This is a genomic window from Flavobacterium lotistagni (genome assembly GCF_011392125.1).
In the GTDB taxonomy this organism is placed as follows: domain Bacteria; phylum Bacteroidota; class Bacteroidia; order Flavobacteriales; family Flavobacteriaceae; genus Flavobacterium; species Flavobacterium lotistagni.
Genome location: NZ_JAAJBU010000002.1, coordinates 115,343 through 173,013, shown reverse-complemented (window position 1 = coordinate 173,013; position 57,671 = coordinate 115,343). Strand labels below are relative to the sequence as shown.

The 57,671-nt window shown below is 42.3% G+C and carries 40 protein-coding genes and 1 tRNA gene (2 of these 41 running past the window's edge); 22 read left to right on the top strand and 19 right to left on the bottom strand.

Translation table 11 applies throughout. The features are described 5' to 3' along the window. From G4D82_RS03495 to ftsY, 5 genes are all read left to right on the top strand, one after another. Positions 1-542 carry the 3' end of a CinA family nicotinamide mononucleotide deamidase-related protein gene (locus G4D82_RS03495; protein WP_166334556.1) on the top strand. The gene continues 715 nt to the left of window position 1, outside the view, so 542 of the gene's 1,257 nt are visible here — the last part of the coding sequence; its start codon lies off the left edge, out of view; its stop codon occupies positions 540-542. 156 nt (positions 543-698) lie between these two features. Continuing rightward, complete coding sequence (gene rpmB, locus G4D82_RS03490) at positions 699-935, top strand: 50S ribosomal protein L28 (protein WP_166334554.1); 237 nt, start codon at positions 699-701, stop codon at positions 933-935. 12 nt (positions 936-947) lie between these two features. After that, positions 948-1,130: a 50S ribosomal protein L33 gene (gene rpmG, locus G4D82_RS03485; RefSeq protein WP_166334552.1), complete on the top strand. Its 183-nt coding sequence runs from the start codon at positions 948-950 to the stop codon at positions 1,128-1,130. A gap of 25 nt (positions 1,131-1,155) precedes the next feature. Then, positions 1,156-1,308: a DUF4295 domain-containing protein gene (locus G4D82_RS03480; RefSeq protein ID WP_022828526.1), complete on the top strand. Its 153-nt coding sequence runs from the start codon at positions 1,156-1,158 to the stop codon at positions 1,306-1,308. A 328-nt stretch (positions 1,309-1,636) separates the two neighbouring features. After that, a complete protein-coding gene (gene ftsY, locus G4D82_RS03475) occupies positions 1,637-2,608 on the top strand; it encodes a signal recognition particle-docking protein FtsY (protein ID WP_166334550.1) in 972 nt (323 codons plus the stop codon). A gap of 321 nt (positions 2,609-2,929) precedes the next feature. Here the strand turns inward: ftsY and G4D82_RS03470 are convergent, their stop codons facing one another. Beyond that, the gene (locus G4D82_RS03470; protein WP_166334548.1) at positions 2,930-4,000 is read right to left on the bottom strand and encodes a serine hydrolase domain-containing protein; all 1,071 of its coding nucleotides are present in this window, start codon (positions 3,998-4,000) and stop codon (positions 2,930-2,932) included. 100 nt (positions 4,001-4,100) lie between these two features. Here G4D82_RS03470 and G4D82_RS03465 point away from each other — a divergent pair, with 100 nt between their 5' ends. Continuing rightward, complete coding sequence (locus tag G4D82_RS03465) at positions 4,101-4,541, top strand: lipocalin-like domain-containing protein (protein ID WP_166334546.1); 441 nt, start codon at positions 4,101-4,103, stop codon at positions 4,539-4,541. Then, on the top strand, positions 4,522-4,818 hold the full coding sequence (locus G4D82_RS03460; protein WP_166334544.1) for a DUF721 domain-containing protein: 297 nt from the start codon (positions 4,522-4,524) through the stop codon (positions 4,816-4,818). Before G4D82_RS03465 ends, G4D82_RS03460 begins: the two co-directional genes overlap by 20 nt. Before the next feature lie 72 nt (positions 4,819-4,890). Here G4D82_RS03460 and G4D82_RS03455 read toward each other — a convergent pair whose 3' ends face one another. From G4D82_RS03455 to bshC, 3 genes are all read right to left on the bottom strand, one after another. Further along, a complete protein-coding gene (locus tag G4D82_RS03455; protein ID WP_166334542.1) occupies positions 4,891-5,310 on the bottom strand; it encodes a nucleoside-diphosphate kinase in 420 nt (139 codons plus the stop codon). A gap of 161 nt (positions 5,311-5,471) precedes the next feature. Beyond that, complete coding sequence (locus tag G4D82_RS03450) at positions 5,472-6,983, bottom strand: T9SS type A sorting domain-containing protein (protein WP_166334540.1); 1,512 nt, start codon at positions 6,981-6,983, stop codon at positions 5,472-5,474. Between the two features lie 151 nt (positions 6,984-7,134). Further along, the gene (gene bshC, locus G4D82_RS03445) at positions 7,135-8,724 is read right to left on the bottom strand and encodes a bacillithiol biosynthesis cysteine-adding enzyme BshC (protein WP_166334538.1); all 1,590 of its coding nucleotides are present in this window, start codon (positions 8,722-8,724) and stop codon (positions 7,135-7,137) included. A 488-nt stretch (positions 8,725-9,212) separates the two neighbouring features. Between bshC and G4D82_RS03440 the strand changes: the two genes are divergently transcribed. From G4D82_RS03440 to G4D82_RS03425, 4 genes are all read left to right on the top strand, one after another. Beyond that, positions 9,213-11,387, top strand: coding sequence for a B12-binding domain-containing radical SAM protein (locus G4D82_RS03440; protein ID WP_166334536.1), 2,175 nt, complete (start codon positions 9,213-9,215; stop codon positions 11,385-11,387). 95 nt (positions 11,388-11,482) lie between these two features. Then, the gene (locus G4D82_RS03435) at positions 11,483-11,965 is read left to right on the top strand and encodes an acetyl-CoA carboxylase biotin carboxyl carrier protein subunit (protein ID WP_166334534.1); all 483 of its coding nucleotides are present in this window, start codon (positions 11,483-11,485) and stop codon (positions 11,963-11,965) included. Between the two features lie 27 nt (positions 11,966-11,992). After that, on the top strand, positions 11,993-13,435 hold the full coding sequence (gene accC / locus G4D82_RS03430) for an acetyl-CoA carboxylase biotin carboxylase subunit (RefSeq protein ID WP_166334531.1): 1,443 nt from the start codon (positions 11,993-11,995) through the stop codon (positions 13,433-13,435). 2 nt (positions 13,436-13,437) lie between these two features. Further along, complete coding sequence (locus G4D82_RS03425; RefSeq protein ID WP_166334529.1) at positions 13,438-14,979, top strand: acyl-CoA carboxylase subunit beta; 1,542 nt, start codon at positions 13,438-13,440, stop codon at positions 14,977-14,979. A gap of 88 nt (positions 14,980-15,067) precedes the next feature. On the opposite strand, the gene G4D82_RS03420 is transcribed toward G4D82_RS03425, so the two are convergent. The 6 genes from G4D82_RS03420 to G4D82_RS03395 form a co-directional block, all read right to left on the bottom strand. Then, positions 15,068-17,731, bottom strand: a complete 2,664-nt coding sequence (locus tag G4D82_RS03420) for a DUF7619 domain-containing protein (RefSeq protein ID WP_166334527.1) — start codon at positions 17,729-17,731, stop codon at positions 15,068-15,070. A 24-nt stretch (positions 17,732-17,755) separates the two neighbouring features. Next, positions 17,756-19,861 (bottom strand): DUF7619 domain-containing protein, encoded by a 2,106-nt coding sequence (locus G4D82_RS03415; protein ID WP_166334525.1) that lies wholly within the window; start codon positions 19,859-19,861, stop codon positions 17,756-17,758. Between the two features lie 39 nt (positions 19,862-19,900). Next, positions 19,901-20,662: a LytR/AlgR family response regulator transcription factor gene (locus G4D82_RS03410; protein WP_166334523.1), complete on the bottom strand. Its 762-nt coding sequence runs from the start codon at positions 20,660-20,662 to the stop codon at positions 19,901-19,903. Then, a complete protein-coding gene (locus G4D82_RS03405) occupies positions 20,659-22,623 on the bottom strand; it encodes a tetratricopeptide repeat-containing sensor histidine kinase (RefSeq protein ID WP_166334521.1) in 1,965 nt (654 codons plus the stop codon). Before G4D82_RS03405 ends, G4D82_RS03410 begins: the two co-directional genes overlap by 4 nt. Positions 22,624-22,719: 96 nt before the next feature. After that, entirely contained in the window at positions 22,720-23,406 is a 687-nt protein-coding gene (locus G4D82_RS03400; protein ID WP_166334519.1) for a response regulator transcription factor, read from the bottom strand. Next, positions 23,396-24,658, bottom strand: a complete 1,263-nt coding sequence (locus G4D82_RS03395; RefSeq protein ID WP_166334517.1) for a sensor histidine kinase — start codon at positions 24,656-24,658, stop codon at positions 23,396-23,398. The genes G4D82_RS03400 and G4D82_RS03395 overlap by 11 nt, the downstream gene beginning before the upstream one ends. A 331-nt stretch (positions 24,659-24,989) precedes the next feature. Here G4D82_RS03395 and G4D82_RS03390 point away from each other — a divergent pair, with 331 nt between their 5' ends. From G4D82_RS03390 to G4D82_RS03380, 3 genes are all read left to right on the top strand, one after another. Continuing rightward, the gene (locus G4D82_RS03390; protein WP_166334515.1) at positions 24,990-25,391 is read left to right on the top strand and encodes a DUF1573 domain-containing protein; all 402 of its coding nucleotides are present in this window, start codon (positions 24,990-24,992) and stop codon (positions 25,389-25,391) included. Between the two features lie 183 nt (positions 25,392-25,574). Next, a complete protein-coding gene (locus G4D82_RS03385; protein ID WP_166334513.1) occupies positions 25,575-27,677 on the top strand; it encodes an ATP-binding protein in 2,103 nt (700 codons plus the stop codon). Positions 27,678-27,680: 3 nt separating this feature from the next. Next, the gene (locus G4D82_RS03380) at positions 27,681-28,532 is read left to right on the top strand and encodes a hypothetical protein (protein ID WP_166334511.1); all 852 of its coding nucleotides are present in this window, start codon (positions 27,681-27,683) and stop codon (positions 28,530-28,532) included. Here the strand turns inward: G4D82_RS03380 and rimO are convergent, their stop codons facing one another. From rimO to G4D82_RS03365, 3 genes are all read right to left on the bottom strand, one after another. After that, positions 28,533-29,846, bottom strand: coding sequence for a 30S ribosomal protein S12 methylthiotransferase RimO (rimO, locus tag G4D82_RS03375; protein WP_166334508.1), 1,314 nt, complete (start codon positions 29,844-29,846; stop codon positions 28,533-28,535). 284 nt (positions 29,847-30,130) lie between these two features. Then, positions 30,131-31,642 carry an OmpP1/FadL family transporter gene (locus G4D82_RS03370; protein ID WP_166334506.1) on the bottom strand — a complete coding sequence of 504 codons (1,512 nt, stop codon included), beginning with the start codon at positions 31,640-31,642 and terminating at the stop codon, positions 30,131-30,133. Positions 31,643-31,703: 61 nt separating this feature from the next. After that, positions 31,704-32,675, bottom strand: coding sequence for a hypothetical protein (locus G4D82_RS03365; protein ID WP_166334504.1), 972 nt, complete (start codon positions 32,673-32,675; stop codon positions 31,704-31,706). 100 nt (positions 32,676-32,775) lie between these two features. Here G4D82_RS03365 and proS point away from each other — a divergent pair, with 100 nt between their 5' ends. The 3 genes from proS to rpsT all read left to right on the top strand — a co-directional run bounded on the left by proS (position 32,776) and on the right by rpsT (position 34,684). Next, complete coding sequence (gene proS, locus G4D82_RS03360) at positions 32,776-34,254, top strand: proline--tRNA ligase (RefSeq protein ID WP_166334502.1); 1,479 nt, start codon at positions 32,776-32,778, stop codon at positions 34,252-34,254. Between the two features lie 78 nt (positions 34,255-34,332). Then, positions 34,333-34,404 (top strand) — tRNA-Glu (locus tag G4D82_RS03355). A gap of 28 nt (positions 34,405-34,432) precedes the next feature. Next, entirely contained in the window at positions 34,433-34,684 is a 252-nt protein-coding gene (gene rpsT / locus G4D82_RS03350; RefSeq protein ID WP_166334500.1) for a 30S ribosomal protein S20, read from the top strand. 52 nt (positions 34,685-34,736) lie between these two features. On the opposite strand, the gene G4D82_RS03345 is transcribed toward rpsT, so the two are convergent. Together G4D82_RS03345 and G4D82_RS03340 are read right to left on the bottom strand one after the other, a co-directional pair. Further along, positions 34,737-35,147 carry a response regulator gene (locus G4D82_RS03345; RefSeq protein WP_166334498.1) on the bottom strand — a complete coding sequence of 137 codons (411 nt, stop codon included), beginning with the start codon at positions 35,145-35,147 and terminating at the stop codon, positions 34,737-34,739. 5 nt (positions 35,148-35,152) lie between these two features. Further along, positions 35,153-36,868 carry a PAS domain-containing sensor histidine kinase gene (locus G4D82_RS03340; protein WP_166334496.1) on the bottom strand — a complete coding sequence of 572 codons (1,716 nt, stop codon included), beginning with the start codon at positions 36,866-36,868 and terminating at the stop codon, positions 35,153-35,155. A gap of 165 nt (positions 36,869-37,033) precedes the next feature. Between G4D82_RS03340 and typA the strand changes: the two genes are divergently transcribed. From typA to G4D82_RS03315, 5 genes are all read left to right on the top strand, one after another. Next, on the top strand, positions 37,034-38,830 hold the full coding sequence (gene typA / locus G4D82_RS03335) for a translational GTPase TypA (protein ID WP_166334494.1): 1,797 nt from the start codon (positions 37,034-37,036) through the stop codon (positions 38,828-38,830). Between the two features lie 128 nt (positions 38,831-38,958). Beyond that, positions 38,959-40,911 (top strand): tetratricopeptide repeat-containing sensor histidine kinase, encoded by a 1,953-nt coding sequence (locus G4D82_RS03330; RefSeq protein WP_166334492.1) that lies wholly within the window; start codon positions 38,959-38,961, stop codon positions 40,909-40,911. A 5-nt stretch (positions 40,912-40,916) separates the two neighbouring features. Continuing rightward, positions 40,917-41,666: a LytR/AlgR family response regulator transcription factor gene (locus tag G4D82_RS03325; protein ID WP_166334490.1), complete on the top strand. Its 750-nt coding sequence runs from the start codon at positions 40,917-40,919 to the stop codon at positions 41,664-41,666. Between the two features lie 180 nt (positions 41,667-41,846). Continuing rightward, on the top strand, positions 41,847-44,741 hold the full coding sequence (locus tag G4D82_RS03320; protein ID WP_166334488.1) for a fibronectin type III domain-containing protein: 2,895 nt from the start codon (positions 41,847-41,849) through the stop codon (positions 44,739-44,741). Positions 44,742-45,046: 305 nt separating this feature from the next. Continuing rightward, positions 45,047-48,850, top strand: coding sequence for a fibronectin type III domain-containing protein (locus G4D82_RS03315; RefSeq protein WP_166334485.1), 3,804 nt, complete (start codon positions 45,047-45,049; stop codon positions 48,848-48,850). A 131-nt stretch (positions 48,851-48,981) separates the two neighbouring features. Here the strand turns inward: G4D82_RS03315 and G4D82_RS03310 are convergent, their stop codons facing one another. The 4 genes from G4D82_RS03310 to G4D82_RS03295 form a co-directional block, all read right to left on the bottom strand. Further along, positions 48,982-49,902, bottom strand: coding sequence for an alpha/beta hydrolase (locus G4D82_RS03310; RefSeq protein WP_166334483.1), 921 nt, complete (start codon positions 49,900-49,902; stop codon positions 48,982-48,984). A gap of 10 nt (positions 49,903-49,912) precedes the next feature. Then, complete coding sequence (locus G4D82_RS03305; protein WP_166334481.1) at positions 49,913-55,057, bottom strand: T9SS type B sorting domain-containing protein; 5,145 nt, start codon at positions 55,055-55,057, stop codon at positions 49,913-49,915. Positions 55,058-55,088: 31 nt separating this feature from the next. Beyond that, the gene (locus G4D82_RS03300) at positions 55,089-57,320 is read right to left on the bottom strand and encodes a choice-of-anchor L domain-containing protein (protein WP_166334479.1); all 2,232 of its coding nucleotides are present in this window, start codon (positions 57,318-57,320) and stop codon (positions 55,089-55,091) included. Between the two features lie 76 nt (positions 57,321-57,396). After that, positions 57,397-57,671, bottom strand: partial view of an ABC transporter permease gene (locus G4D82_RS03295; protein WP_166334477.1) — the 3' end only. 562 nt of this gene lie beyond the right edge of the window; only the last 275 of its 837 coding nucleotides appear in the window; its start codon lies beyond the right edge, outside the window; it ends in the stop codon at positions 57,397-57,399.

Genomic DNA, 57,671 nt, shown 5'->3' with positions numbered 1-57,671 from the left:
ATCAAGTCACTTCCTTAACTAAAATTATCGGAGACATTATTGTTGGCTTTGACGAAGGCGAAACTTTAGAAGTCGTTTTAGGCAAACTGCTCACGCAATACGGTAAAACAGTTTCCACAGCCGAAAGCTGCACCGGCGGAAAAATTGCGCAAATTCTAACTTCCATTCCGGGTTCGTCGCAATATTTCAAAGGCAGCGTGGTGAGTTATGCCAAAGAAGTGAAAGTAGATGTGCTCGGCGTTTCTGAGCAAACCATCGAAAAATATACAGTTGTCAGCGCAGAAGTAGCCGAAGAAATGGCTACGCAAGTTCGAAAAATCCTCAAAACTGATTATTCGATAGCTGTCACCGGAAACGCTGGCCCAACTACAGATGAAACCAATGAGGAAGTAGGCGTGGTGTTTATTGCCATAGCATCGCCGAGCGAAGTGGTTTCGCACAAGTTCAATTTCGGTCAACCGCGCGAGAAAGTCATCGACCGCACCGTCAACAAAAGCATGGAACTCTTACAGAAAGAAATCCTTGAAGACTTTGCAAACTGATTTCAAGCCATATTTTCCTTAAATAATTCGGCTGTTTTCACGGTAGTTAAACCAAATAAAAAAAATGAAAAAAATCTGTAATAATTATTTTGCAGTAAGGTTTATTTTTGTTTTCTTTGCACCCTGATTTTGAATAACGATAAAAGATAAAGCATCATGTCAAGAGTTTGTGACCTTACAGGTAAAAGAGCGATGGTTGGAAACAACGTTTCCCACGCGATGAACAAAACGAAAAGAAAGTTCTCCGTGAACCTCATCAAAAAGCGTTTTTATCTTCCTGAAGAAGACAGATGGATCACGCTAAGAGTAGCGGCTTCTACTATAAAAACAATCAATAAAAATGGAATTTCTGCTGTGCTTAAACAAGCGCAAGCCGATGGTTTCATCAAATAATAATACAGCAAGATGGCAAAGAAAGGCAACAGAATCCAAGTGATTTTAGAGTGTACCGAGCACAAAGCTTCAGGTGTTCCTGGAACATCTCGTTACATTACGACTAAAAACAAAAAGAACACTCCGGATCGTATGGAGATCAAAAAATTCAACCCGATCCTAAAAAGAGTAACCGTTCATAAAGAAATTAAATAACAAGAGGTTTTAATTATATTGAATCATGGCAAAGAAAACCGTAGCAACCCTGCAAACCGCTTCTAAGAGATTATCCAAAGCCATCAAAATGGTAAAATCTCCTAAGACTGGCGCTTACACTTTCGTAGAGTCAATCATGGCTCCAGAATTGGTAGACGAATTCTTGAAAAAGAAATAATCGCAAACTCAGCATATAGAACAGCTACTTTCATTCGGAAGTAGCTTTTTTATTTTATACATTTACGCAGTTTTTTTAGAAGCTGATCCGGCTGTCCACTGTATCTTTTGCTCTGCTGCGCGCCGCAAAAGGATGCCGTTCCCATCCGGGCTAGGGGTTCTGATTACATTTGAGGTTTCACTTTTAATCAGAACTATTGCGCCAAAATCAATTAAAGTAAAGCTGGATGTTCAACCAAACATTCTGCTCTTATATCAAATGAGCTAGGAAATCGGTATCACTTTGCGCCTTGGCGTCTTTGCGAGCCATCACCATCAAACAACAAACCATGAGTTTTTTCAAAAGAATATTCTCTTCCGAAAAGAAAATCACCGAAGAGCAAAAAGAAACCCTCGACAAAGGACTCGAAAAATCCAAAACCAGTTTTTTCTCGAAGCTCACCAAAGCCATCGCCGGAAAATCTAAGGTTGATGATGAAGTCTTAGACAACCTCGAAGAAATTTTGGTTTCCTCAGATGTCGGGGTCAATACAACACTCAAAATTATCGAGCGCATCGAGAAGCGTGTCGCCGAAGACAAATACCTCGGCACCGACGAGCTCAATCAAATCCTGCGCGATGAAATTTCCGGTTTGCTTTCCGAAACCAATTCCGGAGAAGCTACAGAATTTGTCATTCCGGTCAACGTGAAGCCTTACGTGCTGATGATTGTCGGCGTGAACGGTGTTGGAAAAACCACCACAATCGGGAAACTCGCGCACCAGTTCAAAAAGCAAGGTTACAAAGTAGTACTCGGAGCCGCAGATACGTTCCGAGCCGCCGCCATTGACCAGTTGCAAGTTTGGGCCGATAGAGTAGGAGTGCCGCTGGTCAAACAACAAATGGGCAGTGATCCGGCTTCAGTTGCTTTCGATACTTTGCAAAGTGCCGTAGCCCAAAACGCCGATGTGGTTATCATTGATACCGCAGGCCGCTTGCACAACAAAACCAACCTCATGAACGAACTCACCAAAGTCAAGCGCGTCATGCAAAAAGTGGTGGAGAATACACCAAACGATGTACTTTTAGTACTCGACGGTTCGACCGGTCAAAACGCTTTTGAGCAAGCCAAACAATTTACAGCTGCTACAGAGGTTACGTCACTAGCAGTTACCAAACTCGATGGTACGGCCAAAGGTGGCGTTGTGATTGGCATTTCAGACCAATTCCAGATTCCGGTGAAATACATCGGTGTTGGCGAAGGCATTGAAGATTTGCAAGTATTCAACAAATACGAATTTGTCGATTCGTTTTTCAAGTAAAGTGAACGCGCAGTTATTTGAAATCGTTCGCAAAGGCACTGCAATAATCGTTGTGCTTTTTTGCGGGTTTCAGGTTTCGAGAATGTGGAAAGCCTTTCTGGAACGTGTGCCAGTAGAGAATCCTCTATTTCCGCAGAATTTAGAAACTGGAATTCGCAATTACATTATATTCTTTACCGTGATTTATCTATCGGTAGCCGCTGCCAATATTTGGAGTTTCTATACTAAAAAAAAGCTATACGCTATAATATTAATCTCTGTATTAGTTTTGGTTGGTGTACAGGTTTTTTACCCAACAATCATCAATTTTTTCCTCAACCATCAATTGTAAAGCGCATTGATTTTCTGCCATAGCACGTCGTCGAAATCAGACAGTGCTGCAGTTTTTGCATCAGCTGCTTCGCCCATTCTTATGACAACCATTTTCTTCGAGGGAACAATGTAGATTTTTTGGTCATTCTTTCCTAACGCCATATACATATCAGTCGGCCCATTTGGGATTATGCTTCCGGGAAATTCAAATTGGGTTTGTGGCAAATGGTAGCTCGTTTTTCCGTTAAGCCACCACAAATAGCCATAGGCCAAATTGATGTTTTGCGAAGTCGTTGTCGCCTGGTTGAAGAAATCTTCATTCAGGATTTGTGTCGAATTCCATTTTCCTTTATTATACATCAAAAGCCCGAAACGCGCCATGCTGCGGGTAGTGCTCCAGTAAACAATGTTGTCTCCAGAGGCAAACCAACCACCGGTCATTCCGATTCTATCTCGAAGTTTTGTATTGAAATAATTTGTCCAAGTTTGCCCGCTTGCTGCAGCCACAACATCTTGCAGTTTTACATAAACGTTGTGGTAAGCCCATCGCGTTCCGGCATCGGCTTTATATTGCAAATTGGCCGGCGCTACATTATCTCCTAAAGCATCGTCCAAACCAGAACTCATGGTAAGTAAATGTTTGCACGTAATCAGGTTTTCTTTTTCAAGCGGTGCGCTAGTCCAACCAGTTCCTATGTATTGCGAAACCTTATTGTTGATATTCAGAAGGTTTTCTTGCTGGGCAATTCCGGTCAATGTTGAAGTTAAGGTTTTTCCAGCACTGGCCCAATACCAAGGCGAGGAAGCACTATGGCCATTGAAATAATTTTCCATCACGATTCGGCCATTTACCAAAATCATGAAGCTTTTGCTGTGTTTGAGTTCTAAGTAATCTAGCAAAGGTTGAACGGCTGCCGTATTCCAATTTAAGTCGGTTATACTTTTGGTTTCCCAAGTATCACTGGCAGTAGGCGGAAAATAAAGCGATTCGGTAGGTATGGGGTTTTCAGTTCTAGCTGCGTCGTCTGAGCTGCACGCCAGTAGCGGAACCAAAAATACAGCAAGCCATAGTTTTTTCATAGTTTCTTTTTTTTTTTCGTCAGACCACATCAAACAGAAATAGTTTATTTTGGCATTTCTTCGATGGAAATTTATCGCTACATTTATTTTTTTTAAAACTATGAAAAAAGTGCTTTCATTCCTACTGGTGTTACTTGTATTTTCAAGTTGTCAGAAGCAAATTTCCGCTTCAGATCTTTCAAAAATAAATGGTTATTGGGAAATCGAAAAAGTGGTTTTCGATGACGGGAATGAAAAACAGTATACTATCAATGAAGTGTACGATTTCTTCGAGGTGAAAGACAACAAAGGCTTCCGCAAGAAAGTAATGCCGCAATTAGACGGTACTTTTCTGGTCAACGATACCTATGAAACCATTGTCATTGAAAATCGCAACGGAAGCTATTTCATTAATTGCAGTACTGATTTCGCAAAATGGAAGGAAGAGATAATCAAGTTAAATGACAAAGAGTTGGTGTTGCGCAATCCGTCGAAAAAAGAATACCATTACAAACGCGCGGCGGCGATTAATCTTTTATCTCATGGCAAAAAGGCTCAGTAACGACAGTGCCATAGGCGATATCCTTAAAGAAATTATCCAGGTCAATAAACTGCAACCAGGTATGAACCAAGTGGCGGTGGCCGATGCATGGAAAAACCTCATGGGCAATGGCGTTAATAATTACACGCGTAAAATTACCTTGAAGGGAACAACTTTGTACGTTGAGCTTACTTCTGCGGTTTTGCGTCAGGAACTCAGTTACGGCAAGGAAAAGATTATTAAAATGCTCAACGAGGAATTGCAAAGTGAGGTCGTGAAAGACGTCATTTTGAGATAAAATAAAGCACAAGGAATAAAAAAATCCCACTCGTTTTGAAGTGGGATTTTTGTTTTATTTCAATTTTGAAAATTAGAACTGCTCTCTTCCCGCAAAGTGGAAAGCGCTTTCAATAGCCGCATTCTCATCGCTGTCTGAACCGTGAACGGCATTTTCACCGATTGACTTAGCGTATTTTTTACGGATAGTTCCTTCAGCAGCATCAGCAGGGTTGGTAGCACCGATTAAAGTACGGAAAGCTTCTACAGCGTTGTCTTTCTCAAGTATAGCTGCTACGATTGGGCCGCGAGTCATGAATTCAACCAATTCGCCGAAGAACGGTCTTTCAGAGTGAACAGAGTAAAATTTTTGAGCGTCAGCCACCGTAAGTTGTGTCAGTTTCAAAGACACGATTTTGAAGCCTGCTTCAGTAATCATATTCAAAATGCCTCCGATGTGTCCGTTCTCGACAGCATCCGGTTTAATCATGGTAAAAGTTCTATTGGTTGCCATTTGTTTTGTTTTAAAATTAATTTTCATTCAATTCGCCATCCTGGCTCGGGCGGCGTGCAAAAATAAGCCTTAATAATCGATAATTACAAACTATTTTGACGATTATCAAAAAAAAATCCCCTGCTTTGGGCAAGGGACTTTTAAATATTAGAAAACTAAAATTAGTTCTTAATCAACTTCGCTGTTTCAGTAGCATTAGCCGTTGAAATTTTTGCGAAATACATTCCAGCGTTTAAGCTTGTAGCATCTACAGTAACGTTCATATCTTTCGGATTGATAGTCATTACTGTTTTTCCTAACATATCCACGATTTGGATAGACTCGATAGCTTGTTTAGCCGATACGAAGTTCCAAACGTTATTGGTTGGGTTAGGAGATACTCTAAAGTTATTGGAGTTGAAAGTAGTGGTAGCCAAAGAAGGAGTGAAGTTGTATTCACCAGTTACTCTGTTTAAAGTTACATCATAAGTACCAGCAGTAGTTACTGAAATATCAGCACCGTTTTGAGTAGCTGTGCCTGATGGGAAATCTACGCTACCCCAGTTGATATCCCAAGCATTTCCTTGACGGAATTTTGCAGGTCCGACAACTACGTTCAAATTGCTGATAGTGTAAGTAAGACCATCAGTTGTAGCCATTTGGTGTACATCTTCTGGACCCGGGTTTCCAGTGCTTCCTGGCCATCCGCCTACTGCATCACCTACAATAGCGATAGTTGGGATTAAGAAATTGTATGCACCAGTTGATCTAACAAAAGTAATATCATAAGTACCAGCAGCAGCTACTGGAATATCTGGACCACCTTGAGTACCTGTTCCAGTTGGGAAAGCTGTATCACCCCAGTTGATTGTCCATGCATTATCTTGACGGAATTTAGCAGGTCCTACGACACAAGCCAATTTTTCAATTTTGTAATTTTCACCATCGGTCGAGGTTAATTGATTAGTGTCTTCTGGACCAGGATTTCCAGTGCTTCCAGGCCATCCGCCCACAGCATCACCTACAATACTTACAGGTGGAATTAGTGGAGCCAATTCAAATGAATAGTCACCTGTTGAAATGTTCAAAGTAACAGTTGAATATACGCCAGCTACCACTGGAATGTTGTCAGCATTTCCTTGCAAAGTACCCGTTGGAAAAGAAGTTTCTCCAAACACAGAACCATCAATATCAAATTGACCAGTACCATCAACCAAAGTAACGTTGGTAGCACGGAAAGTATCTGTAGCAAAAGGAGCTAAAACAATTCCACCAGCCTCTGTTACAGATGAACCAATTAATTTTACAACCGGAAGTGGCGATCCTGATTCGAAGTTGTATACACCTGTTGTAGCATTCAAAGTAACAGTGTAAACACCAGCAATAGGAACGATAATGTCGCCAGAGCTAGTACCTGTTGCAGTTGGGAAAGCCCCAGCCCACTCGAATCCTGCACCACACCAGCAGTTGTTGGCTCTCAATTTACAAGGACCAGCAGCGATAGTAATGTTTTCGATAATCCAGTTATCGGCATCCACTTGGGTCAATTGGTTAATGTCAGTCGGGCCAGGGTTTCCAGGCTCTCCAGGCCAACCACCAACGGCTGTTCCTACCAAAGCTACAGAATTTACCTGTGCATTCACACCGAACGCCATCATGCAAACCGTAACTAATAAAAGTAATTTTGTTTTCATAATATTTTAGTTAAATAATTTATACTTCGCTAATTTAAGGTAAAAATGTTTCTTACCGATTATACAACTCTTAAAAAACAAAACGAAAACGTTTTCGTGTTGATAAGATTATCTGACATCTGTTGTCGTAGAAAAGTTGATATCGCTAAAATCACAACACCAACACCTTAAACTCATTTCCCAAAGGGTCAAACTCGTCGATCATCTTTGAAATCATTTCCTGTCCAAACTCCACATAAAACTCAGAGAAATTGGCTTTTCTCTCCTGCAAGCCGCCGCTCGGGAACAACGCATTTTGCAATTCGGTCATTCGCGAAAGTTCTTGCTCGTATTTTCTTTTCTGGGCTTTGAGCAATCTTTTTTCGAGATACTCCAAACCTTTGATTTGCTTAGCCTCTTGCGCTTTCACTGCGCCGGAGAATGAAGGATCGGTTTTGTGAGCTAAGGCGTGTAAGTAATGAAATTGCGTTTTCAAATGGTCTTTCTGAATCGATAAATCTATCGGGAAATCTGAAAGTTCTTTAGTTTTTTGGTTGACCAAATCGATAGTTTTTGAGAACAAATTTTTCCAACTCAAACCCAATTTGTCTGCTTTGTCTGCTTGTTTTTGAGTTGCAATCAAAGCAGAATTCCGCAAGAGCAAGATGGGAAACGGCACTTTCACTGCTTCAAAATAGGATTTCAGTTCGAGCCAATAAGCCAATTCGCCGCCGCCGCCAATATAGCACAAGTTTGGCAAAATCACTTCTTGGTACAACGGACGCAACATCACATTTGGGCTGAATTTTTCCGGATGTTTTTCTACCAAATTCAAGATTTCATCTTTGGTGAATGCTATTTTGGTGTCGTTCACCTTGTACTTTCCATTTTCAAGAACAATCCTTTCGCGCAATTCATCTTCAATATAAAATAAATTAATCTCGCGCGGATTCACCTGAATGGCATAATCCTTCAGTTGCTCAATCGTGGCCAACACTTCCCGATGAGCGGTTTGCTGCAACAATTCTTCCTTTATATAAGGTGTGAATTCTTTCTTTAGCGAAACATCATCAGCATCAATAATTACCAAGCCGTGTTTTCCAAAAAGCTCGTTAGCAATAAATCGCGTGGCTTCGGTCAAGGTTTTGTGCTGCAGATACGCTTTTTTGAACAAGTCTTTTAGGAATTGCGCGTTGGTGCTTTGCCCGATTTCTTTCTCGAAAACACTGTAAACTTCCGCCAAACCTTCAGTGGAATGTCGTCCGACTGGTCCTGAACTCTCAGTGTTCCAACGGATTTTTTTTCCACGCAAATAAAAGTGGTTGATTTCCTCAAAATCGTGGTCTTCGGTAGCCATCCAATACACCGGAACAAAATCTTGCGCCGGATATTTTGCCTTAAGCGTTTTTGCCAAATTGATTGCCGTGATAATTTTATACAAAAAGTACATCGGCCCGGTAAACAAATTCAGTTGATGGCCGGTAGTTACGGTAAATGTACTGTTCTCGGCTAGCGCTTTGATGTTCATTTTCGTCGCCTCACTAACCATTTGGTTGGCATATTGTTTTTGGAGTACGGACACCAAAACTTCGCGATGCGCAGCAGGAAAATCCGCTTGTTTTTCACGCAGTTGTTCGCCAAAATTCTCTAGGTTAGGAAATCGGTGGTAAAGCCCTGAAAGCTGCGGTTGCTGGTTCAAATAATCATTCATCAAAGGAATAAAATAACCAGAATCCTGGTAGCTAATACAGTCGCTGGGCATAGTCAGAAATTTTTGTAAAAGTAAAGAAAACGAACGTTAAAGGAATGACAAATTTTTCTCAGTCACTGCAGTAGTTTTGTTTTCAGGAGCCGGGAACCTGCTGTACGTTTCAATCTTTTGTTCTGAACCCCAGAACAAAAGGATTTTCACTTCCATCAGGGCTAGGGCTGTGGATTTATGATTGTCGATTGTCGATTTTTGAATTGGTTTACGGAAAGTTGATTTTTTAGAGGCACTGCGTGTAGACCGCTTCGCTGCAAGATATTTAAGGAAGCTTGAATTGTAGTTTTATCAAAGTGGTTTTTAAAATACAGTACCTGTTGACCGTTAATTCCACGATTCAAGCTAAAAGCTAATCGCTGATAGCTGACAGCTAATCATACCGCTAATTCCACAAATCCAACAACTCACAACCGAATCCCGACGACCGACGACTGACGACCGAAGCCCGACCAACAACTTTCAACCAAAAATCCTACATTTGCCCCATGACCCAAGCTTTGCTCATCACGCCGCCGTTCACGCAACTCAACACGCCATATCCGGCTACGGCTTACCTCAAAGGTTTCCTGAACACCAAACAAATTAGTTCAGCACAAGCCGATTTGGGCATTGAGGTCATTCTGAAACTGTTTTCCAAATCGGGGTTGCAATCGCTTTTTGAATACGCTTCACAGAACCAGCAACCGACATCTGACAATTGCTCACGTATTCTTGCGCTCAAAGACCATTACATCCAAACCATTGATTCGGTTATCGCTTTTCTGCAAGGCAAAAATCCAACGCTGGCCTTGCAGATTACCCAAGGCGATTTTCTGCCCGAAGCTTCCCGTTTTGCGCAACTCGACGAACTGGATTGGGCCTTTGGCAGCATGGGCACGCAAGACAAAGCCAAGCATTTAGCCACTTTATACCTCGAAGATTTATCGGATTTTATTGTCGAATGCGTTGATGCGCATTTTGGTTTTAGCCGTTATGCCGAACGTTTGGGTCGCAGCGCGAATTCGTTTGACAAACTTTACGAAGTTTTACAGGCCGAGCCAACTTATATCGACGAAGTATTGTTTTCCATTTTGAAAGAAAGAATAGCCGAAGTGCAACCCGAATTTTTACTTATTTCGGTGCCATTTCCGGGGAATTTATATTCGGCTTTCCGCTGTGCCCAATGGATCAAAAAGCACCATCCCAATATTAAAACCGCAATGGGTGGCGGATTTCCCAATACCGAATTGCGCTCACTCACCGAGTCACGTGTTTTTGAGTTTTTTGACTTTATCACTTTAGATGACGGTGAACTTCCGGTAGAATTGCTACTGACTTCCGTTTCAGAATACAAAAGAACTTTTTTACTCGAAGACGGCGAAGTCGTTTATAAGAACAATTCCCTCCAGCCCGATTACAAACAAAGTGAAGTCGGCACACCCGATTATTCCGGTTTGCTTCTTGACCGATATATTTCGGTCATTGAAATCGTCAACCCGATGCACAAAATGTGGAGCGACGGCCGTTGGAACAAGCTCACGATGGCGCACGGTTGCTATTGGGGCAAATGCACTTTCTGCGATATTTCGCTCGATTATATCAAGATTTACGAACCGATTGCCGCCAAATTAATCGTTGACCGCATCGAACAGCTTATCTCACAAACCGGCGAAACCGGATTTCATTTCGTAGACGAAGCTGCACCACCAGCGCTCATGCGTGAAGTAGCATTAGAAATTATACGCAGGAAAATCGTGGTGACTTGGTGGACGAACATCCGTTTTGAAAAAAGCTTTACCCAAGATTTGTGTTTATTACTCAAAGCTTCCGGTTGCATTGCCGTTTCGGGTGGGCTCGAAGTAGCGTCAGATCGTTTATTGAAACTCATTGACAAAGGCGTCACGGTAGAACAAGTAGCCAAAGTCACTCGGAATTTCACCCAAGCCGGAATCATGGTACACGCTTACTTAATGTACGGCTATCCGACGCAAACCGTTCAGGAAACCATTGACAGCCTGGAAATGGTACGCCAACTCTTCGAAGCCGGGGTTTTGCAATCCGGGTTTTGGCACCAGTTTGCTTTAACGGCGCACAGTCCGGTGGGTTTGCATCCAGAAAAATTCGGCGTACTCAAAGAAACAGAAACCATAGGCTCATTCGCCAATAATGATTTGTTGTATAGAGACAAAACCGGTATCAATCACGACCAATTTAGTTTCGGATTGAAGAAGTCGCTTTATAATTTCATGCACGGCATCTGTTTCGATTATCCGTTGCAGGATTGGTTTGATTTTAAAATCCCGAAAACGACTATTCCACCTGATTTTATCGAAAACGCTTTGATAGACGAAACTGCTTTCCAACTGAAGGCCAATGCGAAAATCATTTGGCTCGGCGGTATTCCGATAGCAGCAACTTTTACGAAATCCAAAAAAGGGCAAACTTGGGAAATGATTTCGCTCACTTTTCATGACAAGAGTGCCACTTTTACAATTCAACTCAATCAGTCAGAAGGTGAATGGTTGGTGAAAATGCTCGTTCAAATGGCGGTTTCAAATGCCAAAACGCTGTCCTTACAAGAATTTAGAAAAGACTTCGAAACCCAATTCGAGGATTTTGAATTGTTCTGGTTTTCTAGGCCGATGCAAACTTTGCGTCAAAGTGGTTTGTTGACGATTTAGCAAAAGATGTATATTTATTTTGCATTTATATTGAGAAATATCAGCTAATAAAAATAAATTTACGCTTACATTTACGTCGATTAAAAACCTAATCTATGAGCGATTATAAAGTAAAGGTCAGTGGCGGATTCGAATTCGAACTGGGCCATGAAAGCCTTTCCCAACTCGATGCCGTGAGCGTGGAAAAAGACAAATTCCACATCTTGCAGCAAAACCAACCTTACCGCGCCGAAATTCTCTCGGCTGATTTCAACCAGAAAAAATACACGGTAAAAGTAAACAACAACACCTATTCGGTCTCGATTGCGGGCGCGCTCGACCAACTGATCCAGAAAATGGGCTTTGACATCGGCGCAACCAAACAAATCAACGCAATCAAAGCACCGATGCCCGGGCTGATTATCGAAATTGGTGTGAGCGTCGGGCAAGAAGTCAAGGAAAACGACAATTTGCTCATCCTGAGTGCGATGAAAATGGAGAACAGTTTCCTTTCGCCGCGTGATGGGGTCATTAAGTCGATTGCAGTGGCTGTGGGCGATGCCGTCGAAAAAGGACAATTGTTGGTTGAATTCGAGTAGTCAATTACTTCTATTATCTCTAGAAAAATGAAAAAAATATTAGTGGCCAATCGCGGTGAAATTGCCATTCGGGTGATGAAAACCGCCAAAAAAATGGGCATTCAAACCGTTGCTGTTTATTCTACAATCGATAGGAACTCGCCGCACGTGAAGTTTGCCGACCAAGCCGTTTGTATCGGTGAAGCGCCTTCGAACCAATCTTATTTGTTAAGCAGTAAAATCATTGAAGTTGCCAAATCTTTAAACGTCGATGCGATCCATCCCGGTTACGGATTTTTAAGTGAAAACGCTGATTTTGCCGAAGAAGTCGAGAAGAACAACCTGATTTTTATCGGGCCGAAATCCAAAGCCATTCGCGTGATGGGAAGCAAACTCGCCGCCAAGGAAGCCGTGATGCATTACAATATTCCGATGGTTCCCGGTGTAGACCACGCTATTATCGATATCGAAGAAGCCAAGAAAACTGCCAATGCCGTTGGGTTTCCGATTCTAATCAAAGCTTCTGCCGGCGGTGGCGGAAAAGGAATGCGCGTGGTAGAAAAAGAGGCCGATTTTGAAGCCCAGATGAACCGCGCGATTAGTGAAGCCACAGCAGCTTTTGGCGATGGTTCGGTATTTATCGAAAAATATGTCGCCTCGCCTCGCCACATCGAAATTCAGGTTATGGCTGACAGTCACGGCAATATTCTGTACTTCTTTGAACGTGAATGTAGTGTACAGCGCCGCCATCAAAAAGTCGTCGAGGAAGCGCCATCCGCGGTTTTAACGCCCGAACTTCGCAAGAAAATGGGTGAAGCGGCGGTGATGGTCGCCAAAGCTTGCGATTATTTAGGTGCCGGAACCGTCGAGTTTTTGCTCGATGAAAACCATAACTTCTACTTTTTGGAAATGAACACGCGTTTGCAAGTCGAGCATCCGGTGACCGAATTGATTTCCGGGGTTGACTTGGTCGAACTGCAGATTAAAGTTGCTCGCGGAGAAGCCTTACCGATGAAGCAAGAAGATTTATTTATTCACGGACATGCGCTCGAATTGCGGGTGTATGCCGAAGACCCGATGAACGATTTCTTGCCGAGTGTCGGGCATCTCGATGTTTATCAATTGCCAACCGGTGAAGGCGTTCGTGTGGATAACGGTTTCGAGCAAGGCATGGACATCCCGATTTATTACGATCCGATGTTGTCCAAACTGATTACTTACGGAAAAACGCGTGAAGAAGCCATCGAGCTCATGCTCAAAGCCATCGATGATTATAAGGTTGAAGGTGTTCAGACTACTTTACCTTTTGGGAAATTTGTTTTTGAACATGAAGCCTTCCGTTCGGGTAACTTTGACACGCACTTCGTGAAAAAATATTACGATGCTGAAATCCTGCAGAACCAAAGGAAAACCGAAGCAGAAATTGCCGCTATGGTGGCGCTGAAGCAATATTTCGAAGACCAAAAAATCGTTCGTTTACCAATACAATAATTATGGAATCCAAGATAAAAACCCTCAACGATAAAATTGAGCTGGCCCATTTAGGCGGCGGCGAAAAGCGTATTGCCAAGCAGCACGAAAAGAAAAAGCTCACTGCCCGTGAACGTGTAGAATATCTCATGGACGAAGGTTCGTTTGAAGAAATCGGTTTGCTGGTCACGCACCGAACCACTGATTTCGGTATGGACAAAGAAGTTTATTACGGCGACGGGGTCATTACCGGTTACGGTACCATCAATGGCCGGTTGGTCTATATTTTTGCGCAAGATTTTACGGTATTTGGTGGTGCTTTGTCTGAAACCCACGCCGAGAAAATCTGCAAAGTGATGGATATGGCGCTCAAAGTCGGTGCTCCAATGATTGGGCTCAACGATTCAGGCGGCGCTCGTATTCAGGAAGGCGTTCGGTCGTTGGGCGGTTATGCCGATATCTTTTACCGCAACGTACAATCCTCGGGTGTGATTCCGCAAATCTCGGCGATTCTCGGGCCATGTGCCGGTGGTGCAGTATATTCTCCGGCCATGACCGATTTCACGATGATGGTCGAGAACAACAGTTATATGTTTGTGACTGGGCCGAATGTCGTGAAAACCGTGACCAATGAAGAAGTGACTTCTGAAGCTTTGGGTGGTGCCATTACGCATTCGACCAAATCAGGTGTGGCGCATACGACTTCGCCTAATGGAGTGGCTTGTTTGGAAGATATTAAAACTTTACTCGGCTACATTCCACAAAACAATAAAGAAACTACTCCTCGGTTGCCATACGAACTTGGCGAGGAAACTCGTAGCGAGCTCGATTCGATTGTGCCCGATAACGCGAGCAAACCTTACGATATGCATGAAGTCATCAAAGGCATTATCGACGAGGAATCGTTTTTTGAAATCCATAAGGATTATGCGGAGAACATTATTGTCGGTTTTGCCCGAATTGCCGGAAGAAGTATCGGAATTGTAGCCAACAATCCTATGTTTTTGGCCGGTTGCCTCGATGTGAAAAGCTCCATTAAAGCGGCGAGGTTCACGCGTTTTTGCGATGCGTTTAATATTCCGTTATTGGTATTGGTGGATGTGCCTGGATTCTTGCCCGGAACCGACCAGGAATGGAACGGAATCATCGTACACGGAGCCAAATTACTTTATGCATTAAGCGAAGCCACGGTGCCGAGAGTTACTGTCATTACCCGAAAAGCTTACGGCGGCGCTTACGATGTAATGAATTCAAAACACATCGGAGCCGATATGAACTTTGCTTGGCCAAGTGCTGAAATTGCCGTAATGGGAGCTAAAGGAGCGAGTGAAATTATCTTCAAGAAAGAAATCAGCGAGGCCGAAAATCCAGAAGCCAAACTGCTCGAAAAAGAAGCCGAATACGCCGAATTGTTTGCCAATCCATATACCGCAGCCCAACGCGGATTTATCGATGAAGTCATCTTGCCCAACCAAACGCGTCGCAAACTCATCAAAGCGTTTAGCATGCTGGAGAACAAAGTGGTTGATACGCCGAAACGCAAGCACGGTAATATTCCGTTGTAATTTTGCTATCAACCCAAATAGAAAAAACCGCTCGTCTTGGCATTTTAAGACTGGCGGTTTTTTCGTTGAAAACAAACTAACCAAATAATTAATTCTCTTTCACAATTTTCTGCACTTCACCACCATTTTCAGTCATCACTTTGACGAAATAAACGCCGTTGGCTTTGTCTGAAATATCAAGTGTTGAGTTCTTCTTGTGTTCTAAAATCGTTTGCAATATCCGGCCTTGCGCATCGAAAAGTTGGATTGATTTAATGATTCCACCGGCAGTAATATTCAGTTTGTCTTTCGCCGGGTTCGGAGCGATTTGAATAGATTTGTCTTGTATGAAACTCGGGTTTTTTAAACTGGCAATAACGGTTCTGGCTTCGTTGGTGCTGATCGGCGCGTTGTAATCAAAATAAATATTGGCGGTGTTCAGAATCTCGTCGTCAATTTCTAAATCGGGAAGCGTCTTGATTTTGAACAATACATTGCCATGACCGCCGATAGGGCCATTTGTCGGCGGTAAGTGAATATTTCTAAACACAAATTCAGAAATACTGTCGCGTATTTTGCTTTCTACCGGATGCGAAGCGTAAAGCAACTGCATACTGCTGATGTCTAGTTTATGTATATCGATAATATCTTTCACTACGATATTGGTGGCATCGGCAGTTCCGAGATTTTCAAAGTTGATGTTGTAATGGATGTATTTTCCAACTTGATCGGGTGTAATGGTGCGACCTTCCAAACAGGCTTTGTCATTTGGGTCGTGCGAACTCACGACAGTTTGATGACAGCTAAAAGTATTGTCCGCTGGATTTTCGTCAACATCGTCTTCCACGATCAAAACATCGAAATTCAGAATATCGCCGATGTTCACCGCGGGCGTTTCCAACGGTGTGTTGATGTTCATCACAAAGTCGATCTTTCGGGTTTCGAAAGGCTTTAAATTAACAAAATCCCATTCTAGCTGATTCACATTCTGTAAAGTAATCGCTGGGTTCGATGAGACTAAATCCATGCGTGTATCGTCAAAATCCAGTAAAACAGACGCGTTTTGTATTTGGTTGCCTTTGTTGCGGAAAATGATTTGATAGCGCGTGTCAAAACCCGGACGCGGCGCATCGATAGGCACCAAAACCACTTCAAGATCCAAATGAAAGCCATTGGCAGTGAGACAAAAATCTTGCGTTTGCACCGAGTTGTCTACCAGTGGAAAATTGATAGAAGCATTTACTGGTGAGAAATTGAAATACGATGGGTTCTCCAGTAATGGCGTTACTGTGAAATTGCCAGATTGCGTATAAAAAGCATAGTTTCCAGCGTTATTGGTAAAGGCAGTTTCAGCATTGGTGCCGTCGTCGATTTTCACTTTGATGTATGGATTACTGCTATCACCGGCGTCGCAACCATCGCCTGCAAGGTCGAATGGCAAAGCACCTGTGATGGTATTGTAATTCCCGCCCGGAACAAACGAGCAATAAGAATTCATTACCGCGTTAGGAAGCGCACTCAAGATTTGTTGCTCGATAGAGGTAAACTGACTTTCGTCGGCGCAAATGTATTGCAGGTTTGAGTTCCCCGAAAATAGAATATTCTCATTGCGGCCATTTTTGATGAAAAGCGATGTCAAATCGTTGTCTAAAAGAATCAAAGTGTCTAGGTTGGTGCAAGTACTCACATCTAAAGTGGCCAATTGCGGATTGGTGTTGACGTTGAGTTCATTCAGATTCGTACAGCCATTTAGGTTCAACGAAGTCAAGTTGCCATGCGATACATCGAGTGCAAACAAATTGGTATAGCCGGACAAATCTAAAGTAGATAAGTTGTTGAATTGCAGGCTCAATGCGTAAAGGTTTGGACTATCTGTAAAATCGATATTGGTAAAAGTGCTTCGTCCGATGTTGAGATTCAGCAGCGCACTGCAACCCGCCAAATTAATCGAGTTGACCGTGTTGAAACTCATTCTGATAGTTTGCAAAGTAGCACAATTCTGAAAATTCAACGTACTCAGGTTTGGGCTGAAATAGATTTGGTCGTTGGTCAAGGCAGCGCAACCCGAAAGATTGATGCTGGTCAATTGCTGGTCAAAGCTGCTCGATACCATGATTTGCGCAGTCTGTAAATTAACTAGGTTCGAAAAATCCACGTCAGTGAGCTGGTTCTGATAACAGTTGATTTTGGTCAAACCTGTACAGCCTTGTACATTCAAACTTGTAAGCTGGTTGCCCGAACAGTCTAAGTTCTCCAAATTGGTCAATACAGACAAATCGAGCGAAGTCAAGTTGTTGTTCTGGCAATTCAAATTTTTTAAACTGACCAAGGTAGACACATCCAGATTGGCGAGCAAACAACCCGAACAGTTGAGCGACTCCAACTGTGTAAGCCCATTAAAATTTAAGCCTGAGCACAAAGTTCCATTACAATCTATGGATTTAAGTTGTGGCAAAATCGTGAAATCCAATACGCCGGTGAAGTTGATAAAGCTTATCTGAAGATGCTGTAGATTAGTAAACTCTTCTAACCCCGTTAAATCTGTACCGCCCAAAATAATCCCGCAATATAAGCCGACTACTGCTTGAGCCTCTGCGACTTGAATTTCGCCATCATTGTCAGTGTCGGCGTCGGCATCGCCAATTCCATCAGCGTTCAGATCTACACAGTTACTATTGACTAAAGCTTCTTTTATCAAAGTGTTAGGAATAGAAACATTTTGCCCATAGGTGATGCTGCACAGGAATAGTATCGGGAGAATTATTTTTTTCATGCTACGGAGCGTTTTGAACTAGCTTTATTCTTTAACAATCTTTTGAACTGAACTTCCTTTTTCGGTCACGGTTTTCAAGAAATAAACGCCTTGTGGATGTTTAGTAAAATTGAATCTCGTACTGAATTTACTCAAGGTATGGGTTTCCAAAATTCGGCCTTGTGCATCGTAGAGCTCCAAGGAATTGATTTTGTTTTTGGCTGAAATATCGAGGTAATCTTTCGCCGGATTCGGCGCCATCCAAACGTTTGCGTCTGTAAAGTTTTCTCGACCCATTAGCGCAACAGTCGTGCGTTCTTGATTGGTGTTAATGGGAATGTTGTAGTCGAAATAAATTTGAGCTTCTTGAATGATTTCTGTGCCGATAGCCAAATTTGATTCAGGTTCTATCTTGAATAAAACATTGCCATGACCTCCAATTGGGCCGCCGTTACGTGGTGGCAATTGAATGTTTTTGAAAATGAATTCAACAATATTATCAGTGATTTTGGTTTCTACCGGATGCGAGCTATACAAAAGTCGTAACGAATTGAGCTTGAATTTGGCAGTATCAATGGTGTCTTTGACCACTACATTCAAGGCTTCGGCAGTTCCAATATTTTCAAAATTGATGTTGTAGTGCAAGTACCTGGTGGCTTGCTCTTGTGAAATAGTATGGCCTTCTATGCAAATGGTTTGATTGGCAGCGCCTGATTCTACTACGGTTTGAACATGCGTCGATACATTATCCAGCGGCGTTTCATCGCTCGGCATTGGGTTGACTGTTGCGGTAAATTCGAGTGTGTCTCCTGCGTTCAAACCAAGATTGTTGTGCAAAAGCAAAGTAAGATTGATGGTTCTGGTTTCAAAAGGCTTTAAATTGCTGTAATCCCACGTGAATAGTCCGGGCTGTAACAAATTAAAAGTAGGGTTGGCATTGAGATAAGTAAACAGCACATTGTCAAAACTAAAAGTAACTGTGCCGCTTTGCACCTGATTACCTTTGTTGCGATAAACAATTTTATAAGAAGCTTCAAAGCCCGGTTGTGCTGGGCTGGTTGGAGCAAAAATCACTTCTAAATCAGGATGGTTACCAACGGTTGAAATACAAAAATCGCGCGTTTGCACCGAGTTGTCTATTATGGGAAAACTAACACTAGCATTGAGTGGCGATAAGTTAAACCAAGTCGGGTTTTCTAAATCGGGAGCCACGTTAAAAATTCCGCTGCCGGTGAAAAACGAATAATTACCATTATTGTTCGAGAAAGTACTACCAGTATTTGTTCCATCATTGATAGCCATTTTGATGTATGGACTAGGCGCGTCGTTGCTACAGCCATCGTTCGACAAATCGAATGTAGTATTTCCAGTGATTGTATTGTAATCGCCGCCCGGAGTAAAAGAGCAATAAGTAGATACCGATATATTGTTCAATACATCTCCGGATAATACCTCAAAAACAAATACCTCTTCGCCTTCATCAGTACAAACAAAACGTAAGGCATCAGAACCGGAGAATGACAAAACAGGCGGAAATACATTTTCATGACCAGAAATCACTCCGTTTTTGATAATGATGTGGGTTAAATTCGGGCATTGTTCGGCAGAAAATTCTCTAACAGAAGAACTTGAAATATCTAAAGTGGCTATTGGGTTAAGATCTGCGTGTAAAATATCTAAAGCGGTACAGCCTGAAACATTTAATGAAGTCAATTGGTTGTTGGCACAAGTGAGCGTGGTGAGATTGGTCATGTTTTGCACATCGAGTGTTCCTAGCGGGTTATTCGAACAAAACAAATCCCTGAGTTGGGTAAGCGAACTCAAATTCAATGTGGTAATTTGATTTGCCATACAGTTCAAATTAGTCAGTTGATTCAGTGCGCTGATCGGAAGGCTGGTCAAATTGTTGGTTGAGCAATTAAGGCCGGTCAGATTAACAAAAGCTTCGATTCCGGTTAAATCTGAAATTGAAGCGTTAAACAGGTTCAAAGTCGTCGCGGCGTCGGCCTCTTCAAATTGAATTTCTCCATCAGTATTACTATCAATACCGAGTGATATCAATCTGGATTTGAAATTCGCATCCGGAATATTTACAAATTGCCCTTTCGCGATTCCTGAAAAAAGCAATAAAAAAAGGACTATATTTTTCATGGTTTGAGTTTGTTTGTTTTTGTTTGTTTTGGTCTGGTTTTAAAGCGATTTGAGCAATTCCTGCAGTCGTTCTTTTTTGCGCTGGGCAATCGGTAGTTTGCTGTTATCGCCCATGATCACATAACCGCCGTCGGTTTTGATGTATGATTTGAGATAAGCCAGATTGATCAAATGCGATTGGTGGATGCGTTCGAAACCGTGCTCGGCCAAAAGTTCTTCATATTCCTTGAGCGTTTTGGAAATCAGCAGCGGTTTATGGTTCTTGATGAAAAACTGGGTATAATTGTCCTTGGATTCGCAACGGATGATGTCATTGATCTCAAAAAGATGGATTCCGTCAGTGGTCGATAAGGCAATGCGTTTGAAATGATCTACTTTCTTGCGGATGTTCTCCAGCAACAAATCGATATGCTCGAATGACGTGTTTTTTTCCAAAGCATCTTTCACTTTGCCAATGGCTTTTTTCAGCTCGATCGGATCCACCGGCTTGAGCAGATAATCCAACGCACTGAATTTGAAAGCCATCAACGCATATTGCTCGTGCGCGGTAATGAACACGATATGCGAATTGACTTTGCCGTGAACCATTGCCACTTGTTCGAGAATGTCGAAACCGGTTCCGTCGCTAAGGCGAATATCCAAGAAAACCACTTGCGGTTTAAATTGTTCGATGGCCAGAATACCGCTCTTGACGCTATCGGCTTCACCCAAGATATGCACCTCAGGAGCATGGCGTTCTAAAAGGCCTTTGAGCCCGATGCGTAAATGTTGGTCGTCGTCTATAAGTAAAGCTGTAATCATGTCCTGGGTTTTATGTCTAGGTATTGCACCGGCAGCGAAATGACGATTCTGGTTCCGGCAATTGCGTTCTTTTCATTTCGAATCTCTTCTAGGCGCACATCGGCTTTCTGTTGGGTTTTGCTTTCGATGATTTCGAGTCTTTTTTTAGTGATTTCCATCGCCATAGATTGGTGTGCTTTCACCGAATTCTCTTTCATCTGCATCGATTTTGAAATGCCAATCCCATCGTCGGTTACGGTACAAATAAGTTGGTTGTCAATCAGGTTGAAATATACATCAATATTTCCGTTGCCGTCTTTGGGAACGATGCCATGCAGAATTGCATTTTCCACAAACGGTTGAATTAATAGTGGCGGTAAAGCCATATCATCTTCAATAGACGGGCTCACTCCGATACGGAACTCGAATTTGTTGTTGAACCTGAGCTGTTCAAGTTCGAGATAATTCTGTAAACTTTCAATTTCTTTATCAATCGGAATTAGCGAACCTTTAGAATATTCTAGCGTAAGCCGCATCAGTTTCGAGAATTTCGACAGGTACATAATGGCCAAATCGGCGCCGTTTTGTACGATAAAACTAGAAATCGAACCCAAACAATTGAATACAAAATGCGGATTCATTTGCAAGTGCAGCGCTTTTTGCTCGTATTCTGCTACTTCTTTCTGCAAGGTCAAACGACGTTTAATTTGGAGCCGGTTGTAGGTGACAAAAACCAGCCCAATCAGCAACAAACCGCCGATGACGATGAACCAAGTAAACAGGTTTTGCCTTTTGTTCTGTTCAAGGAGTATAGCTTCGCGTTTCTGGAATTCGTAGTTGAGTTCGGCCCGAAGGAATTTTTTGTTGTTGTCTTCGTTTGTCAGCGAATCGCGCGCGGCCACGTATCCTTTGTAATGTTCGAGTGATTTCGCCGGATTGTTCATCGCGCTATAGATATCGCTGAGCAGTTTTTCGCTGTGAATGGTTTGGTCAATTACACCGATGGATTGCGCCAAATCAAGTGATTTTTGCGCATAGGTTAAAGCATCATTGTGTTTTTGAAGCTCGAAATACAATTCGCCCATATTGTACAAAGCCAAAGCAGCACCGAACGGATTCTGAAGATTTTCGTACGCCGTGAGCGATTTTTGGTAATAAACGAATGCCTTTTCAATATCGTTCTGCTTTTTGAAATAGTCGCCCCAGTAACTTTGCAGTAAAGCGTGGTTGCGGTCATTTTGGTTGCTTTCCAATTCTTTTTGTGCTTTAGAATAATATTGGAAAGCTTGTTTTACATTGCCTTGCTCAAAATAAACTTGGCCGATATTCATCAAGGTAACGCCAAAAGTGGGCTCGTGAAGTTTTTGCTGGATGCTGAGCGCTTTTTTCAAATAAACCAATGCCTTCTCGAGTTGATTTTCTGATTTGTACACTACTGCAATATTGTTGTAGGCTTTAGAAACACTTTTCTGGTTGTTGATTTCCTGATAAATTTTGAGCGCTTTAAAATAATAGTGCAGTGCGATCGAATAGTTGTTCACCTCCGAATACACTACGCCCATACTGGCATAAGCACGCGCCAATCCGTTTTTGGTTTTTTGTAACTGGTCGTCAGTAGTGGTTCGGTCAAGCTGTTTTTTGTAGTGGGTTTCTGCTTGGTTGAAATAAGTAAGTGCGATTTTATATTGGCTGAGAATAATGTTGGCATTGCCCTGATTCATAGCTGCTTCAGCTAGTCCGAAATAGAAACGGATAGGTTGTGCAATTTTGCTGGCTTGCCGAGCATAACTCGTCGTGGCTTGCGGGTCTAATTCTTTGAGCGTGTTGGCCATGGCATTGAGCACCCGAACTTTTGTCGTATCCGACATGCTGGTTTTCAATACATTTTTTAAACTGTCCACGACCGGATTTTGCGACCAACCCAGCACACTGAAAAAGAGCAGTAATAAGCTGGCGATAATTTTGAGGCGAAGTTTTTTCATCTTGGGTATTTCCAGTTGACCTAGCAAATATAAGCGATGAATTTGCTGGCTGCTACACCCCAATTAGAATTCGATAAGTTTGAATTAGAATTTGATTCAGTCGCATTTGAATCTAAAGCCGATGCCGTGTAAATTCTCAATTGAAATTCCGGTTTCTTTAGCCAAAATTTTCCGCAAGCGCGAAATAAAAACGTCTAAGCTTCTGCCCATGAAATAGTCGTCGTCGCCCCAAAGCGCTTTGAGTATTTGCTCACGTTTTAAAACTTCATTTTTGTGGTCGAGAAATAACTTGAGTAATTCCGATTCGCGTTGGGTCAAGCTGATTTTTTCCTCGTCATTGTAAACCAAAAAGTTCTTCGGGTCGAAAGCGTAACGTCCGACAGTATAATGCACCTTGGCGCGTTGTTGGCTTTTTTGCGAGCGTTTGAGGAAAATCTCAATCTTCAGTAGCAGTTCCTCAATGCTGAAAGGCTTTACCAGATAATCATCGGCGCCCAAACGCAAACCTTTAATTCGATCTTCTTTGAGTGTTTTTGCCGAAAGAAAAATAATCGGAATCTCAGCATCTGTCTTACGGATTTCGCTGGCCAAATCAAAGCCGTCCATTTTCGGCAGCATAATATCAAGAATACAGATATCGAACTTTTCAGCCGTGAACTGCTCTAGACAAAGCTTTCCGTCACTACAATGCACCACTTGATAACCGTGTTGCTCTAGATTGTCTTTGGTCAGGAATGCTAAGGTTTCGTCGTCTTCGACGTAGAGAATTTTATTAGTGGTCATGATGCTTTGGAATTAAAATCGAAACGGTGAGCCCGTCATTAGTATTATTTTTAGCCAAAATCTTCCAATGGTGCAAGGTGCAGATTTTTTTCACATAATATAAACCCAACCCAAAGCCGTTCACTTCATTGCTTTTCGTGCTCGGAATCCGATAGAACTTATCAAAAATAAAGGGCAATTTTTTCGCAGCAATGCCGATACCGTTGTCTGAAAAATCCATTCGAATTTGGTTTTCTAAAGTAGTAACAGAGAGCGTAATTTCGGGTTGCCGCTCGCAATATTTCACCGCGTTGTCTAGCAAATTATAGACGATATTGGTAAAATGAAACGCATCTGCGATGATCACTACCGGTTCGCTATCGGAAACTATTTTTACTTGGCTATTGGGATATTTCAGCAAGATATTTTCACGGACATCGTTTAAAACCGGCAGTACCGAAAGTGGCTTCAAATCGAGTACCAACGGCGAATTGTCTGACTTGGCGCTGTTCAAAATTGTTTCAATGTGCTGGTTGAGTTTGTTGCTTTGGCTGATGATGATGCCGGTGTATTTTTCTAGTTTTTCATCGGCTGCAATGGCGGGCTGTTGCTTCAAAAAGTTCGACGCAATCAAAATCGACGACAAGGGCGTTTTAAATTCATGCGTCATGTTGTTGATGAAATCACGTTGGAGTTCGGAGTACTTCTTCTGCTGCAAAATCGTGAAAATCGAATACACATATACCAATAAAATCACCACTAAAGCAAACGAAAGCACAAACCAAAATTTCAGCGAACTGAACAAAAAACTCGTCTCGTTCGGAAAGCGAATCGCAAAATAATACACCAGATTTTTGTGTTTCGGAAAATACACTGAGCGCTCTGCGTCTGGGTTTTGCGTCATTGAAACATAGTTGCCATAGACCATTTCGTCGCTCTGGCAGTTGTACATCGCATATTCATAGTCGGTCGAAACACCAATTTTCTCAAACTCCGATTTCAGGTAAAACTCCAGGATTTTCGGTTCAAAATCATTGTCTATATTGACAATATAATAGTCGTTCGAAATTTTCTGCACCGGATTTTCCGCCGGAAGCTCATGATTGGTGCCTTCGTAGAGTTTCTTGGCCACTTCCAGCAGCGCAATGTGCACTTTCTGGCTGAACTTTTTTTCCTCAAGCGTAAAAGCCTGCCGCGTCCAGAGCAACTGCGCGATCAGAATGCCCACGATGGCGAGTAAGCCGAGAACGATAATGCTGTTGAGTTTGTTCATTTTTTTTTTAGTGCCTGAGTTTCTTAGTGCCTTAGTGCCTGAGTTCCTTGGTTCTTGAGTTTCTTAGTAAGAAGCCGGGAACCTGCTGTACGCTATAGTCCTCGCAAGCTGCGGGCTGTCGCTTCCATCAGGGCTAGGGTTTTAGTGCTTAGAATAAAGTCAATTGCCCTAAGATGACTTACGCAATATTAATCAAAAATTCGCCGCCGTTTCACCGTTAACAACTCATTAACAAAGATTCAAAACTGCTTAACAGCTAACCTGAAATTGCCCTACTACTTTTGGCTTGTTCAATAACCCTAATAATAATCAACTTTAAAAATTCCATCTTATGAAAACAATGAAAATTGCCATTATGGCCAGCCTCTTCGGATTATTCTCTTTTACTGTTTTGCCAACGCAGCAAAATCATGAAATTTACACCAACACTTCATCCATCGCCTGGAAAAGCGAAACCATTGAACTCGGTCAAATTCCACAAAACAAGCCTAAAGAAGTCAGTTTTGAGTTCAAAAATACCGGCAACACTACTGTAGTCATTAAAGAAGTCAAAGCCTCTTGCGGATGTACCGCTACCAATTATACCAAAACGCCTGTGAAACCTGGAGAAACAGCTACAGTAATCGCCACTTATAACGCTGCTGCTAAAGGTGCATTTTCTAAAACAGTCACTGTTACTACTAGCGCTGAGGATGCTCCAAAAGTGTTGTCATTCAAAGGTACCGTAATTTAATTTGAGTTTAGTTTGAATGAGAAGCTCCGGATTTTGTTCCGGAGTTTTTTTTTGTCGTTTTGAAAATAAAGGAATAAATAAGAACTGCTTTCAAACAGCTGTTAAAAACTTTTGGTTTATTAATTTTATTTTTCTGCCAATGGCATTCTTATTATTTTATCTTAGAGCGGTAAATAATCCTCAATGGAAGTCAAAAAAACGTACCCGAAAATATTGCTCCTGATTTTTTCCTCGAGTATATTCTTCATGCTGCTGTTTTTCTTTTTATACTACTATACCAAACAAGTTGAGCTGCAGGTGCGAAGTAGTACCAAAATACAGTTCAACAACGAGGTCAACAAACTTCTGGATTTAGACCATAAACCCATTCAAGTTGCTATTAATAATGACACCAACTGGGATGAGTTCGTCAATTTCATCCAAACCAAAGACACGACTTGGTACAACGAAACCATTGGCAATGAACTCAGCATCTACAACGCCGATTACTTAGGCGCTTATGACTTGAATCATCAATTTATTATCAGAACTGCTTCTAAGAAAATCAAGTCTAAAGACATCATTCCTCCCAAAGCAATGCAAGCCCTAAACCGTTTGGGTTGGAGCCGATTTTATATGAAAATCCCTGAGGGTTTGATTGAAGTCACCGGCGCGAGCATTCACCCGTCGAACGATCCGTTGAAGAACAAAACCAAGCCGTCTGGTTATTTCTTTGTTGCCCGACTTTTAGATCAAGCTTTACTCACCGAACTCGAAAAAATAACCGATTCCCAAATCGCATTTATTGGTCCGGAACATACCGATATTGAAACCGATCACGTTATTTCCACAACAGTTGCTTTACGCGATGGCGATTCTAATGCAGTAGGCAAGTTGCTTTTCAAAAGAAAGTTTGAAGTGTATTTTGAGAACATGCTTTCGATATTGTATTTGATCTTTTTTGCTTTTTTTGTTAACCTGATTGTCAATTTATTTTATACCCGAAAATTGGTGTATATGCCGCTGGAACTCATTACCCGCGCACTAGAAACCGGTAATAAAAAAGCCATCAAACAACTCAAGGAAACCACCGGTGAGTTCAGCAACATTGGGATTTTATTTGAAGAAAACAGCAACCAAAAAATCGAGTTGGTCAAGGCCAAACTCAAAGCAGAAGAAGGCGAACGGCTCAAATCGTCATTCTTGGCCAACCTTTCCCACGAGATTCGCACACCAATGAACGCCATTAATGGTTTCACCGATTTAATTCTCAATACCCAACTCAGCAAAGAGGAACAAATGGAATACCTCAAAGTCGTAGATAAAAGCGGGAAAAATCTGGTTTCAATCATCGACGACTTGATCGAAATGTCGAAAATTGATTCGAACCAAATCGCTCCGAATTATACGCCGCTGAATCTTGAGGGTTGTATTGGTGAGTTGTACGAAACCATCCGGATTACTATTCCAAAATCTAAGAAAATCGATTTTCAGATTCTCCAGAACAACCAACCTGCCGATTACAACATTATTACCGACGAGGTCAAACTCAAGCAAGTGATTGTCAATTTGGTAACCAATGCGATTAAGTTTACCAATGACGGTTTGGTGGCTTTCGGATACCAACTTGATGAGAAAAAAGAACAAATCATCTTCAGAGTGAAAGACACAGGCCCAGGCATCGAGAAGAAAAGCCAGCAATACATTTTCGACCGTTTTAAAAGGGTTGAGAACGATGCCACAATCAAAGCCGGCGGTTTGGGTTTGGGCTTGGCCATTTCAAAAGCGTATGTCGAAATGCTCGGCGGCACCATTAGCTTAAGTTCTAAATTGGGCAAAGGCTCAACGTTTACTTTTACGATTCCGCTACAATACGACCATGGTCATACCATCACTGTCCAACCAGTGAAAAGTGCTGCGGCCATTCCGCATGGCGATGGTATAACAGTATTAATTGCTGAAGATGACAATATCAATTTCTTGTTGTTCCAGAAAATGATTCAGGTGAAGAATTTCACTATCATTCGTGCGGTGAATGGTTTGGAAGCAGTTGAATTCAGCCTCAACAACCCAAACATCGACATTGTGCTGATGGATATCAAAATGCCGGTCATGAACGGTTTTGAAGCCCTAGAGAAAATCAAAGCTATTCGTCCGGAGTTGGTCGTGATTGCGCAAACTGCCTACGCCTCAGTAGAAGATGAAGAAAGAATTCTCAAAGCCGGTTTCTACGGTTATCTGACCAAACCCATCAACCGCGAGAAGTTGTTCGACACCATTGATGAGGTTTTAAAAAACAAACACTAAAGGATGAAAAAGTTATTTTCCTGTTTCCTTTTGATTTGGATGGTCAGTCTAATGCAGGCACAGGTGAATGACACAATTGCATCCGTTGACACGATTCAGCCGCGAAAAAGCAGGCTCGAACTCAATCTTGATTTGGCTAGCCGATATCTTTGGCGCGGGCAATGTTGGGGCGGCGATTATGCCGTGGTGCAGCCTACGATTAATTACGAATTGTCCGATAAAATCACTTTGGGTTTTTGGGCCACGACCAATTTCAAGAATGACTATTTTTATCCTGATGGCACTGACGGCAAAGGTTATCAAGAAATCGATTTTAGCATCAGCTACGATATCAATTCGTATCTAACTCTAGAACTTTGGGATTATTATTGGCCTTCGGTAGAAAGAGTCGAAGGCGTCGACAATGGTTATTTCAACTACGGAAAAGACGGAACCAAAACCGTTGATGCCAATTTAATTCTGGATTTCACCGATCACAAACTGCCGCTTTGCCTCACTCTAAGTACGTTGGTTGCCGGGAATGATTTCCGCTATGACCGCAACGGAGAAAACCCCAAACAGAATTTTACCACCTATTTTGAAGCATTGTATACGTTTGAAGAACTAATCGCTAAAATCACTTTCGAAACTACTGCCGGCGCAGTTTTGAACAATCAGGCAGAATATTATTCATACGGCGATTATAATCAACCTTCGCTGGTGAATCTGAGCGTGAAAGCCATTCGCGAGATTCAGTTTACCGAGCGGTTTACGATGCCATTATCACTGAACTACATCCACAATGCCGCTACCAAAAACACCGAATTTTTCGGAAAGAATTTTTTAGTGGCCGGAATTACTTTTAATTACAAGTAGTTAAGCCGGCTCTCCGTATAAGTCGAACTCGGTGGCTTCGGTAATTCTGATTTGTGCGAAATCGCCGGTTTTGAGGTAAAATTTCGAGGCGTCAATCAAAACTTCATTGTCTACATCGGGGCTATCGAATTCTGTTCGGCCAATAAAATGCGCGCCTTCCTTGCGATCAATGATACATTTGAAAACCTGACCTACTTTTTCTTGGTTCAAATCCCAGGAAATTTGCGATTGCAGTTCCATGATTTCTTCGGCGCGCGCTTGTTTTACCTCGTCGGGAACGTCATCTTCTAGTAAATAAGCATGGGTATTTTCTTCGTGCGAATAAGCAAAACAACCCAAACGGTCGAACTTCATTTCCTGCACAAAATCGCGCAGTTTTTCAAAGTCTTCTTGTGTCTCGCCCGGATAGCCTACAATTAAAGTGGTGCGAATGGCCATGCCCGGAACAGCCGCGCGGAAATCCTTGAGTAACTGAGTCGTTTTGGCTTGTGTGGTACCGCGTCGCATTGATTTTAAAATCGGGTCAGCAATATGTTGCAGCGGAATATCAATATAATTACAAATCTTAGGTTCGCGTTTCATCAAATCCAAAACATCCATCGGAAAACCCGTCGGGAACGCATAATGCAAACGAATCCATTCGATGCCTTCGACTTTCACTAAGTTCTCGAGCAATTCGGCCAAGTTGCGTTTTTTGTACAAATCCAAACCGTAATAAGTTAGGTCTTGGGCAATCAAAATCAGTTCTTTCACGCCGTCGCGGGCCAAACCTTCTGCTTCTTTGACCAGCTTTTCAATCGGTTGCGAAACGTGTTTGCCTCGCATCAGCGGAATCGCACAGAAACTGCAAGGTCGGTCGCAACCTTCAGCAATTTTGAGGTAAGCGTAATTTTTAGGTGTGGTTGTCAAACGTTCGCCGAGCAACTCGTGTTTGTAATCGGCGCCCAAAGCTTTCAATAGCAACGGCAATTCGGTGGTTCCGAAATATTGGTCGACATTTGGGATTTCTTTTTCTAAATCAGGTCGGTAGCGCTCAGACAAGCAACCGGTTACAAAAACTTTATCGACCAAACCGCGTTCTTTTTTGTCGGCATATTCCAAAATCATGTTTACCGATTCGGCTTTGGCATTGTCAATAAAACCACAAGTATTGATCACGATGATGTTGCCTTCTTGGTCTGCGGGTGCTTCGTGCTGCACGTCTTTTCCGTTGGCGCGCAACTGGCCCATCAGCACTTCACTGTCGTACACGTTTTTGGAACAACCCAAAGTAATTACATTGATTTTATTTTTCTTTAACGACTTGGTTCTCATGAATTTGCTGCTTTAAGTTTTCCCATTTCCATTCTGGCGGGCTGCAAAATTACTTCTTTTTATTCCTTAAAGCGCAATGGAAAGTTATTTTTTTAGAAGCTCATCCGGTTATCCGCTGTATCTTTCGCGGCAAAAGAATTTATCTTAAAACCAGCACTAACGATGCCGCAAAAGGATGCCGCTGCTACCCGGGCTAGGGCAGTAGTATGGAACTGAAAATCCATAAAAAAACCACTAATTACCGGTGTTCAGTTATTTGTGGTCTTTAATGTTTTGTATATCAGTTATAAATCAAAAACCAGAGTCAAAACAAAATTACTTTGGGTTGTATTGATTTTTGGAGCGGCTGTGAAACCTTGGTTAAATAAAGCTTCTTGGGATTTTCTTTGCGAATAAGCGTAAGCCAAATCCAATCGTGTGTTCGGAAAATTATAACCAAAACCGGTAGAAAATCCAGATAAGTCGCCCATAATTTTACTGTCTTTGTAAGGGCTTTGCTCATAACGGTAGCCGCCACGCAGGCTCCATTCTTTGATGCGGTATTCGCCACCGAGTCTGAATTCGCTAGCAACTTGCAACTGATTGTCAATGCCGGAATTCAATGGCCCAAAAAAAGAATCATTGGGTTTGTATTTCGCGTTGCTATAATCATTAATACTATAATCTATGCTCAACAAACCTTTCTTGCCAAAAACATAAGCCAAGCTTCCAGTAAATTTGCTGGGTGTTTGTAATTTATAGGTTGGGTAAACCAGAATGATGTTGGAATCAGACACAGTTTCATACTCGTTGCCGGTAAAGCCGTATCTGGAACTGGCCAAGATTTGCGATTTTTCATCCACCAAACGATACCAAGTTGGCGATTCGTAAGACAGCCCTGCCCGAAGCGAATTATTGATTTTGGCAATGGCTCCGAGCTGAAACGAAAAACCATTTCCGTACGTACGTTGGTAATTACTGAACAATAACTCACTAACTTTCTTTGGATCTTGTGCATTGTCATTAAACTCATAGAAAAGGGTTTGTTTCTTATAATCCACAAAGTGTGAGTTCAGGTTAAAACCAAAGTAAAAGCGGTCTTTATATTGTGATCCGAAGTTGAAAGCTACTTTACCGCTGTTGCCACGAGTGTCGATATAATTTTCCTGATAAAAATCTCCGGCTGGCACATTCAACAAGTAAGTATTATAATTCGGATTGTTCTCATCTACAGTGATTACGTGGGTTTGATTGCCCAGAAAAGCTTGTTGGGTTCGGGTATCTAAATCTTCAAAATAAGAATTTTCAAGCTGACTTAAAGGAATGTTTGAGCCATACAATTCAGGATTGGCATAACTCAAAAAATAACTGGCTACCGACTGGTTTGGATTGGTTCCAAAGGTAGTCACCGAATTGTCATAATTAGAGTTGTTCTCGTAGTCAATCGCAAGTACAAATTTTTTCCAGTCACTTTTTTCATCGGTGTTATGAAAAACCAATATACCGCCGGCTTGGCTAATATCGAAAGCAGCATTCGAGGTACTTATTTTCGAACCAAAATATTCTGATTTGTTTTTAATACTATTGCTGTTCAAGGAAATACTCACTTGATTGTTGGCAAATACAGCACTTCCCGCCGGGTTGACTTGAATAGCCGAAAAATCTCCACCTAAAGCACCAAAAGCACCACTCATGGCATTGAATCTGGCGGTGCCTGTTAGGTTTTCTTTGGAGAATAGTAAAGCATCCGCAACACTTTGGGCTTGAGCGCTAAGAATACTGCATATTGTAATAAAAAGGGCAAGGGATTTTTTCATCGCAAATTTTCATAAAAAAAACTGCGTCTTGAGGGTACAAAACGCAGGTGGTTTATTATTTTTATCTTCTTCCGCCAGCCGATCTTCCTGAACCGCTGTTATAGCTAGGAGAACTATACGATCTTGTGGGTGCAGAATTGTAATTGTTATAGCTTCTGGTAGCATTAGGTGTTCTAGTTGTATTGGAGTTAGAACGCGTGGTGTTGCCGCTATTGTATGACGGATTGTTGTATTGCGAATTTGGATTTCTACCTATGTTTCCGTTGTTGTATGAATTATTTTGTGGGCTGGTATTTCTGATGATTGTCCTAGTTGGGCCGCTGTAATTACGAATCGTATTGTTGTTATTGGTTGGTGTTGAATTCGTTCTCACACCTGAATTATAAGTCCGAGTTCCCGCAGCGTAAGTACTATTGCCTCGGGTGCCATAGGAGCTAGTGGCATAAGATCGACCAGGAGAAGCATAAGTTCGGATGCCATGAGAATAAGGTTGATAATTACAATACGGATAATAATTGTATGGATTCCAGGCATATCCCCATCCCCATCCAGAATAAGGAAAATACCAAGGGTCGAAATTCCAGCCGTAGTACGGGCCATACCAAGAGTTCCAACCCCAACCTAAGTTCCATCCCCAGTAATTGTTCCATCCCCAATTCCAATTATTGCCATAAACGTTGATATTTACGTTGTCTGCGCTGTTACTCCAATCAGAATAACTAGATGTGTAACCTTGAGCGGTATTGGTACTTTCATTAGAATTGTTAGAGGAGTAGCTTTCCACATCACTAAAGATTTCGTCTTTTTGTGGCTGGTCTTGAAGGGAATTGAAGTAGTCTTTGTATTGGTTGCTTGCTGGGGAATTCGGAGTGTCAGATGAATATCTGCTTTGTGGTTCGGAGTATCCGTAAATACCGTCGCGGTCGTAATAAGAAGTGTTTTGATAAGTACCGCATGAGGAAAGGAGCAGCGAGAATATTCCCAAAATGAAGAAGGGAAAAATATTCGAGATTGGGTAAGATTTAGTTTTCATAGCACCAGTTTTTTTATTGTCAGGCTACACAAAAATAGTTAGTTTTGCCAAACATTTTAGTTTAAAAAAAGTTAAACAATTTTTATGCCATCATACTGCTATGAGCAAGAACCTTACTACACGATCTGATGATTATTCAAAATGGTACAACGAACTGGTTGTCAAGGCTGATTTAGCTGAAAACTCTGGTGTTAGAGGCTGCATGGTAATCAAGCCCTACGGTTATGCTATCTGGGAAAAAATGCAAGCAGAACTCGACCGAATGTTCAAAGAAACTGGACACAGCAATGCCTATTTTCCTTTGTTTGTCCCGAAAAGTATGTTCGAAGCAGAAGAAAAAAATGCGGAAGGTTTTGCTAAAGAGTGCGCTATCGTAACCCACTATCGTTTAAAGAATGATCCGGATAAAGATGGAAAACTCATGGTTGATCCAAATGCCAAGCTTGAAGAAGAACTTATTGTGCGTCCGACCAGCGAGGCGATTATCTGGTCAACTTACAAAAATTGGGTGCAATCTTATCGTGATTTACCATTGCTAATTAACCAATGGGCAAATGTGGTGCGCTGGGAAATGAGAACGCGTTTGTTTTTGAGAACCGCAGAATTTTTATGGCAGGAAGGCCATACGGCTCATGCAACAAAAGCGGAAGCGATTGAAGAGTCAGAAAAAATGATGAACGTTTATGCCGATTTTGTTGAGAATTTCATGGCAATTCCGGTCATCAAAGGATTGAAAACAGAATCAGAACGATTTGCCGGAGCTGAAGAAACGTATTGCATTGAAGCTCTAATGCAAGACGGGAAAGCATTGCAAGCCGGAACTTCTCACTTTTTAGGGCAAAATTTTGCCAAAGCATTTGATGTGAAATTTGCTAATGTTGAAGGAAAACTCGAACATGTTTGGGGAACTTCTTGGGGCGTTTCCACTCGTTTGATGGGTGCGCTTGTGATGACGCATTCAGATGATCAAGGACTGGTGTTGCCACCAAATTTAGCGCCGATACAGGTTGTGATTGTTCCAATTTATAAATCGGACGAGCAATTAACTGAAATCACTACAGCAGTGAACGAACTTACCGCACAGCTTCGCAAGTTGAGGATTTCAGTGAAATACGATGACAGAACGACCCAAAAACCAGGTTTCAAATTTGCCGAATGGGAACTCAAAGGTGTTCCAGTGCGAGTTGCTGTGGGTCCGAAAGATATAGAAAACGGAACTTTCGAAGTTGCCCGTCGTGATACGCTAACAAAAGAAGTGGTTTCTAAAGACAATATTGTGAATCATATTGGTGATTTGCTTGAACGCATGCAAGTCGATTTGTTTAACAAAGCAATGCAATACCGCGAATCGCATATTACAGAAGTCAATTCGTTTGAGGAATTTAAAAGTGTACTCGAAACCAAAGGCGGATTCATTTCAGCACATTGGGATGGTACAGCAGCAACTGAAGAAAAAATCAAGGATTTGACCAAAGCCACCATTCGTTGCGTGCCACTAGATCAGAAAAAAGAAGAAGGAGTTTGTGTTTTTTCGGGCGCAAAATCCTCAGGCAGAGTGCTGTTTGCAAAGGCCTATTAAAAAAAAATAAATTTTTTCACTTCAACTATTGCGCGAATAGAAAATAGTTGTATTTTTGCATCCGCATTACAGAAGTATGGCCCGTTCGTCTATCGGTTAGGACGCCAGGTTTTCATCCTGGTAAGAGGGGTTCGATTCCCCTACGGGCTACAAAATTTAAATTAAGGAGAACAATAAAATGGCAAATCACAAGTCAGCTTTAAAGAGAATCAGAAGTAACGAGAAGAGAAGAGTGCTGAACCGTTATCAACACAAAACCACACGTAATGCGATCAAAGCTTTGCGTATGGCTACCGATAAATCAGATGCTGCTGCTAAATTGTCAGGTGTTATCTCAATGATTGATAAATTGGCTAAGAAGAACGTAATTCACGATAACAAAGCCTCTAACTTGAAATCGAAATTAACAAAGCACGTTGCAAAAATGTAATTATACTTTATTGTTATAAATAACGCTCCACATTTGCTGGGGCGTTTTTTTTTTACCACAACTTTTTGAGTTCGTCAAGCATTTCTTTGTTGATTGGTTTGGATACAAAATCCAGCACCATAGGGTAGGTCTTTGCTTTATTGATGTCTTCAGGATCAATCGTAGAAGATAACACAATCACTTTGCAATCTTTAAAAGATTCGCGGTAATCGTCTTTGGCGAAACTGTCTAGAAATTCCCAACCGCCCATAACCGGCATATTTAAATCGAGGAAAATCAATTGTGGATAATTCTGGATTTCGTTGCCTAAATTGTTCAATTTTAAGTCGTCGAAATAATTCAATGCTTCTTCTCCGTTCTGTGCGGTAATAAGTTCCTTTGCGAATTCTGCTTTTTTAATGACCATTTTGCAGAGCATGAGTGTGATCGGGTCGTCGTCAACGCATAAAATTAAATCGAGCATTCTTGCTATTTTTTAAAAGTTATTGTGAATGTTGTGCCTTTGTCTACCTCGCTTTCCACAGCAATAGAGCCGCCCATAGATTCTACCTGCGATTTCACTAGATAAAGCCCTAAACCTTTACTATCGGAATAATTATGGAATCTTTGGTAGAGCCCAAAAATTTTATCTCCATTTCGTTCTAGGTCGATACCGATTCCGTTGTCTCTAAAAATCAGTACGATGTGGTTATCGACTTCTTTTGACGAAACATAAATTCGAAGTGTTCTTTTGGGCGATCGGTATTTAATAGCGTTGGTAAACAGATTCAGCAAAATGCTTTCCAGATAGGCTTTATTGATATTGAGAATGGTGACTTTCTCCAGTTCAATTTTTAAGATCGGTTTGTGCAGGCTAATGAGGTAACTCAATTGATTAAACACGTTCTCAAAAACATCTTTAATTAAAACTTCTTCTTTATTAATCGACGGATTATCCTTAATAATAATCACTTTCACCAAATCATTGATGGTTTCGTTGAGCAAGTTGGTCGAGGTAGAGAAGCCGTTCAAAATTTCTTTCAGTTCCTCGTTTTCGATTGGGATTTCTTGCATCAGATTCAAAAGTCCGGTCAGGTTTGAAAGGGGCGCGCGCAGGTTGTGTGAAGTGATGTAGGAGAATTGTTTTAAATCTTTGTTGTTTTGCGTCAACTCGCGGATGAGTTGCTCTTTTTCCTTTTCTTGTTTTTTCTCTTCGGTAATGTCGCGCTGAATTGAAATCCAGTGGGAATGTTCGCCTTCTTGGTTGGTGATCGGAATCATCGAGAAATTCACCCAGTATTCTTCCCCATCTTTGGTGTGATTGAGCGTTTCAAACTTAAATTCTTCACGGCCTTTGAGTGCTTTTGAAAGTTTGGCAATATCGTTTTTTATGGATTTTCTGCCCATGAAAACCGTAGGCGTTTTGCCAATGACCTCGGCGGCTTTATAGCCTGTCATTTCAGTGAACGCTGGGTTAACAAATACAATTTTCGGTATGGTCTTATTCTGCTTCTCAGATTCAGTAATGATGACCGCGTCTTTGGTTTGCGTAATCACCGTTTCGAGCAATTTGAGTCGTTGTTCTTCTTCCTTTTGTTTGGTGACGTCTTGAATGGCTCCGATCATTCGAATCGCATTACCGTGTTCATCTTTGACCAAGAATCCTCTATCAAAGACATATTTATAAGTACCGTCGGCGCATTGAAAACGATATTCGTCTTGCCATTTTTCGGTTTTTTGCTCAATGAACGAATACAGTTTAATCGACATTTTAATACTATCTTCAGGATGAATACGGTCAAACCACCATTTTGACGTATTGCCTACATCTTCTTTCTTGTAACCGAAAACGCCCTGAATTCCTTTGTTCCAAGTGAAGTTGTCTTCTTGTATTTTCCAATCCCAAATGGTGTCGCTGGTGGCTTTAGCTACAATGTCATAGCGTTCGTTGGATTCTTTGATTTCTTCGTTAGTGGTTTGCAGTTTCTCGAAAATACGGCTGTTTCGGATGTCGTTCCGCGTTAAAACTACTTTGAAAATAATTCCGGAAATGATGATGAAAAGAAAGTCCTTAATTAGACTATAATTCTGAAAAGTTGCGTTCGAGTTGTCTTGAAGGCTGCTTAGTCCGTAATATCCGCCAACTGCCAGCAGTATGGAAAAAAGCATATACAGCAGGGTAATCTTGTTGGCTTTGTTTTTCATTACTTCAAATATAAATAATTTATTCTTTGTTTATAAAAAGTAAAATGAAAGTTCGCGATAGTTTTGAACAAATAAAAGCCATCTCCGTTAACAAAAAGTAAAGCCCGAAATAAAGATTTTTTATCCCGAAATAAAGTGTACCTTTGCGCCCATTAAAAATCACAGATGGAATCTATCAGAAACATTGCAATCATTGCCCACGTTGACCACGGAAAAACAACCTTAGTTGACAAGATTATGTACCATTGCCAACTGTTCCGCGAGAACGAAAATACCGGCGATTTAATTCTGGATAACAACGATCTTGAACGCGAAAGAGGTATTACAATTACTTCAAAGAACGTTTCAGTATCATACAAAGGAACCAAAATCAACATCATTGATACTCCCGGACACGCCGATTTTGGTGGAGAAGTAGAACGTGTATTGAACATGGCCGATGGTGTTTGTTTGCTTGTAGATGCTTTCGAAGGCCCGATGCCGCAAACGCGTTTCGTGTTGCAAAAAGCGATTGATTTAGGTTTGAAGCCGTGTGTGGTCATCAACAAAGTAGACAAGGAAAATTGTACACCTGAAGAAGTGCACGAGAAAGTATTCGATCTGATGTTCGAGCTCGGTGCCGAAGAATGGCAACTCGATTTCCCGACCGTTTATGGTTCTGCCAAAAACAACTGGATGTCAGAAGACTGGAAAAACCAAACTACCAGTATCGAACCTTTGCTCGATATGGTTATCAATAATGTTCCTGCGCCAAAAGTATCTGAAGGAACGCCACAAATGCTTATTACTTCGCTCGACTTTTCATCTTTCACCGGCCGTATTGCTATTGGTCGTTTAGAAAGAGGCGTTTTGAAAGAAGGGATGCCGATTTCACTAGTAAAAAGAGACGGGAAAGTAATCAAATCTCGAATTAAAGAACTCCACACTTTTGAAGGTTTAGGCCGTAAAAAAGTGCAGGAAGTCGTAGCCGGAGATATTTGTGCGATTGTGGGTGTAGAAGGATTTGAGATTGGCGACACCATTGCCGATTTTGAAAATCCAGAAGCCTTGCAAACCATTGCCATCGATGAGCCTACGATGAGTATGCTTTTCACTATTAACGATTCGCCGTTTTTTGGTAAAGAAGGAAAATTCGTGACCTCGCGTCACATCAAAGATCGTTTGGCTAAAGAACTTGAAAAGAACTTGGCTTTACGTGTGGCGGATACTGATTCTGCCGATAAATTCATGGTCTTCGGACGCGGTGTTTTGCACTTGTCCGTTTTGATTGAAACCATGCGCCGTGAAGGTTATGAATTGCAAATTGGGCAACCACAAGTCATCATCAAAGAGATTGACGGTGTAAAATGTGAGCCGATAGAGGAACTCACCATCGATTTGCCGGAACATCTTTCAGGTCGCGCCGTAGAATTCGTTTCGGTTAGAAAAGGCGAAATGCTTTCCATGGAAGGCAAAGGCGAGCGGATGATTGTTAAATTCAACATTCCATCTCGCGGGATTATCGGGCTTAGAAACCAATTGCTCACTGCTACGGCAGGAGAAGCCATCATGGCCCACCGTTTTATAGGTTACGAACCATTCAAAGGAGAAATCGCTGGCCGTATCAACGGTTCTTTGATTTCAATGGAAAACGGAAAAGCAATTCCTTATTCGATCAATAAATTGCAAGACCGAGGCACTTTCTTTGTCGATCCGAACGAAGATGTATATGAAGGACAAGTCGTGGGCGAGAATTCCCGCGGAGACGATATGGTCATCAACATTACCAAAACCAAGCAGCTTACGAATTTCCGTTCAGCGGGTGCCGATGACAAAACGCGCATCACACCGGCCATTAAGTTCTCGCTCGAAGAAGCACTCGAATACATCCAAAAAGATGAATATGTCGAAGTTACGCCCAAATCGCTCCGTTTGCGTAAAATCTACCTAAACGAGAATGACCGCAAGCGATACAAGCTATAAGACAATATAAAGTAAAGAAGCCATCATCAAAAGTGATGGTTTTTTTATTTTTAACAAGACGGTAATGCCTTAACCACTATTTTTGTAATGATTCGTATCAATTGCCTACTAACCTGAAAATTTTTCAGATGCCTGCCAAGAACTTTGCTTCTCGGATTTTCCTGATGTTCCTCTTCTTGACGAGCGCACCCTTGCTGGCGCAGTACAACACCGATTCCCTGAAAGCCAATATTAATAATCCTAAACTGCACGATACTACTAAGCTGGCCAATATTGCGCTGCTGATCGACAACTTATTCGAAAACAAAGCGGCCAATGTTTATACCGATCTCATGGGGAAAATTGCCCGACGGAACCTGGCCAGCAAAAACCTGAGCACCGAACTCCGTAAGAAGTACACCATGTATTTGGCGGCTTATTATAATAATGTGAGCATCCAGTTAGAAAACAACCAAAACCCTAAAGCGCTCGATTACCTGAACAAGTCGGTCGAATTATACCGCTCTGTTGGTGCCGATGACGAGCTATATACTTCCTTGGTCAGTAAAGGCCTTTTATTATCGCGACGCAAACGCTACAAAGAAGCCATTGAGTGTTATTTCAAAGCATTGAAGTTTTTCGAGAAAGACAAGGAGGCAAACGCCGACGGAATTTCCTATGTTTATACCAATCTTGGCGTATTATATGGCGATCAAGACCAGAACCTTACCTCAATCAAGTACCTAAAAAAAGCGGTTGAAAATATTGATAGAAAGAAGGAAGCGCCGACGGTCGAAGATGGGCTACAGAAATCCTTAATTTATTATAACATCGGGACGAAATATTTTATCCTGAAAAATTTCACTCTGGCAGATAAGTACTTGCATCTTTCTTTGGAATTGTCTGAAAAATACAACCAGAATTCTTTCCGGAGCTTTGCCATAGGTAGGCTTGGAACGATTGATTTGCATTTCAAGCGGTATGAAGCTGCCGAGAAAAAACTGATTTTTGCCAAAGAATTATCTGAAAGTAATGATGCCAAAGCCTTTGCGTTAATCAATCTCGGAGATGTGTATTTACATAAAAAAGAATATGCAAAAGCTGAAAAATGCCTCGAACAAGGCTTGGCGATAAGCAAGAATTTACACAATGTCGATCTGAACGGACATGCTTATTATTCGCTGTACCAAGTTTGTAAAGAAAATGGGAATTACCGAAAAGGCATCGAAATGCTCGAAGCTTACAACACAATTCAGGATTCGACCAAAGTAGAAGAGACCAAGAATGAGCTCAAACGACAACAGCTTCAATACAGTTTTGAGAAAAAGGCACTTAACCTTGAACTCGAAACCCAGCGCAAAAATGCCGCAAAAAACAACTTACTCTTGCTGTTAACCTCGGCGGTAATTCTGTTGTTTATCGGCGCCTATTTTTTCTATCGCAATGCCAAACAGAAGCAGGCCATTAGTGCTTTTGAGAAGAATTCACTACGACAAAAACTGTTGCTCTCGCAGATGAATCCGCATTTTATCTTCAATTCCATAGACAATATCCAAAGTTTGATTTACAACAAACAAGACAAAGAAGCAGTCGATTATTTAGCGAAATTCTCTAAACTCACGCGACAAATTCTCGAGAATTCCAATGAGAATTACATCACTTTGGATGAAGAATTGATGATGATCGACAACTACTTATCTATCCAAAGATTGCTGTACGGCAACAAGTTCAATTTTGTGGTGAACCTGGCCGATGCGATTGATACCGAACTAATTCTGGTGCCGCCGATGCTGACCCAACCTTTTATTGAAAACGCTATCAAACACGGATTGGCGGGCCGCGACAACGGACTCATTGCCATAGATTTCAATTTTGAAAACCAAAAACTGCTCTTCACGATTAGCGATAATGGAGTAGGGTTTGGCGAATCGAATCATTCTGACGGGAAAAAATCTTTAGCGATGAAAATCACCAAGGAAAGACTCAGAAGCCTCACCGGAAAATCTGATTTTGAAATCCGGCTGCAAAACCTTTTTGATGACCATTCGCAAATTGTAGGTGCCCAAGTATCTTTTGAAATTCCCTATATTTACGAAAATTAATTGCCATGCTCAGAGCGGTTATTATCGACGATATAGAAACGATTCGGACCAAGAATATTGAACTGATCAAAGCCCATTGCCCCAATGTTGCTATTATTGGTCAAGCCTGCGATGTAAAAAGTGGTATTCAACTGATTGAAGAAATCCTTCCCGATTTGGTTTTTCTGGACGTGGAAATGCCCGACGGTACCGGTTTCGATTTGCTGCAAAAACTGCATCCATTTGCATTTAAAGTGATTTTCATAACGGGCTACGAAGATTTTGCCATCCGAGCGTTTCGTTTCAGCGCGATTGACTATTTGCTCAAGCCACTCGATGCACACGATTTGGTCGATGCGGTCAAGAAAGCCGAAGCCTCGATTCACAAAGAATACCTCGAGCTCAAACTCAATACGTTATTTTCAAACCTTGCCGAACCCAAAGAGCAGCAAAAATTGGTGCTCAAAACCGCCGACAAGATTTATTCGGTGAATGTGCAAGACATCGTGAACTGCGAATCCGATAAGAACTATACAACTTTCAATTTCATAAATGCGCCGAAGTTGGTCGTTTCCACTACGCTCAAAGAATACGAAACGCTGCTCAAACCATTCAATTTTTTCCGCGCCCACCAATCGCACTTAATCAATATGCGCTACTTCGATCACTTCATCAAATCCGATGGAGGTAACACGATTGTAATGAAAAACCAACAACACATTCCGTTGGCTACCCGCAAGAAGGAAGAATTCCTCACCCTGATCAGCAAGTTTTAAATTTAGATCACCGCACTTACGAATTTTCACCCAACCCAAGCTAATTTTCACAGAGATAGTTCGGCTGTTCATTTGCTCATTTTTGTCCTACGCGCACGCGTACTTTTGATTTTACAATGTTCCGAAAATCCTTTTGCGGACGTTTAAACTGTTTTCAAAAAGAATTTAAAAATGAGTATTATGATAACAAACTACTTTTCATTGATGGGTTTTAGGAAAAAGGCCAGCCTACTATCGCTAGCTTTCTTGCTGACTTCAACGGCTTTTTATGCACAATGCGACCCGCCTACGCCTATAATACGCACATCGCTAACCACAGACGGTGTAGGTTTTTCATGGACGCCACCCGCCACCGGAGCCACTTCGTATGATTATTATGTTACTAATGATTTGATTAATTATCCGCCAATCGGCTCCGAGAGTAATTCTACCCAAACCGGAGCTACTTCCGCGATGGTGACCGGTTTGAATCCTTCTATTACTTATAAAATTTATGTGCGTTCCAGATGCGGTTTGTCGAAAAGTAGCTGGGCAACGGCTGGAACATTTACACCTTTGGCTCCTAATTCAGGTTGCGCCAATGCGCCTTATGGTTTATATCCGACCACGACTTTCACGCCTTCTTGTACTGGAAACGCTGAAACAATTAATACCAATGCATTTGCTGGCGAATACTGTAATATCAACGTGGTGGCGAACAGACGTTATACCTTTTCCAGCTCGGTGGCTTCAGATTATATTACACTAGGAAATGCCAACCTGACTGCGATTGTCGCTCACGGAGCGGTACCTTTTGTATGGGACTCAGGGAGTTATTCGGGTGTTATTCGTTATTATTTGAATACCAACAGCACTTGTGGTACGCAGGAGTTTGAAAGAACCAGATCGGTAACTTGCGGTGTAGTGCCTTCTGATTGTGAAGCGCCGACAACGATCTACACTAATTCAATTACGAGCACAGGAGCCATTATCCATTGGGCTTTTAGCAGCAGCAGCATATATCACCCGACCAATTATTATATCAGTACCAGCAGTGCTACACCAACCATCAATACCACACCTAGCGGAGGTGTTACCAGTGGTTCCTATCAGAGTGCCATTACAGGCTTGACACCCAATACAACTTATTATTATTGGATGCGATCCAGTTGTAATCCGAACCTGAGCGAATGGGTTTCCGGCGGCAGCTTCACCACTCAAGCCACTGTGGTTAGTGGATGTGTCACGGCGATTTACGGACAAAATCCGTCGACGACTTTTACTCCGGCCTGTTCGGGAAGCCCAGAAGTCATTTCAACCAATATGTGGGCTGGAGAATACAGTACGATTAACATTTTGCCGAATAAAACCTATACTTTCACTAGTTCTGTCGCCACTGATTTTTTTACAGTTCGAGATAATATTACTTCAGTGGCCTATGCCAGCGGAACCTCGCCACTGGTTTGGTCTTCGGGTGGCAATACCACCGAGCTCAAAGTTTTTATTCACACGAATTCCAGTTGCGCAAGCCAAAATGTCAACAGAACATTTAGAATTACTTGCCAGAATGCTGTGGCCGGTTGTGCAGCACCAGCCTCGTTGACTTTGGGTTCAATAACCAGTACAACGGCTAATGTCAGTTGGGTGGCTGCCAACCCAGCACCATCTGGCGGGTATCAATATTATTATAGTACAACCAATACCGCACCAACAGCCAGCACAACACCATCGGGTTCCACCACAGCGGTAAGCCTTAATTTGACTGCTCTAAACCCCAACACAACTTACTATTTTTGGGTGCGTTCGAACTGTGGCACGACTCAAGGCAATTGGGTTTTCGGAAACAACTTCACTACAGTAGGGGCCAATGCAGGTTGCACCAATGCTTTATATGGCTTGTATCCGACAGAAACTTTTACACCTACTTGTTTTGGCAACGATGAAGTTATGGTTACCGATGCTTTTGCCGGAGAATACAGCAACGTGAACATCAACGCCAACACGCAATACACTTTCAAAAGTTCTGTGACCAGTGATTATATCACCATCACCAATGCCGATGCAACAGTTACCTATACTGCTGGCACCACACCTTTGGTTTGGACCTCAGGTAGCAATAGCGGCGTGATTCGTTATTATTTTCATACCAATGTTGCCTGCGGATCACAAAACAGTAACCGTACTCGATACATTGCTTGTCAAGCAGCAACAGCCTGTAATACACCTTCCGGATTTTCTGCCTCAGGAATTTCTACTTCCGGAGCTACCTTGAACTGGACTGCTGCCAGCCCGACGCCGTCAAACGGTTATCAGTATTATTACAGTACCAGCAATACAGCGCCTACTGCTTCCACACAGCCTACCGGAAACGTTACCACTAATTCCGTTACGTTAACCGGATTGAATGCCAGCACGATTTACTACTATTGGGTACGCTCTAATTGCGGAACCAGCCAAAGCAATTGGGCTTCCGGCGGATTTTTCTCCACCGCTTCGATTGTATTTACCGGCTGTACCGACGCGATTTGGCCCCAGTTCCCGAGTACGCCTTACACACCTTCTTGTACTGGTGCCAGCGAAACCATTGTCACCAACGCTTATTGCGGCGAATTTTCCGTTATCAATATTTTGCCGAACAAGCAATACACTTTCTCTAGCTCTGTAGCTACTGATTTTATTACCATTTCCGACGAAAACGGCACTGTGGTTCGCATTAGTGGCACTTCGCCGGTAGTATGGCTTTCTGGTTCTAATACTGGCGCTATTCGTTATTACTTCCACACCGATTCTTCATGCGGCAACAATGCAGAAGAACGTTCCAAATTTATTTCGTGCACCAACGCTTTGGCCAATGCGAATTTCGATAACAGCAGCCTGAGACTGTTTCCAAACCCTACCAAAGATTGGCTTCACATCAGTAACGATACGGCCATCGACAGCGTTATCTTAATTAATACGCTCGGGCAAACGGTCCAACAACAAAGCATTCGAAGCAAGGAAGGCAAAATCGATATGAGTGCACTATCGCCGGGTACTTATTTTGCAAGAGTAATTTCAGGGGAAACCTCAAAAACGCTCAAGGTCATCAAAGAGTAGTAGTCATTTTTCATAATTAAAAAGCCATCAATTTTCCGTTGATGGTTTTTTTTTGTGAAGCTGATCCGGCTGTACGCTATTATCTTTTGCGCTGAACCCCAGCACAAAAGGATAGCCGCTGCCATCCGGGCTAGAGCCGAAGTATATGTTGTAATTTTCCAAATGCAATAAAGTCTAAAGCCCGAAAGCAAATACTTTCTCAAAAGCATCACTTATCAGATGAATCAAGTCAGTTAATGCATTTTGGGCCGCAAAAAAAAAAGATATTTTTATCTTTGCGCTTGGTCAAATATTTAATCATTTCTATGGATCAGAAGTACTTTTTTAGTTTGAAAATCAAGCACAGTTTATTCACTTTTTGTTGTTTGATATTATTCGCGATACCAATGAGTTTGCGCGCGCAATGCAATCGCCCGACCAACATTCAAAAAACTTCTTTAACTCCCGACAGCGTTTCGTTTTCTTGGGAAGCCCCGACAACGGGCACCTCGGCACCTAATTTCGACTATTATGTCACTAACGATTTGATCAATTTTCCACCTATTGGTGCCGAAACCAATTATCAGTCTACGAGTTTAACTTCGGCCACTTGGACTGGTTTGACCGCCAATTTTACCTACAAGATTTTTGTGCGCAGCCGCTGCATTGACAATACAACAAGTACCTGGCAATCCGGCGGAACATTCACAACTTTAGCTACCAATTCGGGTTGTGCCAACGGGTCATACGGTCTAAACCCGGCAACCACTTTTGTGCCTTCATGTACTGGTAGTGCCGAAGTAATCAATACCGATGCTTGGGCAGGTGAATATGCCGACATTCAGGTAGTTCCCAACCGACAATATATTTTTGACAGTTCTCGTAATACTGATTATGTCACGCTCACCAATCAAGGCGTTGATGGCGTGATGAGCCACGGATCTGTTCCTCATGTATGGAATTCGGGAACATTTGATGGGGTTGTTCGATATTTCTTAAATAGCAACAGCAATTGTGGTACGCAAGAAGTACAAAGAACACGCTCAGTTACGTGCCAAGTAGTGCCATCAACTTGTGTTCCGCCGATTAGCCCGATTGTATATTCTATTTCAACAACCGGTGCTGTTTTGAGCTGGTCGTTTAGCGGTTCGTTTACTGCTACTGAATATTATGTCAGCACCAACAGCACAACACCAACCGTCAATACAACGCCCAGCGGTATTGAGCCAACCGAAAACTATAAAGCAATTACAGGGCTTAATGCCAATACAACCTATTATTTTTGGTTGCGCTCTTCTTGCGGAACCGATCTTTCTAATTGGATTTCCGGAGGCAGTTTTACCACCGCTTCTTCCGACCCAACCGGTTGTGTTACCAGTATTTATGGGCAAAATCCACCCGCTACATTCACACCGGCTTGTTCCGGAGTAGCTGAGATTATCGCTTCCAATTCATGGGCGGGCGAATTCAGCAAAGTCAATATTATTCCGAATAAAACCTACACTTTTACCAGTTCGACCACCACAGATTATATCACCATTAAAGACGATACCACTTTGTATACTTATGCTAGCGGCCCAACGCCTTTGGTTTGGTCCTCGGGTGCCAACACAACTACGGTTCGTTTTATGCTGCATACCAATTCAACTTGTGGTTTTCAAAATACCAGCAGAACAACTACTATTACTTGTACCAATGCGGTTCCGAGTTGTACAACACCTTCAGGTTTAGTGATTTCATCCGTTACAGCGAATAATGTCACTACTACATGGAACCACGCCAGCCCAGTACCGGCCAATGGTTATCAATACTATATCGCTACGAATCAAAACACGCCCAATGCCTCGACAACACCAACCGGAACTACTATTACCAACAGTGTTACCGCAGGCAGTTTAACAGCAAATAGCACCTATTATTTTTGGGTGAGGTCAAATTGCGCCAACGGTGTGAGCCAGTGGGTTTTCGGTACCGCTTTTACTACTCTAGGCAATTCCAGCGGATGTACCACAGCCATTTACGGACAATATCCGACGACTATTTATACACCTACTTGTCTGAGCAGTGGAGTAGAAGAGCTGATTGTATCTGATGCTTATGCCGGAGAATTCAATTGGGTTGCTGTTAATTCAAACAGACAATATACCTTCAGAAGTTCGGTGAGCAGCGATTATATTACTATTACCAACCAAGACGGTTCGGTGTTCTATATTGCCGGAAATTCACCTTTAGTTTGGAATACAGGCACCAATACCGGAAATGTTCGTTATTACATTCACGCTAATTCAGCATGTGGCTCCGAAAATGTGAATCGCTCTCGATATATTACTTGTCAACCTATTGTTCCGTCATGTGGCGCTCCAGTGGCAGTTACCGTTAGTGGCGCAACACAAAATACAGCTACTGTCAGTTGGACGGCTCCGGTTCCGGGACCGGCTTTAGGGTATCAGATTTATTTGAGTCCATCGGCTACAGCACCTACGCAAGCAACAACTCCAACGAGTTCATCAACGACCACTAGTTTCTCATTTTCTGGGCTTTTGTCACAAACGACTTATTATGTTTGGGTACGCTCGAATTGCGGTAGCATACAAAGCAATTGGGTTTCCGGCGGAAGTTTTACTACTTTATCTGCTCCGTGTAACGCGCCAACCAATTTGAACAGTGGTAGTATTACCAGTAACTCGGCTACTATTTCTTGGTCTGCGGCAGCCCCAACGCCAACCCAATACAATATTTATTTCAGTACCTCAAGCACTGCGCCCAATGCTGCGACAACACCGAGCGGCAGCGTTACAGCGCTCACAGCCAGCTTAATCAATTTGACCGCTGGAACCACTTATTATTTTTGGGTTCGTTCTGATTGCGGTACCAGTCAAAGCAGTTGGGCTTCTGGTGCAAGTTTCACCACACCATCTCAAGGAGATTGTACCACGGCTATTTACGGATTATACCCAACAGCAGCTTTTACACCGGCTTGCTCGGGAACAGGAGAAGTTATCGTGACTGATGCTTATGCCGGTGAATACACTTTGATTAACATCCAAACCAATAAGCAATATACTTTTACCAGTTCGGTAGCTACAGATTACATTACAATTACCAATGCCGACGCAACCGTTGTGTATAACAGTGGTACGACGCCGCTTGCATGGCAGTCTGGGCCAAACACCGGAACAATTCGTTATTATATTCATAGCAATTCAGCTTGTGGTTCACAAAACACGAACCGAACCCGATCAATCACTTGTACTTCAGTTTGTGCGGCACCGACTTCGGTTACTGTAAGTGGTATAACGACTACCCAAGCTACAATACAATGGACCAGCGCCACCACACCGCAAGCCTATCAGCATTACATCAGCACGAGCAGCACAGCTCCGACCAATTTAACGGCTGCCAGCGGAAGTTCTACCAGTACCACACGCGTGCTCACCGGTTTGACTCCGGGAACCATTTACTACATTTGGGGCCGTTGCTTTTGTGGCCCTGATGCCAGTGCTTGGGTTTCGGGCGGAAGTTTTACTACTTTGGCTTTGGCCGGATGTACCACAGCGATCCACGGACTATTTCCAGCAACTACTTATACGCCAACTTGCACAGGAACCAACGAACAAATCACCAATACCGCTTGGGCAGGTGAATATTCAAACGTAAACATTAGCACCAACAAAGAATATACATTCACGAGTTCGGTATCCACAGATTATATTACCATTACCAATGCCAATGCATCGACCGTTTATGCTTTCGGAACTTCGCCTTTGGTTTGGCAATCAGGCAGTAATTCAGGCGTGGTTCGTTATTTCATCCACACCGATTCAAATTGCACGGATTTAGATGTCAACCGCGGCAGGTTTATAAAATGTACCAATGTGTTAAGTAATGCACAAAACCAAATGGAGCATTTGGCACTGTATCCAAACCCAACTTCCGGTGTTTTATATGTGTCTAACGATGAGCCGATAGAGCAACTTTACATATACAACATGCTGGGTCAATTGGTGCAACAGCAAACATTACATGCTAAAAACGCCGCCATTTCAATGGCCCATCTTTCAGCCGGAACTTATTTTGTCAAAGTAATCGCTGGCACACAAACACAAACGCAAAAAGTTATCAAACAATAGTAAAAGTGCATTTATAAAAGAAAGCCATCAGTTTCCCGTTGATGGTTTTTTTTATGGGTAGCTGATCCGGCTGTACACTATTATCTTTTGCGCTGAACCCCAGCGCAAAAGGATAGTCGCTGCCATCCGGGCTAGGGTTTTGGTGGTGCCAATAAAAATTGCAATGGAATGTCCAATCGTTCTCGCCAAGCATTTTCCGAATGGTCTTTACCGGGAAAAAATCGGCTCAAACTGTTCTGGTCGTTGTAACCTTTTGTTTTTAGGATAGTGTCTACTTGCGCTTGTAAAGTTGGATAGAGCGCATCAAGGGTTTGATCACCACAATCAAAGTAGAGTTTGTGGTTTTTCGGATTCGGTAAGTGTGTCTTGAGGTACTCAAAAACAGCATTCGGCACCGGATTATTTTCTAATTGGTAAATGCCGGTCCAATGCGTCGAAAGACAAGCCGCACCGCCAAACACTTTCGGATATTGGCAAATGGCATATATTGAAATCATTCCGCCCATACTCGAGCCGGCAATAAATGTATGCGCTGCATCTTTATAAACCGAAAAATGCCCATCGATATATGGCTTGAGTTCTTTAACGATAAATTTCAGGTATCTATCAGCCATCGGTTGCAACGGTTGATCGATTTTGTGCCGTTCGAGCAAAATGTCTGATACAAATTTTTGTTCACCAGCGCTCATCCGCTCAAAAGGTTGTTGCGGAAAATACTCCGGATGGCGCTTGTGGTTGTTGTTCCAAATCCCGACTACAATAAAAGGTTGCGTTTGTCCTTGAGCAATAAGTTTTCCTGCAATCGTATCTACTGCCCAGGATTGTTTGTTCCAAGTGGTTTCCGGATCAAACAGCATTTGACCATCGTGCATGTACAACACGGCGTATTTTTGTTTTTCTGAATAATGCTCCGGTAGCCAAACATCTACATGTCGAGCATCCACAAAGGCAGACTTAAAATCAGGCAATCGAATGACTTTTCCGGTAGTTACTTTCACTTCTTGGGCTTGCATTCCAGAAACCGCCATCAGTAATAACAGTAATTTTTTCATTAGCATTCCATTATCGAATCAGACTGAAATGGCCGCGCAACACTCGAGCGTCTTCCAGTTCTATTACATACCAATAATCATCTGCCGGTAGTTGTCTTCCTTGGTAAGTACCGTCCCAACCTGTATCGATACCGAAAATTTCTTTCACAAACTTGCCGTTGCGATCAAAAATTCGAATTCGCGCGTTTTTGTTGTAATTCTCGCTAGTACCTTTCAGATTCCATGTGTCGTTGATGTCGTCGCCATTGGGGCTAAAGAATTTCGGAATGCCCAAAACATAAATCTCAACAGGGCCAACCACACCACAACCATTTATGTCTTTTACATACACTTGGTGAATGCCCATCGGCACATCCGAGAAAATATTTGAAGCCTGAAAATCATCAGCGTCATCAAGGCTATAGACCAAAATTCCACTGCCTGATGCAATAATCTCCACGGTATTGGAATCGGATAAATCATTAATTATAATCTGGTCAATATGCGCCAAATCAGAAGCCACTACATCAATAATTCGGGTTTTCATACAGCCAAGGCTTGTCGTTACATCCACCATATAAGTGCCTGCCACATTCACATTTAAAGTATATTGCGTAGCACCTGGAATGAGTTGTCCGTTCAAATACCATTGATAAGAATAATTCGAAATCGAACTGCCATCTTGAAGTGCCGCATTGATAGCAGTATAAAAAGAAGGATCGGTGGAGCAAATCAAATCGCGTCCTAACAAAGCAATTCTGGGCGTGGGCTTCACCAAAAACGGAATGTTAATACTCGCCGGACAAGTTCTGTTAATTGGATTTTCGACCACAGCAGTAACATTTTGCGACGGAGTCAAAAACGGATTCGGTAGAGGGCTTTGTAGCGGTTGTCCACTGCCATTGTAATATTTTACAATCATGTCGGTTTGTCCGCCCAAAATTTGCGATTGGATGCTGGCGGTATCAAATCCGTATAAACTATCTTGAGTGTTTGGGTCAGCTTCATCATCGCAAACCGAAAACAGGCTCGAATTGACCGGAAAAGCTTGTGGCTTTTTATCGACTACAAACTGCAAATTTATTTCGTCATAACAAGTGCCATTCGGGTCTAAAGTAGCATTGTTGGTTACCCGAACGCGAATCGTCGTAGAGGTATTCACAACAAATGGATTGGGCAGCGGACTCGGTAGCGGATTTCCAGCTAAGTCAAAATAGCTCACCGTTACATTGGTTTGACCGTTCAATACTACTGTTTCTATGACCGAAGTATCAAAACCGAAAATTCCGTCTTGGTTGTCATCGCACTTTCGGATGAGGTTATTGTCGTTATAACGATGGGCCACCGGAAGCGGCTCGACATACAAATTCACAAACGGGCCCAAACCATAGCATGCATTATCAGCAATACTTTCGATGCGCACCCAAATTTGTTGCTCACTCGGATATTCGCGGTTTCGGTAACGGAAAATACTTTCAGCATCAGCAGGGTTTTGCGAAATTTCAAGATTGTTGCCCAATGCGTCTATTTCCATGGCGGCATCTTGGTAGTTTTTGTAGTACTTGATGCGGTAATTTCCACCAGCAGGCAGAATAGCAATGATATCGTTAGTTACACTACTGAAATCGAAAGAGGCAATCCCATCGCGGTTGTTATTGTTGGCATTGCTGTTTCCGTATGGATCCAGAAAATCATCACAACGATAGAACTTCCGATTAAAAGTGGGCGGCACTTGCGTGGTTGAAACCACTACATTAAGCTCCGCTACGCTAAAGCAGCCGTGAATCAAATCCAGTACACGAACCCAAACGGTTGTAGAATTGGTAAAATATCCCAGTGGATTATTGATAAAATCAGGGCTCGATTCATTTCCTACAGTAGCAGCACTTAAAGAGCGGTAATAACTAAAAGTTCGGTTCACAAGGTTGGCAATGGCACCTTCGACTTCTTTTAAATTTACTCGGGTGAAGCCGTCGTTATTATCATCGCATTGCACTAACGTAGAAACTGGAGCCACAACTGGCAAGGCATATAAAGACAAAGTCACTTCGTCTGAAATAACACTACAAGTATTGCCATTTCTACGTAAAATGACTCGATATTTATTACCATTAAAGGAATAAGGCACCGCGATAAGTTGTAAAGCGTTGGTATTGCTCTGCGAATAATTGGCATTATCCACCACATTAATCCAAGTGGTTCCGGCCAAAACCTGCCACTGATAGGAATCAACCGGCGAAGTCTGAATCACAATCTGTGAATTTTGTAAAGTACAGAAAGCAGCTACACTAGGCTGGGTGATAATTGAAATTGGTGCGCCAGTGTTGTAATTGCTGTTGGGAAGCGTATAACCTGTGCCCGAAGTCACCATTCCTTTGGTATTGGTTACTAAAGGTGAATTTCCTAAAAGACCATCACCGTTCGGATCTGAAAAACCAGCTTCTATAACATCGTTACAACCGTCGCCATCACTTTCCAAAGAAAGATAGTTTCTAATACCATTGCTGTCAGTATCAGCTACGGTGTAATTCAAAACCCCAGAGTTGACGGCGGTTTCAAGTGTATTGAAAAAACCATTGCTGCCAAAGTTTGCAGGCGTTCCGTCGATTCGGCCATCTAAATTGGTATCAGGGCTGCCACTTTGGGCTTCCACCAAATCGTAAATTCCGTCGTTGTCACTGTCCAGATCGAGGTAATTCGGAACACTATCACCATCTGTGTCGGAAGTTATTCCGGTTCCGTATGCATCGTCCATACCGTCTTGGTTGGCATCAATGCCTGAAGGTGCGATAGTTGTGTTGGCAATGGTTTCCATGTTGTCTGGAATACCGTCGTTATCGCTGTCTATATCAATGGCATCCGCAACGCCGTCAAGGTCTGAGTCTCTTCCGACACAAGTTTCAATCAATCGGAATGTAGCAAAATTGTCTGCCGCATCGGAAAGGTTGGTGTGCTTGAAAGTTAGTGTATTGGTGGCCGCTGATTTAAAACGGAATGTGCCCGAACCCGGAGTAACAACTACTGCGCTATTCATTCGGAAATGAATTTCATAAGACGAGTAACTGGTGATACCGCTTTCGTAGATTCCGTCATAGTTGGTATCGATGAGCAACTGGTCGTTGGGATTCAGTACCGTAATGGTTTTGTTGATGTCTGAACTAATTTCAAACTGCGCATTGGTATCCGGTAAATCTGAGGCAAGTCCGGTATTTACATATTCTACCGCAATGTTGGTTGGTCCGGAGAAAGTTTTTCGAAATTGTACCGCATTGTTTTTTCCGATAGGCGTTCGTGTGATGAAATTACCCGTATTGGCTCCGGAAAACGGAACCGGCAAAGGCGGATTATTACCCGAAGTTATAACGCTGATAGTTGCTGTGTTAGATAAATCAATAGGTTGATTACCTACAGATTCGGTACAGTTTGTAATACCGTCGTTGTCAAAATCAATATCGACGTTGTCATTTACTGAATCATTATCGGTGTCAATAGGGCAGGAACTAATCGGGATTTCGTCTGAAGAAATATTTTGGTTGGTGCAATTGGAAATGGCCGCCTTGACCATGTATTTTCCGGGTTGCGTCGGATTGTAGAAATTTTGTGTAGCTCCGCTAATCGGATTGCCGTTGAAATACCACTGAAACACATCAAAAGAACTCAACGAATTTACCCTGAGCTCGGCATTTGGAATACAGTTGTTTGCCGAAGTATTCAATAAATTGAAAGTAATTTCAGGTTTAAAAATAAAGCCGGAATAAAATCCGCCGAATGTTGCTGCGCCATCTGTAGCATAAGCAGCGAGATACAATTCACCGGTGGAGTAGGCGCTCACATTGCCCGAAAGACCGGTAATAACATAAGTGTCATAATTCTGTAAAGTAGTTCCGACCACAGTGGGTCCAGTAACAACCACGCCTGGAATTGAACTTAAAGCCGATATTGAATAGGAAGTTCCATCAATCTGAAAGTTCACCGTCGAGCCCGATTCGGTAATCATGGTTACCCGCCCGATGGAATAAGTACGGCTTCCGATTTTATTGATTAGCGGAATATTGTCAATGATTCTAGGGGTTTCGCAACTCAAAGGCGGCACGAAAAACAATTCTTGATTGGCAAAATCTACGCGGCTGTTATCGCCAATGGTTTGGTAGGCAAAGACATTTTCAGTGGTGTTGACGTAGAGGTTGCCTTGGGCGTTGAATCGGCTACCGTCTAAGACTAAATGTTCGCCGGCATTGAGTAAAAAATCATAAGGGCCGGTTCCTGCACTGTTGTTTAAACGGATTTCAGTATTGTTGGTATGTGCTATGAGCAGTACTTTCTCTACCGGATCTTGACCTGTACTTTTAATGAAAATGAAGTTTTTTCCGGTTTTATCCACATCAACAATTTGATCGAAACCCAAGTCAAGATTATTGTCGGCGTTGGTTCCTGCGAAAGAACCGCAATTCACTGCGATTGGTTTGTTGGCTTTCACCAGTGAACCAATCAATCCGTCTCTGTTGGCCGGTAATTGGTCTGGATCGAATGGGCTGGCCGGACCTTCCACCGCCATAATAAAACTTTGACCGCTGTTGAGAATAATCGACGAAGGTGTATTGCCAGCAGTGGCATTATTGATTAAAACAATGCCGGGTTTCAAGTCTTGAAATTCTACTAAAGTGTTGTTTTCAGTAGCTAAAACTGACAGGAAAGTATAATGCCTCAAGCCAAAAGAAAGTGTTGGGTCGTCGTTGAGAAGTGCTCCAATTCGAAATTGTTTTCCAAGTGCCGCTAATCCTTTTGAGATGACAGCGCCAGATTGGTTTCCATTACCGGCAATGACACGTGCTGACACATAAACCAAATCGTCTGAATCAATGATATAGCCTTTGTTCGAAAGTATGGTGTTGACGTCAGTTTTCTGAACCATTAACTGCGTATTGGTGCCGAAGCCGCAATCAAAAACATAAGGTGCGCTTTTGGAAACTGTGGCTGTAATTGTTGCACCGCCCAATTGAATAATTCTGAAGTTGACCGGGTTGACATTTGGGGTAGAAATATAAAGATATTGCTCTTGCGCACTGCCCGATGCATCATTGGTTCCCGACAGTGGTGGGATGTAATGAATCTTGCTGAATTGGGCAAAACAACCCCAAGTGAAGAGTAGAAAAAATAGTAGGTTTAGTTTTTTCATTCGATAAAATTAGCAAATTAAACTACAAATCTTATCGTTTGAGCGAAAAATGCCCGTTGACTGTTTTGCCGTTGGCCAAGTCTAGTACAAACCAGTAATCGTCTGCGGGCAAGCGATTTCCGTTGAAAGTGCCGTCCCAACCTTTTTGAAGTTCGCTAGTTTCTTTGAGTAGTTTGCCATAACGATTGAAAATACGCATTCTCGAACCACTCAGGATTTCGCTGTTTTTTATTTGCCAGCGGTCATGGTAACCGTCGTCATTCGGGGTAAAATAAGCCGGATAATCCAAAACGACAATCTCATAGAAATCTTCGCCGCAATTGTTGTCTCTTACATGAACTTGATATTCGCCGGGGCGAACATTGTAAAAATTCGGACTTGACTGGAAATGAACACCATCGAGAGAATATTCATAATTGCCATTGCCTATTGCGTTTACAAAAAGGTTGTTGTTGCCGCCTTCAAAATCATTTACTTGAACACCAATAATGACCGGCGTGTTGAAGTTGATGACCGTGAATTTCTTCGTCGCTAAGCAGCCGTCACCATTGCTAACTGTTACAGTATAATCGCCAGATGAAGTAAAAATAGTACTATTATCTGTATCGCCATTGCTCCATAAATAAGAAGTAAAGTTGTTAGCGATAGTTACCGTTTGCGGATTGTTGTCGCATTGGTAAATCAACTCATCTTCGAAGTTGGGCGGTGTATTACTGTTAATATATAAATCAACGGCTTGAATACTGTAGCAATCACTACCGTTGATAATTCGGGTGTAAATTCTGTCTACGAATTGGGTTGTATTGGTATAATTGGCAGGCAACTGATTGGTTTGCAGCAGCGCATCGTTTAAACTAGGATAATAGTTAACCAGAAGGCCAGTGGGCAAACCGTTTAATACGGTAGCATCCAAGTCAGTTAGTGCGAACGTGTAATAACCATCAATGACACTATCCAAATCACAAGTTTCATAATCTTTTACAAAGGCTGAAGAATGACTGGAAATCTGTAGTTGGATAGTGGCTTCACCGAAACAACCCGAAGCATTGCTGGTACTGGCATAAATTGTCTTAGCTGTGCTAGAATAAGCAGCAGGGTTAACAATGGCATTCGATGTATTCTGGTTTTGGGCATCCATCAGATTCTCGTAATAGGTTACTGGTCCAAAAGTGCTGTCATTGTTGGTAATGATGGTGTCCAACCGCGTTAAATTAAACAGGGTAGTACCATCTTGATCTTCATCGCATTGTACTAAAGTTGTATTGGTTAAGGTAGGTGCGGGCAAGTACTCGATTTCGACTTCTCCTGTAGCAACACAAGCGGTAGCTCCAAGTGTGACTTCAACAGAATAAATTCCGGGAGTCGTCACATTGTAGGTTGGATTAAATTCACCGGGAATTTGCGTTCCGTTTTTAAACCATTTGTAGGAATTGGTTCCGGATTGGGTAGCATCTAGCGGATAATTTTCACCTTGGCAAATTGCGTTATTGGTTAATGCCAAACGATCTGGGCCCAAATCGGCGCCCACTTTGAAAGTACCACCACCGAGAAAAATAGCCGAATCGTAACGAATATTTTCATGATCGGCGATGACGAGTTTGATATGATAAGTCATGCCCGGAACAACCGTCGCTTGAGCAGTCATCACTACGGTTTGTCCGTTGAGGTTAATAGGTGCATTGCTGGTGTTAAAAGAACCAAAATAAGCCTCGTTTTCTGCATCGCAACCCGGTAAACTTGGATGCACGCTGGTCACTAAAACAGGAATAGTAGTGTTCGGAATCAAAGCCAAATTTTGATACGCATCGGCGGTACCGGCTTTTTTGAGCAAAAAGGCAAAACCGTCAGAATAACGACAAGGCGCATTGCCTTGATATTCCTCAGAAGCAAAGATATAGTCGAAACTCATCAAATTGGTCAGCGGCGTGAAGTCGAATTCTAGAACGGTGGCGTTGTAAGTGCCCGTGATATTAAGAGCTTGTTCTAAATCGGAATCGCCACCCCAAGCGGTCGATCCTTCATCGATTAAATTTGAATTCGGGCCTTCAGTTCTTTTAGCGCGTGAAGTACTTAAAACCACACCTTGGCTAAATGGGAAAGTAGTTCCAGTAGCGTTGAAAAAACCAAAGCTTTGTTCGCCAGCACTGAACGGATCACCGTTTACCGTAAAGTTGGATACGTTGGCGCACGGGCTATTGATCAGCACATTCTCGACCAATTGTTGCGCAGTATAAGTATCGTTAACTTGGATATATTGGGCCAAAATCACTGTTGGAAAACAGTTAGCCAGCAAGAAAAAGAGTATACTTTTCGTTCGGTTCATAGCATCGGCAAAGATACTATAAATCTCTTTTTTTAAGCAAATTGTATGACATTAACATAAAAATAACCGTCCAGCCGATTACGATAAAAATCTCGAGCCATGGCACGCCGTAATTTTTAAAATTCTCAATGCCAATCTGTGTTCCGATGGATTTCACCACCGACAATCGGGTAAATGGTTCTACAATCAGATTCGACATGGCTTCGAGTGGAAAAAACTGCATGACGAACTCATCGTTGTTGCTATTGGGAAAAAGCTGGAATTTCAACAACCCTTTTGCAATGCCTTCGA

Bases quoted from the DNA above. Each gene is read 5' to 3' on its own strand.
- rpmB (WP_166334554.1), top strand. From the start codon at position 699: ATGTCAAGAGTTTGTGACCTTACAGGTAAAAGAGCGATGGTTGGAAAC.
- rpmG (WP_166334552.1), top strand. From the start codon at position 948: ATGGCAAAGAAAGGCAACAGAATCCAAGTGATTTTAGAGTGTACCGAG.
- G4D82_RS03480 (WP_022828526.1), top strand. From the start codon at position 1,156: ATGGCAAAGAAAACCGTAGCAACCCTGCAAACCGCTTCTAAGAGATTA.
- ftsY (WP_166334550.1), top strand. From the start codon at position 1,637: ATGAGTTTTTTCAAAAGAATATTCTCTTCCGAAAAGAAAATCACCGAA.
- G4D82_RS03470 (WP_166334548.1), bottom strand. From the start codon at position 4,000: ATGAAAAAACTATGGCTTGCTGTATTTTTGGTTCCGCTACTGGCGTGC.
- G4D82_RS03465 (WP_166334546.1), top strand. From the start codon at position 4,101: ATGAAAAAAGTGCTTTCATTCCTACTGGTGTTACTTGTATTTTCAAGT.
- G4D82_RS03460 (WP_166334544.1), top strand. From the start codon at position 4,522: ATGGCAAAAAGGCTCAGTAACGACAGTGCCATAGGCGATATCCTTAAA.
- G4D82_RS03455 (WP_166334542.1), bottom strand. From the start codon at position 5,310: ATGGCAACCAATAGAACTTTTACCATGATTAAACCGGATGCTGTCGAG.
- G4D82_RS03450 (WP_166334540.1), bottom strand. From the start codon at position 6,983: ATGAAAACAAAATTACTTTTATTAGTTACGGTTTGCATGATGGCGTTC.
- bshC (WP_166334538.1), bottom strand. From the start codon at position 8,724: ATGCCCAGCGACTGTATTAGCTACCAGGATTCTGGTTATTTTATTCCT.
- G4D82_RS03440 (WP_166334536.1), top strand. From the start codon at position 9,213: ATGACCCAAGCTTTGCTCATCACGCCGCCGTTCACGCAACTCAACACG.
- G4D82_RS03435 (WP_166334534.1), top strand. From the start codon at position 11,483: ATGAGCGATTATAAAGTAAAGGTCAGTGGCGGATTCGAATTCGAACTG.
- accC (WP_166334531.1), top strand. From the start codon at position 11,993: ATGAAAAAAATATTAGTGGCCAATCGCGGTGAAATTGCCATTCGGGTG.
- G4D82_RS03425 (WP_166334529.1), top strand. From the start codon at position 13,438: ATGGAATCCAAGATAAAAACCCTCAACGATAAAATTGAGCTGGCCCAT.
- G4D82_RS03420 (WP_166334527.1), bottom strand. From the start codon at position 17,731: ATGAAAAAAATAATTCTCCCGATACTATTCCTGTGCAGCATCACCTAT.
- G4D82_RS03415 (WP_166334525.1), bottom strand. From the start codon at position 19,861: ATGAAAAATATAGTCCTTTTTTTATTGCTTTTTTCAGGAATCGCGAAA.
- G4D82_RS03410 (WP_166334523.1), bottom strand. From the start codon at position 20,662: ATGATTACAGCTTTACTTATAGACGACGACCAACATTTACGCATCGGG.
- G4D82_RS03405 (WP_166334521.1), bottom strand. From the start codon at position 22,623: ATGAAAAAACTTCGCCTCAAAATTATCGCCAGCTTATTACTGCTCTTT.
- G4D82_RS03400 (WP_166334519.1), bottom strand. From the start codon at position 23,406: ATGACCACTAATAAAATTCTCTACGTCGAAGACGACGAAACCTTAGCA.
- G4D82_RS03395 (WP_166334517.1), bottom strand. From the start codon at position 24,658: ATGAACAAACTCAACAGCATTATCGTTCTCGGCTTACTCGCCATCGTG.
- G4D82_RS03390 (WP_166334515.1), top strand. From the start codon at position 24,990: ATGAAAACAATGAAAATTGCCATTATGGCCAGCCTCTTCGGATTATTC.
- G4D82_RS03385 (WP_166334513.1), top strand. From the start codon at position 25,575: ATGGAAGTCAAAAAAACGTACCCGAAAATATTGCTCCTGATTTTTTCC.
- G4D82_RS03380 (WP_166334511.1), top strand. From the start codon at position 27,681: ATGAAAAAGTTATTTTCCTGTTTCCTTTTGATTTGGATGGTCAGTCTA.
- rimO (WP_166334508.1), bottom strand. From the start codon at position 29,846: ATGAGAACCAAGTCGTTAAAGAAAAATAAAATCAATGTAATTACTTTG.
- G4D82_RS03370 (WP_166334506.1), bottom strand. From the start codon at position 31,642: ATGAAAAAATCCCTTGCCCTTTTTATTACAATATGCAGTATTCTTAGC.
- G4D82_RS03365 (WP_166334504.1), bottom strand. From the start codon at position 32,675: ATGAAAACTAAATCTTACCCAATCTCGAATATTTTTCCCTTCTTCATT.
- proS (WP_166334502.1), top strand. From the start codon at position 32,776: ATGAGCAAGAACCTTACTACACGATCTGATGATTATTCAAAATGGTAC.
- rpsT (WP_166334500.1), top strand. From the start codon at position 34,433: ATGGCAAATCACAAGTCAGCTTTAAAGAGAATCAGAAGTAACGAGAAG.
- G4D82_RS03345 (WP_166334498.1), bottom strand. From the start codon at position 35,147: ATGCTCGATTTAATTTTATGCGTTGACGACGACCCGATCACACTCATG.
- G4D82_RS03340 (WP_166334496.1), bottom strand. From the start codon at position 36,868: ATGAAAAACAAAGCCAACAAGATTACCCTGCTGTATATGCTTTTTTCC.
- typA (WP_166334494.1), top strand. From the start codon at position 37,034: ATGGAATCTATCAGAAACATTGCAATCATTGCCCACGTTGACCACGGA.
- G4D82_RS03330 (WP_166334492.1), top strand. From the start codon at position 38,959: ATGCCTGCCAAGAACTTTGCTTCTCGGATTTTCCTGATGTTCCTCTTC.
- G4D82_RS03325 (WP_166334490.1), top strand. From the start codon at position 40,917: ATGCTCAGAGCGGTTATTATCGACGATATAGAAACGATTCGGACCAAG.
- G4D82_RS03320 (WP_166334488.1), top strand. From the start codon at position 41,847: ATGATAACAAACTACTTTTCATTGATGGGTTTTAGGAAAAAGGCCAGC.
- G4D82_RS03315 (WP_166334485.1), top strand. From the start codon at position 45,047: ATGGATCAGAAGTACTTTTTTAGTTTGAAAATCAAGCACAGTTTATTC.
- G4D82_RS03310 (WP_166334483.1), bottom strand. From the start codon at position 49,902: ATGAAAAAATTACTGTTATTACTGATGGCGGTTTCTGGAATGCAAGCC.
- G4D82_RS03305 (WP_166334481.1), bottom strand. From the start codon at position 55,057: ATGAAAAAACTAAACCTACTATTTTTTCTACTCTTCACTTGGGGTTGT.